The 56,690-nt window shown below is 71.9% G+C and carries 51 protein-coding genes and 1 tRNA gene (2 of these 52 only partly in view); 31 read left to right on the forward strand and 21 right to left on the reverse strand.

Going from position 1 to position 56,690, the window contains the following annotated elements; translation table 11 throughout:
* The 4 genes from ACZ56V_RS33095 to ACZ56V_RS33110 all read left to right on the forward strand — a co-directional run.
* Window positions 1–220, forward strand: the 3' portion of a protein-coding gene (locus tag ACZ56V_RS33095) for a DUF501 domain-containing protein (protein WP_468947337.1). The gene continues 323 nt to the left of window position 1, outside the view; only the last 220 of its 543 coding nucleotides appear in the window; its start codon lies off the left edge, out of view; its stop codon occupies window positions 218–220.
* Window positions 217–1,158, forward strand: coding sequence for a Ppx/GppA phosphatase family protein (locus ACZ56V_RS33100; protein ID WP_398915673.1), 942 nt, complete (start codon window positions 217–219; stop codon window positions 1,156–1,158). The genes ACZ56V_RS33095 and ACZ56V_RS33100 overlap by 4 nt, the downstream gene beginning before the upstream one ends.
* Before the next feature lie 430 nt (window positions 1,159–1,588).
* Complete coding sequence (locus ACZ56V_RS33105; RefSeq protein WP_356359153.1) at window positions 1,589–3,004, forward strand: NAD(P)/FAD-dependent oxidoreductase; 1,416 nt, start codon at window positions 1,589–1,591, stop codon at window positions 3,002–3,004.
* A gap of 238 nt (window positions 3,005–3,242) precedes the next feature.
* Window positions 3,243–4,559, forward strand: coding sequence for a class I SAM-dependent methyltransferase (locus tag ACZ56V_RS33110; RefSeq protein WP_467379769.1), 1,317 nt, complete (start codon window positions 3,243–3,245; stop codon window positions 4,557–4,559).
* A 73-nt stretch (window positions 4,560–4,632) separates the two neighbouring features.
* Here ACZ56V_RS33110 and ACZ56V_RS33115 read toward each other — a convergent pair whose 3' ends face one another.
* Window positions 4,633–7,164: an ABC transporter permease gene (locus ACZ56V_RS33115; RefSeq protein ID WP_468947339.1), complete on the reverse strand. Its 2,532-nt coding sequence runs from the start codon at window positions 7,162–7,164 to the stop codon at window positions 4,633–4,635.
* Window positions 7,165–7,232: 68 nt separating this feature from the next.
* The gene (locus ACZ56V_RS33120; protein ID WP_468947341.1) at window positions 7,233–8,003 is read right to left on the reverse strand and encodes an ABC transporter ATP-binding protein; all 771 of its coding nucleotides are present in this window, start codon (window positions 8,001–8,003) and stop codon (window positions 7,233–7,235) included.
* A gap of 474 nt (window positions 8,004–8,477) precedes the next feature.
* Here ACZ56V_RS33120 and ACZ56V_RS33125 point away from each other — a divergent pair.
* From ACZ56V_RS33125 to ACZ56V_RS33135, 3 genes are all read left to right on the forward strand, one after another.
* Window positions 8,478–8,561: transfer RNA gene (locus ACZ56V_RS33125), tRNA-Leu, on the forward strand.
* A 205-nt stretch (window positions 8,562–8,766) separates the two neighbouring features.
* A complete protein-coding gene (locus tag ACZ56V_RS33130; RefSeq protein ID WP_468947342.1) occupies window positions 8,767–9,936 on the forward strand; it encodes a 4-hydroxybenzoate 3-monooxygenase in 1,170 nt (389 codons plus the stop codon).
* Window positions 9,937–10,103: 167 nt separating this feature from the next.
* The gene (locus tag ACZ56V_RS33135; protein ID WP_076974753.1) at window positions 10,104–11,027 is read left to right on the forward strand and encodes a Bax inhibitor-1/YccA family protein; all 924 of its coding nucleotides are present in this window, start codon (window positions 10,104–10,106) and stop codon (window positions 11,025–11,027) included.
* 90 nt (window positions 11,028–11,117) lie between these two features.
* Here the strand turns inward: ACZ56V_RS33135 and ACZ56V_RS33140 are convergent, their stop codons facing one another.
* Entirely contained in the window at window positions 11,118–11,348 is a 231-nt protein-coding gene (locus ACZ56V_RS33140) for a DUF4287 domain-containing protein (RefSeq protein WP_030189937.1), read from the reverse strand.
* A gap of 103 nt (window positions 11,349–11,451) precedes the next feature.
* On the opposite strand from ACZ56V_RS33140, the gene ACZ56V_RS33145 reads away from it, so the two are divergent.
* Entirely contained in the window at window positions 11,452–11,763 is a 312-nt protein-coding gene (locus ACZ56V_RS33145) for a hypothetical protein (RefSeq protein ID WP_174256326.1), read from the forward strand.
* A gap of 23 nt (window positions 11,764–11,786) precedes the next feature.
* Here ACZ56V_RS33145 and ACZ56V_RS33150 read toward each other — a convergent pair whose 3' ends face one another.
* The 3 genes from ACZ56V_RS33150 to ACZ56V_RS33160 all read right to left on the reverse strand — a co-directional run bounded on the left by ACZ56V_RS33150 (window position 11,787) and on the right by ACZ56V_RS33160 (window position 15,508).
* Window positions 11,787–12,596, reverse strand: coding sequence for a hypothetical protein (locus ACZ56V_RS33150; protein WP_356359139.1), 810 nt, complete (start codon window positions 12,594–12,596; stop codon window positions 11,787–11,789).
* A 297-nt stretch (window positions 12,597–12,893) separates the two neighbouring features.
* A complete protein-coding gene (locus ACZ56V_RS33155) occupies window positions 12,894–14,114 on the reverse strand; it encodes an acetyl-CoA C-acetyltransferase (protein WP_398915686.1) in 1,221 nt (406 codons plus the stop codon).
* 371 nt (window positions 14,115–14,485) lie between these two features.
* Entirely contained in the window at window positions 14,486–15,508 is a 1,023-nt protein-coding gene (locus ACZ56V_RS33160) for an SGNH/GDSL hydrolase family protein (protein WP_398915688.1), read from the reverse strand.
* 167 nt (window positions 15,509–15,675) lie between these two features.
* On the opposite strand from ACZ56V_RS33160, the gene ACZ56V_RS33165 reads away from it, so the two are divergent.
* Window positions 15,676–17,061 carry a cystathionine beta-synthase gene (locus tag ACZ56V_RS33165; RefSeq protein WP_398915690.1) on the forward strand — a complete coding sequence of 462 codons (1,386 nt, stop codon included), beginning with the start codon at window positions 15,676–15,678 and terminating at the stop codon, window positions 17,059–17,061.
* Window positions 17,062–17,426: 365 nt separating this feature from the next.
* Here the strand turns inward: ACZ56V_RS33165 and ACZ56V_RS33170 are convergent, their stop codons facing one another.
* From ACZ56V_RS33170 to ACZ56V_RS33210, 9 genes are all read right to left on the reverse strand, one after another.
* Window positions 17,427–17,858 (reverse strand): hypothetical protein, encoded by a 432-nt coding sequence (locus ACZ56V_RS33170; RefSeq protein ID WP_468947346.1) that lies wholly within the window; start codon window positions 17,856–17,858, stop codon window positions 17,427–17,429.
* A 98-nt stretch (window positions 17,859–17,956) separates the two neighbouring features.
* Entirely contained in the window at window positions 17,957–18,412 is a 456-nt protein-coding gene (locus ACZ56V_RS33175; protein WP_398915691.1) for a protein-tyrosine phosphatase family protein, read from the reverse strand.
* The gene (locus ACZ56V_RS33180) at window positions 18,409–19,377 is read right to left on the reverse strand and encodes a lysylphosphatidylglycerol synthase transmembrane domain-containing protein (protein ID WP_398915693.1); all 969 of its coding nucleotides are present in this window, start codon (window positions 19,375–19,377) and stop codon (window positions 18,409–18,411) included. Before ACZ56V_RS33180 ends, ACZ56V_RS33175 begins: the two co-directional genes overlap by 4 nt.
* Window positions 19,374–21,758 carry a PEP/pyruvate-binding domain-containing protein gene (locus ACZ56V_RS33185; protein ID WP_468947348.1) on the reverse strand — a complete coding sequence of 795 codons (2,385 nt, stop codon included), beginning with the start codon at window positions 21,756–21,758 and terminating at the stop codon, window positions 19,374–19,376. Before ACZ56V_RS33185 ends, ACZ56V_RS33180 begins: the two co-directional genes overlap by 4 nt.
* A complete protein-coding gene (locus tag ACZ56V_RS33190) occupies window positions 21,751–22,827 on the reverse strand; it encodes a Rieske 2Fe-2S domain-containing protein (RefSeq protein WP_467379786.1) in 1,077 nt (358 codons plus the stop codon). Before ACZ56V_RS33190 ends, ACZ56V_RS33185 begins: the two co-directional genes overlap by 8 nt.
* 46 nt (window positions 22,828–22,873) lie before the next feature.
* Window positions 22,874–23,875: a Rieske 2Fe-2S domain-containing protein gene (locus tag ACZ56V_RS33195; RefSeq protein ID WP_468947350.1), complete on the reverse strand. Its 1,002-nt coding sequence runs from the start codon at window positions 23,873–23,875 to the stop codon at window positions 22,874–22,876.
* On the reverse strand, window positions 23,872–24,981 hold the full coding sequence (locus tag ACZ56V_RS33200; protein WP_398915701.1) for a Rieske 2Fe-2S domain-containing protein: 1,110 nt from the start codon (window positions 24,979–24,981) through the stop codon (window positions 23,872–23,874). The genes ACZ56V_RS33195 and ACZ56V_RS33200 overlap by 4 nt, the downstream gene beginning before the upstream one ends.
* Window positions 24,978–25,862 carry a polyprenyl synthetase family protein gene (locus tag ACZ56V_RS33205; RefSeq protein ID WP_467379791.1) on the reverse strand — a complete coding sequence of 295 codons (885 nt, stop codon included), beginning with the start codon at window positions 25,860–25,862 and terminating at the stop codon, window positions 24,978–24,980. The genes ACZ56V_RS33200 and ACZ56V_RS33205 overlap by 4 nt, the downstream gene beginning before the upstream one ends.
* Window positions 25,863–25,983: 121 nt before the next feature.
* Complete coding sequence (locus ACZ56V_RS33210) at window positions 25,984–26,895, reverse strand: TauD/TfdA family dioxygenase (RefSeq protein ID WP_468947352.1); 912 nt, start codon at window positions 26,893–26,895, stop codon at window positions 25,984–25,986.
* A 743-nt stretch (window positions 26,896–27,638) separates the two neighbouring features.
* Between ACZ56V_RS33210 and ACZ56V_RS33215 the strand changes: the two genes are divergently transcribed.
* From ACZ56V_RS33215 to ACZ56V_RS33270, 12 genes are all read left to right on the forward strand, one after another.
* Window positions 27,639–28,748 carry a transmembrane-type terpene cyclase gene (locus ACZ56V_RS33215; protein WP_398915707.1) on the forward strand — a complete coding sequence of 370 codons (1,110 nt, stop codon included), beginning with the start codon at window positions 27,639–27,641 and terminating at the stop codon, window positions 28,746–28,748.
* Window positions 28,749–28,761: 13 nt separating this feature from the next.
* The gene (locus ACZ56V_RS33220) at window positions 28,762–29,658 is read left to right on the forward strand and encodes a methyltransferase domain-containing protein (RefSeq protein ID WP_468947355.1); all 897 of its coding nucleotides are present in this window, start codon (window positions 28,762–28,764) and stop codon (window positions 29,656–29,658) included.
* Window positions 29,655–30,329 (forward strand): phosphatase PAP2 family protein, encoded by a 675-nt coding sequence (locus ACZ56V_RS33225; protein WP_468947356.1) that lies wholly within the window; start codon window positions 29,655–29,657, stop codon window positions 30,327–30,329. The genes ACZ56V_RS33220 and ACZ56V_RS33225 overlap by 4 nt, the downstream gene beginning before the upstream one ends.
* Complete coding sequence (locus tag ACZ56V_RS33230; protein ID WP_468947358.1) at window positions 30,326–31,255, forward strand: hypothetical protein; 930 nt, start codon at window positions 30,326–30,328, stop codon at window positions 31,253–31,255. Before ACZ56V_RS33225 ends, ACZ56V_RS33230 begins: the two co-directional genes overlap by 4 nt.
* A complete protein-coding gene (locus tag ACZ56V_RS33235; RefSeq protein WP_398915715.1) occupies window positions 31,252–32,445 on the forward strand; it encodes a cytochrome P450 in 1,194 nt (397 codons plus the stop codon). The genes ACZ56V_RS33230 and ACZ56V_RS33235 overlap by 4 nt, the downstream gene beginning before the upstream one ends.
* Before the next feature lie 165 nt (window positions 32,446–32,610).
* Window positions 32,611–33,489, forward strand: a complete 879-nt coding sequence (locus ACZ56V_RS33240; protein WP_398915717.1) for a MurR/RpiR family transcriptional regulator — start codon at window positions 32,611–32,613, stop codon at window positions 33,487–33,489.
* A 156-nt stretch (window positions 33,490–33,645) separates the two neighbouring features.
* Complete coding sequence (locus ACZ56V_RS33245) at window positions 33,646–34,233, forward strand: hypothetical protein (protein WP_468947360.1); 588 nt, start codon at window positions 33,646–33,648, stop codon at window positions 34,231–34,233.
* A gap of 596 nt (window positions 34,234–34,829) precedes the next feature.
* Window positions 34,830–36,521: a urocanate hydratase gene (gene hutU, locus ACZ56V_RS33250; RefSeq protein WP_398915720.1), complete on the forward strand. Its 1,692-nt coding sequence runs from the start codon at window positions 34,830–34,832 to the stop codon at window positions 36,519–36,521.
* Complete coding sequence (locus ACZ56V_RS33255) at window positions 36,518–37,735, forward strand: allantoate amidohydrolase (RefSeq protein WP_467379804.1); 1,218 nt, start codon at window positions 36,518–36,520, stop codon at window positions 37,733–37,735. The genes hutU and ACZ56V_RS33255 overlap by 4 nt, the downstream gene beginning before the upstream one ends.
* Window positions 37,732–39,081, forward strand: coding sequence for a formimidoylglutamate deiminase (locus ACZ56V_RS33260; RefSeq protein ID WP_398915724.1), 1,350 nt, complete (start codon window positions 37,732–37,734; stop codon window positions 39,079–39,081). Before ACZ56V_RS33255 ends, ACZ56V_RS33260 begins: the two co-directional genes overlap by 4 nt.
* A gap of 38 nt (window positions 39,082–39,119) precedes the next feature.
* Window positions 39,120–40,295 carry an imidazolonepropionase gene (gene hutI, locus ACZ56V_RS33265; protein WP_467379808.1) on the forward strand — a complete coding sequence of 392 codons (1,176 nt, stop codon included), beginning with the start codon at window positions 39,120–39,122 and terminating at the stop codon, window positions 40,293–40,295.
* Window positions 40,296–40,332: 37 nt separating this feature from the next.
* Window positions 40,333–40,665, forward strand: a complete 333-nt coding sequence (locus tag ACZ56V_RS33270; RefSeq protein WP_398915728.1) for a hypothetical protein — start codon at window positions 40,333–40,335, stop codon at window positions 40,663–40,665.
* 81 nt (window positions 40,666–40,746) lie between these two features.
* Here the strand turns inward: ACZ56V_RS33270 and ACZ56V_RS33275 are convergent, their stop codons facing one another.
* Complete coding sequence (locus ACZ56V_RS33275; protein ID WP_398915730.1) at window positions 40,747–41,673, reverse strand: RNA polymerase sigma factor SigF; 927 nt, start codon at window positions 41,671–41,673, stop codon at window positions 40,747–40,749.
* A gap of 239 nt (window positions 41,674–41,912) precedes the next feature.
* On the opposite strand from ACZ56V_RS33275, the gene ACZ56V_RS33280 reads away from it, so the two are divergent.
* Both ACZ56V_RS33280 and ACZ56V_RS33285 read left to right on the forward strand, forming a co-directional pair.
* Window positions 41,913–42,290, forward strand: a complete 378-nt coding sequence (locus ACZ56V_RS33280; protein WP_398915732.1) for an STAS domain-containing protein — start codon at window positions 41,913–41,915, stop codon at window positions 42,288–42,290.
* A gap of 195 nt (window positions 42,291–42,485) precedes the next feature.
* Window positions 42,486–43,100: an ATP-binding protein gene (locus tag ACZ56V_RS33285; protein ID WP_467379811.1), complete on the forward strand. Its 615-nt coding sequence runs from the start codon at window positions 42,486–42,488 to the stop codon at window positions 43,098–43,100.
* A 693-nt stretch (window positions 43,101–43,793) separates the two neighbouring features.
* On the opposite strand, the gene ACZ56V_RS33290 is transcribed toward ACZ56V_RS33285, so the two are convergent.
* Window positions 43,794–45,290, reverse strand: coding sequence for an MFS transporter (locus ACZ56V_RS33290; RefSeq protein WP_467379813.1), 1,497 nt, complete (start codon window positions 45,288–45,290; stop codon window positions 43,794–43,796).
* 551 nt (window positions 45,291–45,841) lie between these two features.
* Between ACZ56V_RS33290 and ACZ56V_RS33295 the strand changes: the two genes are divergently transcribed.
* Both ACZ56V_RS33295 and draK read left to right on the forward strand, forming a co-directional pair.
* Window positions 45,842–46,519 (forward strand): response regulator transcription factor, encoded by a 678-nt coding sequence (locus ACZ56V_RS33295; RefSeq protein ID WP_398915737.1) that lies wholly within the window; start codon window positions 45,842–45,844, stop codon window positions 46,517–46,519.
* Between the two features lie 34 nt (window positions 46,520–46,553).
* Entirely contained in the window at window positions 46,554–47,828 is a 1,275-nt protein-coding gene (gene draK / locus ACZ56V_RS33300; protein ID WP_398915739.1) for a two-component system sensor histidine kinase DraK, read from the forward strand.
* Window positions 47,829–47,852: 24 nt separating this feature from the next.
* On the opposite strand, the gene ACZ56V_RS33305 is transcribed toward draK, so the two are convergent.
* A complete protein-coding gene (locus ACZ56V_RS33305) occupies window positions 47,853–48,425 on the reverse strand; it encodes a GtrA family protein (protein ID WP_398915741.1) in 573 nt (190 codons plus the stop codon).
* A 165-nt stretch (window positions 48,426–48,590) separates the two neighbouring features.
* Here ACZ56V_RS33305 and ACZ56V_RS33310 point away from each other — a divergent pair, with 165 nt between their 5' ends.
* The 4 genes from ACZ56V_RS33310 (at window position 48,591) to ACZ56V_RS33325 (ending at window position 52,784) form a co-directional block, all read left to right on the forward strand.
* The gene (locus ACZ56V_RS33310; RefSeq protein WP_398915743.1) at window positions 48,591–49,730 is read left to right on the forward strand and encodes a 5-(carboxyamino)imidazole ribonucleotide synthase; all 1,140 of its coding nucleotides are present in this window, start codon (window positions 48,591–48,593) and stop codon (window positions 49,728–49,730) included.
* Window positions 49,727–50,269: a 5-(carboxyamino)imidazole ribonucleotide mutase gene (gene purE / locus ACZ56V_RS33315; protein ID WP_104632258.1), complete on the forward strand. Its 543-nt coding sequence runs from the start codon at window positions 49,727–49,729 to the stop codon at window positions 50,267–50,269. The genes ACZ56V_RS33310 and purE overlap by 4 nt, the downstream gene beginning before the upstream one ends.
* Before the next feature lie 23 nt (window positions 50,270–50,292).
* Window positions 50,293–51,492, forward strand: coding sequence for a dipeptidase (locus ACZ56V_RS33320; RefSeq protein ID WP_468947366.1), 1,200 nt, complete (start codon window positions 50,293–50,295; stop codon window positions 51,490–51,492).
* Between the two features lie 161 nt (window positions 51,493–51,653).
* Window positions 51,654–52,784, forward strand: a complete 1,131-nt coding sequence (locus tag ACZ56V_RS33325) for a dipeptidase (protein ID WP_356359077.1) — start codon at window positions 51,654–51,656, stop codon at window positions 52,782–52,784.
* Between the two features lie 12 nt (window positions 52,785–52,796).
* Here the strand turns inward: ACZ56V_RS33325 and ACZ56V_RS33330 are convergent, their stop codons facing one another.
* Both ACZ56V_RS33330 and ACZ56V_RS33335 read right to left on the reverse strand, forming a co-directional pair.
* Window positions 52,797–53,189 carry a VOC family protein gene (locus ACZ56V_RS33330; RefSeq protein WP_104632260.1) on the reverse strand — a complete coding sequence of 131 codons (393 nt, stop codon included), beginning with the start codon at window positions 53,187–53,189 and terminating at the stop codon, window positions 52,797–52,799.
* A 48-nt stretch (window positions 53,190–53,237) separates the two neighbouring features.
* A complete protein-coding gene (locus ACZ56V_RS33335) occupies window positions 53,238–53,597 on the reverse strand; it encodes a VOC family protein (RefSeq protein ID WP_356359075.1) in 360 nt (119 codons plus the stop codon).
* Window positions 53,598–53,707: 110 nt separating this feature from the next.
* Between ACZ56V_RS33335 and ACZ56V_RS33340 the strand changes: the two genes are divergently transcribed.
* Window positions 53,708–54,217, forward strand: a complete 510-nt coding sequence (locus ACZ56V_RS33340; protein WP_467379822.1) for a CGNR zinc finger domain-containing protein — start codon at window positions 53,708–53,710, stop codon at window positions 54,215–54,217.
* Between the two features lie 117 nt (window positions 54,218–54,334).
* On the opposite strand, the gene ACZ56V_RS33345 is transcribed toward ACZ56V_RS33340, so the two are convergent.
* On the reverse strand, window positions 54,335–55,678 hold the full coding sequence (locus tag ACZ56V_RS33345) for a UDP-glucose dehydrogenase family protein (protein ID WP_468947369.1): 1,344 nt from the start codon (window positions 55,676–55,678) through the stop codon (window positions 54,335–54,337).
* A 181-nt stretch (window positions 55,679–55,859) separates the two neighbouring features.
* On the opposite strand from ACZ56V_RS33345, the gene ACZ56V_RS33350 reads away from it, so the two are divergent.
* Window positions 55,860–56,690: the 5' portion of an acyl-CoA dehydrogenase gene (locus ACZ56V_RS33350; protein WP_356359069.1), read on the forward strand. Its footprint extends 327 nt past the window's final position; 831 of the gene's 1,158 nt are visible here — the first part of the coding sequence; its start codon is at window positions 55,860–55,862; its stop codon lies beyond the right edge, outside the window.

Genomic DNA, 56,690 nt, shown 5'->3' on the forward strand with positions numbered 1-56,690 from the left:
CCGGCGCCGCGACGAGATCGAGGAGCTGACCGGCTTCCCGAGCGCGGGCGGCATGCCGGACCGGGTGAAGTGCCTGCACGTGCTGGTCGCCCACTCGCTGGCCGCCGGTCCCGGCGTCAATCCGCTGGGCGACGAGGCGATCGCGATGCTGCCCGAGTGGTGGCGCAAGGGTCCCTGCGTGACGCCCACCGACGGGACCGGCCAGGAGGACACCCAGTGACCCGGGTCGCCGCCGTCGACTGCGGTACGAACTCCATCCGGCTCCTGGTGGCCGACGCGGACCCCGAGACGGGCGAGCTGACGGACCTGGACCGCCGTATGACCATCGTGCGGCTCGGCCAGGACGTCGACCGCACCGGGCGGCTGGCGCCCGAGGCCCTGGAGCGGACCTTCGCCGCCTGCCGGGAGTACGCCGAGGTCGTCAAGGCGCACAGGGCCGAGCGGCTGCGCTTCGTCGCGACCTCCGCCTCCCGTGACGCGGAGAACCGGGACGACTTCGTGCGCGGGGTGCTGGACATCCTGGGCGTGGAGCCCGAGGTGATCTCGGGCGACCAGGAGGCCGAGTTCTCCTTCACCGGGGCGACGAAAGAGCTGACCGGCCGCGCCGACCTCGACAGGCCCTACCTGGTCGTCGACATCGGCGGCGGCTCCACCGAGTTCGTCGTCGGCGACGACCACGTGCGCGCCGCCCGCTCCGTGGACGTGGGCTGCGTCCGGATGACCGAGCGGCACCTGGTGCGCGACGGCGCGGTGACCGACCCGCCGTCCGAGGATCAGATCGCGGCCATACGGGCCGACGTGGAGGCGGCCCTGGACCTCGCCGAGCGGTCCGTTCCGCTGCGCGAGGCTCGCACGCTGGTGGGTCTGGCGGGCTCCGTGACGACGGTGTCCGCGATCGCGCAGGAGCTGCCGGAGTACGACTCGGCCGCCATCCACCACTCCCGTGTCTCCCGCGACCGGGTCCGGGAGATCACCGGCTGGCTGCTGCGCTCCACCCACGCCGAGCGCGCGGCGGTCCCCTCCCTGCACCCGGGCCGGGTCGACGTGATCGCGGCCGGGGCCCTGGTGCTGCTGGCGATCATGGAGCGGACGGGTGCGGAGGAGGTCGTCGTGAGCGAGCACGACATCCTCGACGGCATCGCGTGGTCGATCGCGTAGGGCGTTCGCGCGGGTCGGCGCGGTAGCGGTCTGAGCAGCACGGACAACGATTGAGCGGGTCCCGGGGGCCTCCCGGGGCCCCTCCGTGACGTGCCGTCGGGAAAGTTCGTGAAGTTCTTCACAAGGAATTGGCCCCCGTCGGACGACGAAAGCGCGCGCGCTGACCCTTTTGGGGCGTCAACTGCCCTTTGAACGTGTTCAGGACGGTGTCGCGAAGGGGGCTCGCGGAGTCCTCACGGAAGGGTGGTCCACCGTCCCGGCGGCGCGGAGGCGCAGCTCACGCGGCATTGACAACGGGGTGCACTACACGCTGGTTCCTTCATCCGCCATGATCTCCGTCACGTGAGCGGCGGATGGTAGCACAGCCTCCACCGAACCTTGTGAAGGGGCGCACGATCCACCCCCCTCAGTCGGGTGGATACTCGATGGCATGAGCACCACGGAGCGTCCCAGGATCCTCGTAGTAGGCGGTGGGTACGTAGGCCTGTACGCAGCTCGACGCATCCAGAAGAAGATGCGTTACGGCGAGGCGACCGTCACCGTCGTCGACCCGCGGTCGTACATGACCTACCAGCCCTTCCTCCCCGAAGCCGCCGCCGGCAGCATCTCCCCGCGGCACGTCGTCGTCCCCCTGCGGCGCGTGCTTCCGAAGGCGGAGGTCCTCACCGGCCGGGTCACCACCATCGACCAGGACCGCAAGGTCGCCACGATCGCCCCCCTGGTGGGCGAGGCGTACGAGCTGCCGTTCGACTACCTGGTCATCGCCATGGGCGCGGTCTCCCGCACCTTCCCGATCCCCGGCCTCGCCGAGCAGGGCATCGGCATGAAGGGCATCGAGGAGTCCATCGGCCTGCGCAACCACGTCCTGGAGCAGCTCGACAAGGCCGACTCCACCACCGACGAGGAGATCCGCCGCAAGGCGCTCACCTTCGTCTTCGTCGGCGGCGGCTTCGCCGGCGCGGAGACCATCGGTGAGGTCGAGGACATGGCCCGCGACGCGGCCAAGTACTACAACAACGTCTCCCGCGAGGACATGCGCTTCATCCTCGTGGACGCCGCCGACAAGATCCTCCCCGAGGTCGGTCCCAAGCTCGGCCAGTACGGCAAGGAGCACCTCGAGGGCCGCGGCGTCGAGGTCTACCTGTCCACCTCCATGGACTCCTGCGTCGACGGCCACGTGGTGCTCAAGAACGGGCTGGAGGTCGACTCCAACACCATCGTGTGGACGGCCGGAGTCAAGCCCAACCCGGCGCTGGCCCGCTTCGGCCTGCCGCTCGGCCCCCGCGGCCACGTCGACACCCAGGCGACCCTCCAGGTCCAGGGCACCGACTACATCTGGGCCGCGGGCGACAACGCCCAGGTGCCGGACCTCGTCGGCCGCAAGGCGGGCAACGAGAACGCCTGGTGCCCGCCGAACGCCCAGCACGCGCTGCGCCAGGCCAAGGTCCTCGGCGACAACGTGATCTCCGGTATGCGGGGCTTCCCGCAGAAGGAGTACAGCCACGCCAACAAGGGCGCGGTGGCGGGCCTCGGCCTGCACAAGGGCGTCGCGATGATCGTCATGGGCAAGATGAAGATCAAGCTCAAGGGCCGTCTCGCCTGGTACATGCACCGCGGCTACCACGGCATGGCGATGCCGACCTTCAACCGCAAGATCCGCGTCTTCGCGGACTGGACGCTCGGCATGTTCCTCAAGCGCGAGGTCGTCTCCCTCGGCGCGATGGAGACCCCGCGCGAGGAGTTCTACGAGGCCGCCAAGCCGGCCCCGAAGCCCGTCGCGCCGAAGGCCGCCGACCAGGGCGAGAAGGCCGCGAAGCAGGAGAAGACCGAGGCCAAGGCCTCCTGACCCCCCGGTCGCTCCCAGCCGTAGCCGTCCTCAGCAGTACCCCTCGAAGGGGCCGTCCGCCATCCGTGGTGCGGGCGGCCCCTTCGTGCTGTGCGCGAACTGCGCCGACCGGGCGACGAAGCCGTTGGTGTGTACAGCTATTTTGCCGAGTCGTAACGCGCGCCGGGGACTGTACGGCGGCCTCCCAGGTGTTTACGTGGTGTTGGACATTCCGGGATCGCTCGTCACGGAGGACGCCATGGCTGACGCCGCGCTGCGGCTGCAGAACCTCTTCGAACAGTTGCTGGGAGCACCTCTTCCGGTGCGCATCCGCGCTTGGGACGGTTCGCAGGCGGGTCCGCCGGGCGCGCCGACGCTCGTCGTCCGCAATCGCAGGGCCCTGCGCCGCCTGCTGTTCAAACCCGGTGAACTGGGCCTGGCCCGCGCCTGGGTGGCCGGCGACATCGACATCGACGGTGACCTCTACACCGCCCTCGGCCTGATGTCCGGCCTCATCTGGGAGCGGGGCGACGACGCCCGCGGTCTGGTCGAGGCGCTGCGCGACCCCGAGGTCCGGGCCGCCGTACGCGGCCTGGTGAGGCTGGCCGGCCCGCCGCTGCCGCCCGCCCCGCCGCCGGAGGAGGTCCGCCGGGCCCGCGGCCACCTGCACACCAAGCGCAGCGACAAGCGGGCCATCAGCCACCACTACGACGTCGGCAACGACTTCTACGAACTCGTCCTCGGCCCCTCCATGGTGTACTCCTGCGCCTACTGGCCCGCCCCGCCCGACGAGGGCGGCACCCTGGAGGACGCCCAGCGCGACAAGCTCGAACTGGTCAGCCGCAAGCTGGACCTGAGACCCGGTCAGCGGCTCCTCGACGTCGGCTGCGGCTGGGGCTCCATGGCGATCCACGCGGCCCGCGAGCACGGTGTGAGCGTCGTCGGCGTGACCCTGTCCCAGGAGCAGGCCGCCTACGCCCGCAAGCGCGTCGCCGACGAGGGGCTCACCGACCGGGTGGAGATCCGCGTTCAGGACTACCGGGACGTCGCGGACGGGCCGTACGACGCGATCTCCTCCATCGGCATGGCCGAGCACGTCGGCGCCGAGCGCTACCTGGAGTACGCCACCGACCTGCACAAGCTCCTCAAGCCCGGCGGCCGGCTGCTGAACCACCAGATCGCCCGCCGCCCCCAGCGGGACGAGTCCGCCTACAGCGTCGACGAGTTCATCGACGCCTACGTCTTCCCCGACGGCGAACTGGCCCCCGTCGGCACCACCGTCACCCAGCTGGAGCGTGCCGGGTTCGAGGTCCGCGACGTGGAGTCGATCCGCGAGCACTACGCGCTCACGCTGCGCCGGTGGGTCGCCAACCTGGAGTCCGACTGGGCGACGGCCACCCGGCTCGTCAGTCCGGGCCGGGCCCGGGTCTGGCAGCTGTACATGGCCGCCTCCGCCCTCGCCTTCGAGCGCAACCGCATCGGCGTCAACCAGGTCCTCGCCGTGAAGACGCCCGACTCGGGCGCCTCGGGGATGCCGCTGCGGGCCCGCGTGTGGGGCGCGCCCGGCCGGGCCTGATCCGCACACGACCCGAAGGGCCGGGCCCCCCGCGCGCGGGGGGCCCGGCCCTTCGGGTCGTGTCGGGGCGGGGTCACTCGGCCTTGATCGCGTTCAGCATGTTCAGCCGGGCGGCGTTGCGGGCCGGCCACATGGCGGCCAGGACGCCCACCAGACCGGCCAGCACCACGAAGATCCCGATCCGGTCCCAGGGCAGGACCAGCGCGTACCCCGGGATCTCCTCGGCGACGGTCTCGCCGATTGCCCAGCCGAGGAACGTGCCGAGACCGATGCCGACCACCGCGCCGAACACCGAGATGACGACGGCCTCCAGCCGGACCATCCGCTTCACCCGGCGCCGGTCCAGACCGATCGCGCGCAGCATGCCGATCTCCTGCTGCCGTTCGAAGACGGACATCGCGAGAGTGTTGACGACGCCCAGAACCGCGATGATCAGGGCCATCGCCAGCAGTCCGTACATGACGTTCAGCAGGGTGTTGATGGCGCCGCCGAACTCGTCGCGGATGTCCTGCCGGTCCATCACGGTGATCGCGGGGTTGTCGCCGAGCGCGTCGACGAGGGCCTTCTCGTTCGCCGCGGACTGGCCGCCGTCGACCTTCACGAAGATCTGCCGGATGGACGGCTTCGCCTCGTGCCGCTCCATGACCTTCCGGTCGACGAGGACGGGGGAGAGGAACTCGCTGTCCTTGTAGACGGCGCCGACCGTCAGCGTGGCCTTCCGGTCGTCGTCGAAGGTGACGGGGACCGTGTCGCCCGGCTTCCAGCCCCTGTTCTCGGCCGTCTTCTCGGCGACCGCGATCCGGCCCTGGGCGAGCGAGCCCGCGTCGCCGCTGACGACGTCGACGGTCAGGACCTTCTCGATGTCGCCCGGCGTGACCGCCGAGGCGGACACGAAGTCGCCGTCGACCCGGAAGTAGGCGTCCTGCTGCGGTGACACCGCGGACACGCCGTCGGCCTTCTCCAGAGCCGTCAACGCGGACCGGTCGAGGTCGCCTCCGTTGGCCATGGAGACCATGTAGTCGGCCTTGATGTTGTCCGTGGTCATCTTGTCGATGGCGGTGCCGACCGTGACGCCGAGCACCGACAGGCCGGTCACCAGCGTCAGTCCGATCGCCAGCGCCGAGGCGGTGGCGCCGGTGCGGCGCGGGTTGCGGACCGCGTTCTGGCCGGCCAGCTTGCCCGCCACCCCGAAGGGCCCGACGAGCAGCGGACGGACGAGTGCGATCACCGGCCGGGACAGCAGCGGGATGAGGATGATCACGCCGATCAGCGCGAGGAACGCGCCCGCGCCGATGTACATCCGGCCGTTGTCGCCGCCGGTCGAGGCGCCCGCCACGATCCCCGCCGCACCGAGGGCGGTGACGGCCGCACCGATGGAGTTGCGCAGCACCAGCGACTTGGTGGTCGCCACCGCGTGGACGCTGTTCATGGCCGCCACCGGCGGGATCTTCGCGGCCCGGCGGCCGGGCAGCCAGGCGGCGAACACCGTGATCAGCACGCCCACCGCGAACGCCGCGATCACCGGCGTGGCGGACAGCACCAGCGGGCCGTCCGGCATCTTCATGTCGGCCGCGGCCATGCCGGAGCGCAGTCCGACGGCCAGACCGACGCCGAGGGCGAAGCCGACGGCCGAGGCCACCAGACCCACCAGCGCGGCCTCGGCGAGCACCGAGCGGGTGACCTGCCTGCGGGACGCGCCGACGGCGCGCATCAGGGCGATCTCCTTGGTGCGCTGGGCGACCAGCATCGTGAAGGTGTTGGAGATCAGGAAGATGCCGACGAACAGCGCGATGCCCGCGAAGCCGAGCAGGACCTGCTTGAGGTTGCCCAGGCCCTGTTCGATCTGGTCGGCCTGCTCGTCGGCGAGCGCCTGGCCGGTCTGGACCTCGGCGCTGTCCGGCAGCAGCGGCTCGACCGCCTTCAGGATCCGCGCGTCGTCGGCGCCGGGGGCGGCGGTGACGGTGGCCTGCTCGAAGTAGCCCGGCCGGAGGTACTGCTTCTGCGCGACGGCGGTGTCGAAGAGGACGAGGCTGCCGCCCGCGTTGACGGCGCCGTCCTCGGTGGTGAAGACACCGCTGAGGGTGTACTCCCGCACCGGGCCGTTGGTCGCGACGCGCACCCGGTCGCCGACCTCGTACTCGCCCTTGGCGGCGGAGTCCTTGTCCAGGGCGATCTGGTCGTCCTTCACCGGGCCGGAGCCGTCGGTGAACGTGTAGGCGGTGTCCTTGCCGTCCTTGCCGGGGGCGAAGTTGGAGCCCTTGTTGGACCAGCCGACGCCGATGAGCTTCCCGTCGGGGTCGGCGACCCCGGCGAAGCCCTCGACGCGGCCGTACACCCCGGCGACGCCGTCCACGGCGGAGATCCGGTCGAGGGTCTCGCCGGAGAGGCCGTACTCCTCCTCGGAGTTGTCCGAGTCGGCGTACGAGGTGACGGCGACGGCGACGTCCTGGTAGCTCTTCGCCGACTGGTTGCGGAAGGCGTTGGAGAGGGTGTCGGCGAAGACCAGGGTGCCCGAGACGAACGCCACGCCGAGCATCACGGCGAGCACGGTCATCAACAGCCTGGCCTTGTGCGCGAAGACATTGCGCAAGGCGGTACGGAACATGGGGGGTCTTCTCTGTCCAGACGTACGGGGTACGGGGGCGGGGGCGGACGGGGAGCCGGCGGGGCGTGTCAGCTGGTGCGGCCCTTGGCGTCGAACCGCTTCATGCGGTCCAGCACCGAGTCGGCCGTCGGCCCGTACAGCTCGTCGACGATGCGTCCGTCCGCGAGGAAGACCACCCGGTCCGCGTAGGAGGCGGCCACCGGGTCGTGGGTCACCATCACCACGGTCTGGCCCAGCTCCCGCACCGAGTTGCGCAGGAAGCCCAGCACCTCGGCGCCGGAACGGGAGTCGAGGTTGCCGGTCGGCTCGTCACCGAAGATGATCTCCGGCCGGGAGGCCAGCGCCCGCGCCACGGCGACGCGCTGCTGCTGCCCGCCGGAGAGCTGGGCCGGCCGGTGCCCGAGGCGTCCGGACAGCCCGACCATCTGGATCACGGAGTCCAGCCACTGCTTGTCCGGCTTGCGGCCCGCGATGTCCATCGGGAGGGTGATGTTCTCCAGCGCGGTGAGCGTCGGCAGCAGGTTGAACGCCTGGAAGATGAAGCCGATCTTGTCCCGGCGCAGCTTGGTCAGCTGCTTGTCCTTGAGCGAGCCCAGCTCGGTCTCGCCGATGCACACCGAGCCGGACGAGAAGGTGTCCAGGCCCGCGACGCAGTGCATCAGCGTGGACTTGCCGGAGCCGGAGGGGCCCATGATCGCGGTGAGCTCGGCCTGCCGGAAGTCGATGGAGACGCGGTCCAGGGCGACCACCTGGGTCTCGCCCTGGCCGTAGATCTTGGAAAGCTCCGTGGCGCGCGCGGCCACGAGGGTGGACCGGTCGGCGATGGGTGCGGTGGTCACGGGAAGGGCGCTCCTGTCGGTACGGCGTGTGCGAGGGACACGGTGTGTGCGGTGGGCACGGTGCGTGCTCGGGGACTTCATCCATCGTCCCGGCCGTACGGCGCCGTGTAGTCAGCCGCTGTTCCGGTTCCGGGGGGCGACTTCGGTCGGACTGGGCGGGCCGGTGTCATACCTGCGGATGACGGCCGACCCCGACGGCACACGCCGGCGCGCCGCCGTCCCGCGCGGGGAGCGGGGTGGTGCGGGGGCGGCGCGAGAACGGGGCGGGCGCCCTCGTCGTGACGGTGAAATCCCGTCATTCCGCATGCGGCGCGGAGCGTCGCACGCAAGGCTGTTGGCATGTGCTGATGGCCTGACCCGGCATCTGATGGACCCTCAGTCATCAATAAAATAAGACAACATCGGTCGTCCCGCCCAAGGTCCGGGAGGTGCGTCCCGATAGGCTCATGGCGCGCTACGCGGAGCCCATGGCCTGCCCGGATGGTGGAATGCAGACACGGCGAGCTTAAACCTCGCTGCCCCTTCGAGGGCGTGCCGGTTCAAGTCCGGCTCCGGGCACAACCACCATCGCCGCCCTGCGTGGGCCGCCGACCGTTCCGGCGTTGATCCCTCCCCTCGTGTTCCTCCCGTATCCCTCCCGCGGACCGTTGACAGCGGTGTGCGTCGGACTGGAAACTCGTCGCGTGCTGGTGAAGGAAATTTCACCATGCGAACACGGGCTTGTTCGGGCAAGGCAACGACGCCGATCGAAGGGAAACGACCGATGCGCACCACCGTCGGCATCATCGGGGCAGGCCCCGCCGGGCTGCTGCTCGCCCGGCTGCTCCACAACGCCGGGATCGACTCGGTCGTCCTGGAGAGCCGCGACCGTGCCTACGTCGAGCGCAGGCAACGCGCCGGGATCCTGGAGCAGGGCACGGTGGACGTGCTGCGCGAGGCGGGGGCGGGGGAGCGGGTGGACCGCGAGGGGCTGCGCCACGACGGCATCGAGCTGCGCTTCGCCCGGCGCCGCCACCGCGTCGACTTCCCCGCGCTCACCGGCGGCAGGTCCGTCATGGTCTACGCCCAGACCGAGGTCTGCAAGGACCTCATCGCCCTCCAGCTCGAGGAGGGCGGCCCGCTGCTGTTCGAGGCGGAGGCGCTGGCGGTGGAAGGCGCCGGGACGGACCGGCCGCGCGTCCGCTTCCGCCACCAGGGCGCCGAGGACGTCCTGGAGTGCGACTACGTCGTCGGCTGCGACGGTTCCTGGGGGGTCGCCCGGGCGGCCGTCCCGGACGGGCGGACCTTCGAGCGGACGTACCCCTTCGGCTGGCTCGGCATCCTCGCCGACGTCGCCCCCTCGCACGACGAGCTGGTCTACGCCCGCCACGAGCGGGGCTTCGCCCTGCTGTCCATGCGCTCCCCGTCCGTCTCCCGCCTCTACCTCCAGGTCCCCGCGGACACGGACGCAGACGGCTGGAGCGACGAGGAGATCTGGGACGAACTGGAGCGCCGCCTCGAGACCGACGACGACTGGAGCCTGAGTCGGGGCCCCATCACCCAGAAGTCGGTCACGCCGATGCGTTCCTACGTCCACGAGCCCATGCGGCACGGCCGCCTCTTCCTGGCCGGCGACGCCGCGCACATCGTGCCGCCCACCGGCGCCAAGGGCCTCAACCTCGCCGTCGGCGACGTGGTCACCCTCGCGCGGGCGCTGGCCCACCGCACCGCGACCGGCTCCGACGCGCTGCTCGACGCCTACTCCGCGACCTGCCTGCGCCGCGTCTGGCAGGCCGAGCGGTTCTCGTACGACATGACGACGCTGCTGCACGCCGCCCCCGGTGCCACGCCCTTCGAGGACCGGCTCCAGCTGGCCCGCCTCGACCGGATCGCCTCCTCCCGCGCCGCCGAGACCGACCTGGCCGAGGCGTACACGGGGTTCCCGATCGGGTGAGCACCGCCCGGCACCCCGCGGGGCCCAGTCGTGAGGGGAATCACTGATCGGCGTAGCGTGTTGAGTCGCAAGGCGAGGGAAAGATCCTCCCCAAGCAGTAGGGTCATTCCTTTGCCGTTCTATTACTCTTGAGCCAAGGCTGCGCCGTGTGGCCATGGAGGAGTGAAATGAGGAGCAGAAACCCGGTCTTCTCGCGACGGGGGTTCAGCCGCGACAACGGCTACGCGGGCTTCAACGCCGCGCCGCAGGCCGGGGGACCCGCCGTCGCCACGCAGGCCAACCCGTACGCGCAGGGCACCCAGGGCAACCCGTACGCCCAGCCGTCCGCCGGCAACCCGTACGCGCAGAACCCGTACGCCCAGCAGGACCTTCAGTACGGCACGCCGCCGCAGGCGCCCGCCACCACCGGCCGGATGACGATGGACGACGTCGTCATCCGTACGGCGAGCACGCTCGGCGTGCTCGTGGTGACGGCCGCGCTCGCGTGGGCGCTGCTGCCCGTGGACGACGCCAACATCAACCGCTCGTACGGCATCGGTATCGGCGCCGCGCTGATCGGCATGGTCCTGGCGCTCGTCCAGTCCTTCAAGCGCAAGCCCACCCCGGCGCTGATCCTGCTCTACGCGGCGTTCGAGGGTGTCTTCCTCGGCGTCGTCTCCAGCGTCGTCGACAACCGCATCGCGGACGGCGCGGCCATGCAGGCCGTGATCGGCACGATGGCGGTCTTCGCCGGTGTGCTGATCGCCTACAAGGCGGGCTGGATCCGGGTCAACCGGCGCTTCTACGGCTTCGTGATGGCCGCCGCGCTCGGCTTCGTCATCCTGATGATGGTGAACCTGCTGTTCGCCGTCTTCGGCGGCGGCGACGGCCTCGGCTTCCGCAGCGGTGCGCTCGGTGTCGTCTTCGGCATCGTCGGCATCATCCTCGGCGCCTGCTTCCTCGCCCTCGACTTCAAGCAGGTCGAGGACGGGCTCGCCTACGGCGCCCCGCGCGAGGAGGCCTGGTTCGCCGCGTTCGGCCTCACGCTGACGCTGGTCTGGATCTACCTGGAGTTCCTGCGCCTCATCGCGATCTTGAACAGCAACGACTAGCAGGACCGCGCGGTCCAGCAGGACCGCACAGACGAAGGGCCCCGGGCTTCGTGCCCGGGGCCCTTCGTCGTCGTGCGGGCCGGCGCCCGCTCACAGCAGCTTGCGGGCGGCCCTTCTCAGGTCGTACTCGTGGACGATCGCCTTCGCGTGGCCGTACGCGAGGTTGTGTTCGTGGCGGAGCCAGCTGACCTTCTCCTCGAAGCGGAAGAGGGCGGGGCCGTCCTCGACGGCGCGCAGCCAGTCGGAGATCTCACGGCCGGTGCACTGGGGGATACGGGCGAGCAGATTGCGGTGGGTCTCCTCGGAGAAGACTTGGGACATCGGCGCCTCCGGGCGAAAGGGGTTGTAAGCCGGTCCTTCAGGTCACCGTGCCTGAGCGTTCGCCCGTTGGCAACAGTCCCGGACGGCCGCGTACGCTCGCGCCGTGGTTGATACGACGCCTTTGACCCGTGCCGTGGACGATTTCGCCGACCGGCTGCGGGCCGCCCCGCAGAGCAGGCTGCAACGCGGCGCAGCCGCCGAGGCGCTGGAGCTGGCCAGGGAGTTGGCCCGGCGCGCCCAGCTGGTGGAGGAACCCGGGGCCGAGCCCCGCGAGATGCCGGACGCGGGCATGTTCGCCGCCGCCGACCAGATCGCCGTCGCCGCACACGACTTGGCCCTCGTACTGGAGGACGAGGGCCAGGTGGAGGAAGCGGCGGCGCTGGTGGAGGAGGCCCGCAAACGGGCCGGGGTCTGACGCGGCCGGCGCGACCGGCGTGACTACAGGGACGCGATGACGCGGTCCGCCAGGATGTAGACGTTCTCCTCGCCGCAGGCGAAGGTCAGCGTGTAGGCACCGGAGATCCCCGAGCCGCCGAGGAGGTACGGCGTCTGACCCGCGCCCAGCGCGGCGGCCAGGCGCTCCGCGGTCTCGCGGTGCCCCGGGGTCATGCACAGGGTGGTGCCGTCGGCGAAGACGTACACGTCGAGGGTGCCCAGCGGGCCCGGACGGACGTCGGCCAGCGCGACGCTCGACTCGGCCAGCTCCTCCAGGGTCGCCACGGTGCGGTCGTGGTCGTTCACGGCCGGGGACGGGTTCGGCACGAAGTCCGGGTGGGAGGGGTGCCGGCGGCGGGCGGCGGCCAGCTCGGCGGACTCCCTGGGACCGGCGTGGCCCGCGTCCTGCGAGGACGGCTCGTCGGTGTCCGCGGCCGGCTCGATCACGGGCTCCAGTCCCACCAGGTCCGCCTGGCGGGGCAGGAACAGCTCACTGTCGGACAGACCGAGCAGCAGGGGCGCGTCGGAGGCGTCCCGGGTCTCCTGGGCGGCCCAGAAGGCCCGCGCCTCGGCGAGTTCCCGCTCGCGCTCCTCGGCGAGCGCCTCGGCGACGGCGGCGCGTATCTCCTCGGCGTCGGCGGTGGTGCGGGCGGCGGGCACCCGGCCCCGCGCGGCGGTGGCCCGGCTCTCGGCCAGCTCGGCACGCAGGGCGGTCACCTGGCGGCGCAGCACCAGGATGCTGCGCAGGACGGCGACGCCCACGGCGCCGGTGGCGGCCGTGGTGAGCAGCAGGGCGATCGGCATGGCGCTCACTGACGTACTCCCGGTTCAAAGTCGACCCCCGACTTCCTACATCAGCTTGAAGGGAGGACTAACCGTCTGTCAGTGCGTAACGTCACGAAACGGACAGGACTTTGGGCCCGGAAGGGAGGGGTGGGGCGGGTCTGACCAGCGTAAATCCAGGGGGCGGGAGAGGTAGGTCACATCCTGGGGGAGTTTGGGTCACAAAACGGCCCAGAACCATGGGATGAGCAGGGTCCTGGACCGCTTCGTCACCCTGGGTCCGCCAGGTGCTACTGACGGTCCCTCAGTGGCCTCCTCGGCAGCGGGTCAGCTCAGGCGCTCGATGACCATGGCCATGCCCTGGCCGCCGCCGACGCACATGGTCTCCAGGCCGAACTGCTTGTCGTGCGTCTGGAGGGAGTTGATCAGCGTGCCGGTGATGCGGGCGCCGGTCATGCCGAAGGGGTGGCCGACGGCGATGGCGCCGCCGTTGACGTTCAGCTTCTCCAGCGGGATGCCGAGGTCGCGGTAGGAGGGGATGACCTGCGCGGCGAACGCCTCGTTGATCTCGACCAGGTCGATGTCGCCGACGGTCAGCCCGGCGCGCGACAGCGCCTGCCTGCTGGCCTCGACCGGGCCCAGGCCCATGATCTCCGGGGACAGGCCGGAGACGCCGGTGGAGACGATGCGCGCCAGCGGGGTCAGGCCCAGCTCGCGGGCCTTGGTGTCGCTCATGATCACCAGGGCGGCGGCGCCGTCGTTGAGCGGGCAGCAGTTGCCGGCGGTGACCAGGCCGTCGGGGCGGAAGACGGGCTTGAGGCCCTGGACGCCCTCCAGGGTGACGCCGGCGCGGGGGCCGTCGTCCTTGGCGACGACGGTGCCGTCGGGGAGGGTCACCGGGGTGATCTCGCGCTCCCAGAAGCCGTTCTTGATGGCTTCCTCGGCGAGGTTCTGGGACCGGACGCCGAACTCGTCCATGTCCTGCCGGGTGATGCCCTTGGCGCGGGCGAGGTTCTCCGCGGTCTGGCCCATCGCGATGTACGGGTCGGGGACCAGGCCGTCCTCGCGCGGGTCGTGCCAGGTGGTGCCCTCCTGCTGGGCGACCTCGGCGGTGCGCGCCTCGGCCTCGGCGAAGAGCGGGTTGTGGGTGTCCGGCAGGCTGTCGGAGTTGCCCTTGGCGAACCGGGAGACCATCTCGACACCGGCCGAGATGAAGACGTCGCCCTCACCGGCCTTGATGGCGTGCAGGGCCATGCGTGAGGTCTGCAGGGACGAGGAGCAGTACCGGGTGACGGTGCAGCCGGGCAGGTGGTCCATGCCCATCTCGACGGCGACGATCCGGCCGAGGTTGTTGCCCTGCTCGCCGCCGGGCAGGCCGCAGCCGAGCATCAGGTCGTCGATGTCCCTCGGGTCCAGCTCGGGGACCTTCGCGAGGGCCGCCTGGATGATCGTGGCGGCCAGGTCGTCGGGGCGCAGGTCCTTCAGGGAGCCCTTGAAGGCCCGGCCGATGGGGGAACGGGCGGCAGAGACGATCACGGCTTCGGGCATCACGGCTCCAGTGATGAGGGGTTGGCGGCTGCTGGGGAAGTTACCCGGCCGTATGGCCCGGGTCACGGGTGCGGCGGTGTGACATGGGCCGCAACTGTCTAAGCGCTTGCTTTTGCCTCCGGCGGTGGGGCGGTGCCTTTTCCGCCGGGGTGCCGTGGCGGGCGTACCTGGGGGCTGTGCCCCCAGACCCCCTTTCGGCCTGGACGGCCTCGTCCTCAAGCGCCGGACGGGCTGGTGGGTGGGGCGGCGGTTTCTCTGCCGGGTGTGGTGGTGGGCGTACCCAGGGGCTGCGCCCCCAGACCCCCTTTCGGCTGGTGGGGTCCGTCTGCGTCGGTCGAGGCCGCGCCCGGCGGTGGGGCGCGGGCTCGGTTTCAGGCGTTGGACGGGCTGGTCGGTTCTGCCTCCGTCACCCGGCGCCGCCTGCGGCGCTTCAGCAGCGCCCAGGGTCCCCGCGGTCCCGAGGGCATCGCGGCGGCGACCTCCGTGCCGGCCTCGGACGCCGCCTCCGCGGCCGCCCTGGCCACCGGCAGGAAGCCCTCGCGGCGCAGCGCGTCCGGGTGCTCCTCCTCGGCCGGCCACAGGCCGAGCGCGGCGCACACCGACGGCAGTACGGCCATCGCGGCGGTGGCGTACCCCTCGGCGGAGGGGTGGTAGTTGTCCGGTCCGAACAGCTCACGCGGGTTCTGCGCGAACTCCGGGCCCAGCAGATCGCCGAGCGACACCGTGCGCCCGCCCTGCTCGACGACGCCGATGGTCTGCGCCGCCGCGAGCTGCCGCGAGGCCCGCCGGGCCAGCCAGCGCAGCGGCTGCCGCACCCGCTCGATCGTGCCCAGGTCCGGACAGGTGCCGACCACCACCTCCGCGCCGGCCGTGCGCAGCCGCCGTACCGCCCCGGACAGGTGCCGCACCGAGCGGGTCGGCGGCATCCGATGGGTGACGTCATTGGCGCCGACCATGATCACGCAGATGTCCGGCACCTGGTCGGGATCCGCTAGCACCAGCGCCACCTGCCGGTCCAGGTCGTCCGAGCACGCCCCCGGCTGCGCGACCGACCCCAGCCGCACCGGCCGCTCCGCCACCGCCGCGAGCCCCGACGCCAGCAGCGCGCCCGGCGTCTGCCCGGCCCGGTGGACGCCCTGCCCGGCGGCCGTGGAGTCGCCCAGCATCATCAGCCGCAGCGGGGGATCACCGGCCGTGGGCAGGGTGCCGCCGTACAGGCCCTGCGCGTTCGGCACCCGGGTCGGTGGGCCCACGCCCACCCGGCGCCTGGCCAACTGCACCTCCGCCACCACCAGACCGACCGCCGCCGCCCCCGCCAGCCCGATACCGCCGCCGCCGTACGCCGCGCCGGCCGCGATCCGCCGGGCCACCCGCGCTCTCGACATGCTCGTCATGCGTCGCCGCCACCTCCTCCAACCCGTACACCCACTCCTTGCCCCGTACGGACGGTCGCCCAATCTCAACGCAGGGTGAACGACCGTCACGGGGCATCCGCGGGCGCGCAGGCCATAGGCTGGCCGTACCGATATCGACCCTTCATTTGCGGCATCCGGAGACCACGGTGCAATTCCACGACTCGATGATCAGCCTCGTCGGCAACACCCCGCTGGTGCGGCTCAACAGCGTGACCAAGGGGATCAGGGCCACCGTCCTGGCCAAGGTGGAGTACTTCAACCCGGGCGGTTCGGTGAAGGACCGCATCGCCCTGCGCATGATCGAGGCCGCGGAGAAGAGCGGAGAGCTGCGGCCGGGCGGCACGATCGTCGAGCCGACCAGCGGCAACACCGGCGTGGGGCTCGCCATCGTGGCCCAGCAGAAGGGCTACAAGTGCATCTTCGTCTGCCCCGACAAGGTGTCCACCGACAAGATCAACGTACTGCGCGCGTACGGCGCCGAGGTCGTCGTCTGCCCGACCGCGGTCGACCCCGAGCACCCCGACTCGTACTACAACGTCTCCGACCGGCTGGTCCGCGAGACGCCGGGTGCCTGGAAGCCGGACCAGTACTCCAACCCGAACAACCCGCTCTCGCACTACCACTCCACGGGCCCCGAGCTGTGGGAGCAGACCGAGGGGAAGATCACCCACTTCGTGACCGGCGTCGGTACCGGCGGCACCATCTCCGGCACCGGCCGGTACCTGAAGGACGTCAGTGACGGCGCGGTGAAGGTGATCGGCGCCGACCCCGAGGGCTCCGTCTACTCCGGCGGCTCCGGGCGCCCGTACCTGGTCGAGGGCGTAGGCGAGGACTTCTGGCCGACGGCGTACGACCGCGAGGTCGCGGACGAGATCGTCGCCGTCTCCGACAAGGACTCCTTCCAGATGACCCGCCGCCTCGCCAAGGAGGAGGGCCTGCTGGTGGGCGGCTCCTGCGGCATGGCGGTCGTCGCGGCCCTGGAGGTGGCGGCGCGGCTCGGTGAGGACGACGTGGTGGTCGTGCTGCTGCCGGACAGCGGGCGCGGCTACCTCAGCAAGATCTTCAACGACGAGTGGATGGCCGACTACGGCTTCCTGGAGGACGCCGGCCCCAGCGCCCGCGTCGCCGAGGTGCTGAACCACAAGGAGGGCGGCCACATCCCCTCCCTCGTCCACATGCACCCGGACGAGACCGTCGGCGAGGCCATCGAGGTGCTGCGCGAGTACGGCGTCTCGCAGATGCCGATCGTCAAGCCCGGCGCCGGCCACCCGGACGTGATGGCCGCCGAGGTCGTCGGTTCGGTCGTGGAACGCGAGCTGCTGGACGCGCTGTTCGCCAAGCGCGCCTCGCTGGAGGACCCGCTGGAGAAGCACATGTCCGCCCCGCTGCCCCAGGTCGGCTCCGGCGAGCCCGTCGCGGACCTGATGTCGGTGCTCGGCGGTGCCGACGCGGCGATCGTCCTCGTCGAGGGCAAGCCGACCGGTGTGGTGAGCCGGCAGGACCTGCTGTCCTTCCTCGCCAAGGGCAAGTAGGGCGGGCGGGTCCGCGACCCGGTCCGTGATCTTCGTGGACTTCGCGGAAGTGGTACGCGCGCGTCATGTGCGCGCAGCAGTCACTTAACACGGGACCGGCAGAGTATGGGGGGTCGGCAGGGAAGGTGGGGGTACCACCCAGGCGTTCAGCACGGGGGAGGCTCCCCTGACCCGCCGACGCCGAACGGCGTCACGGACCTTCCGGAGCGGCTCCCGGACCTCCGAGGACGCCACGGACGCGCCGCCCCGGCCGTGAGGCCCGGCACCGCGCGCGTCCCCCGCGGGGACCGCCGTCGTCCCGCCCCCCAGCGATGGGGGTGCGGCGGTCCCCGCGCAGTCTTCCCCCTCCGACCCTGCCGCGGCCCTCAGCCCTCCCAGGCGTCGTCCCTGTCCCTGCGGCGGCGTCCGAACAGGTCCGGATTGGTGCGGGCGACCTGAACGACGTTGACCCCCACGATGCCGGCCCAGGCGACCAGTATTCCCGGCAGGTGCGCGACGCCGCCGCCGATCGCGGACAGCGGGATCGCGAGCACCAGCGAGACGATGCCGAAGCCGAAGCGCTCGCCGAAGGAGTCCGTGGGCCCGGGCGACCGGCTGTCCCGGGCGGCCGTCATCTGCTGCACGGCGAGCTGCCGGCGCACCCGGCGCTCCACCGCTCCGTCGATGCGCTGGTCGACCTTCTCCAGGAACGAGTCGACCAGCGCGGACTCGTACTCCTCGCCCAGCTCCCTGCGGGTCTGCAGGGTGGCGTCGAGTTCCTTCTTGAGGTCGGCGTCCCGCGCGTCCATTCCCGTCATGCCACTCAAGGTAGGCGGCCGGGGAGGCGGCGGCACTGGGGACAGCCCCCGTATCCGGCGGGGGTCCTCCCGTAGGGGTCCGGGAGGGCGGGGCGAGGTCACGCCCGCCCGGTTCCGGTGCTCGCGGCGTGGACCTGGCGGACGAAGCGCCGCTGCCAGGGCACCTCGACGGCACGGGGGTGGTAGTTGCGCCGCACCCACTTGACCGCCTCCTTGGGGTCCATGCCCTCGAAGACGCAGATCGCCGACAGCGCGGTACCGGTCCGGCCGATGCCGCCCCCGCAGCAGACCTCCACGCGCTCGCCCGGCGCGCGCTCGTAGGCGTCGCGGAGCTTGCGCATCGCGTCCATCGGGTCGGCGGGGAGCCAGAAGTCCCGCCAGGGCACCCAGACCGACTCCCACGGCGGGCTGGGCGGCTCGTGATCCGTCAGGTGCACGGTGAACGTCGGCGTCTGTCCCTCCGGCAGGTCGTAACGGAGACCGCGTCCCCTGAGCCTGCGGCCCGAGGGCAGCTCAACCAGCTTGGGGGTGTCAGCGTTCCATAACTCGGTCATCCTGAATTCCGTTCCGATCGATCGCGTAGCAATGAATTGCCGGTCATTGCCATCATCCCCAGAGGAATCTGGGGAAGCACTTGTTGGGCATGGAAGACCAGTGCGAAGGCCAACCCTTCCGCCTGACCGAGGACGCCCGCCGTCGCGCCCAGGACGGCCGCCTCGAAGGTGCCCAGCTGCCCCGGCAGCGTCGGCAGGATGTTGGACACCTCGATCGACAGCAGGACGAGCACCAGCACGGCCGCCGACAGCCCCAGGCCCAGGGCTTTCGCGACGGCCGTCGCCGCCACGAGGTCGAGCCCCCGGGTGGCGACCCCGGCCGCGCCCACCTCGGAGAAGACGCGCGGGCGGCGCACCGGCCCGAGCGAGGTGCGGGCGTCGAAGACGATCCGCCTCAGCCGGCCCTCCCGTGCCGGGCCGGACGGCGTGCGCGCGACCCGCACGATCAGCACGGACTCCACCGTCAGCACCGCCAGGTACGCCCAGGCGACGGCCACGGCCCAGCCGGGCACTCCACTGCCCGGCCACCAGAGGACCACCAGGAACGGCACCAGGCCGAGGCTGGAGAAGTACTTGCGGACCAGCATGAGCGTGACGGTCACCGTCCGCGTCACCCCCTCGCGCAGGAGGTAACCGACCCGGACGAATTCACCGACCCCCTCCGGGCTGACGGCCGCCGCCGCCTGGACGGCGAACTCGATCCGCACCAGCAGGGGGAACCGGATCCGGGACTCGGTGAACATCGCGTTCCAGCCGAGCGCCCGGGTCACCTGGGAGGCCACGTTGGCCAGTACGGCCACGGCCAGCCAGCGAGGGTCGGCCGCGGCCAGCGCCGTCCACAGGTGGTCGGGATCCATGCCCCGCAAGGTGAAGACCAGACTCACGGCCACCGCGGCGAACAGCAGGCCCCGGACCACCCGGTCGCGCGTGCCGCGGTTCTTGGGTGCGGGTACGGCCGAGGTCACGCTTCCCCCAGCAGCCGGACGGTGCCGGAGTCGCCGTCGACGGTCACGACGTTCCCCGTGACGATCCGCGACGTCGCGGTCCTGACGCCCATCACCGCCGGGATGCCGTACTCGCGTGCCACCACCGAGCCGTGCGACAGTGCGCCCCCGACGTCGGCCACCACCGCCCCGACACGGGCCAGGAGCGGTGCCCAGGCCGGTGTCACCTGACGGACGACGAGGATCTCTCCCCGCTCCAGCGCGTCCGCCTCCGCGATCTCGTGGACGACCCGGGCCCGGCCGGTGTAGCTGCCCGGGCTCACCGCGGATCCGCTCAGGCCGTCCTCCCGCTCTTCCTGGCGCTCCACACCGAAGAGCGCCAGGGAGGTGATGTCCGTCCCGAAGAGCATGATCCGGGCGTCGGCGGGGACCACGTCGGGCGGGTTGAGCCGCCGCTGCCACTGGCGCCGCAGCCGGCGCTCGCTCACCAGGTCGCGCCAGTGGGCGTCACCGGCGCCCGTACTCACCCAGCCGCTCAGTTCCTCTCCGGTCAGGTAGAAGACGTCGTCGTCGGCGTCGAGCAGACCGGCGCGCACCAGCCGGCCGCCGAGTTCGAGATATCCCGCCCGCATGAACGGCCAGCCCAGCGTGAAGTGGTGCAGTGCCTCGTCCCGTACGCCGCTCCAGTGGTGCGCCCAGCGGTAGATCCGCAGCCGTGTCCGGCCCAGTGGCCCGCGTCCGAGCCGGCGGACCGGATCGCCCTCGCCACCGGACCCGGGCAACGGCGCCCGGGTGCCCGGCTCCCCGCCGTCGCGGCGGCCGGCGACGACCGAGCGGAGCATCGAAGGGTCGTCGATCGCGGTGGCCTCGGCCGGGTCGAGGCTGTACACCAGGTGGCCGAACCGCTCCAGGTACTCGCGGAGCAGCTCCTCCTCCGCCGCCGGATCGGCCGCCGCGATCCGCTCCAGGGCGCGATCGGCCTGGTGGGCGAGTCGTTCCCCGCCCACGAGCAGGGAGCCCGCCGTCAGTCCCGCGGTGCGGCGGCCGCCGCGTGCCAGGACCGCGTCCAGCAGCCACTCGGAGGTGTTCCAGTGCCAGGCGAGGCCACCGATCACCGCCCAGTAGCGGGCGCTCAGCTCCTCCACGGTCCGGATCCGCCGCAGCACCTCGGCCGGCGCAAGGTCGGCGAGCGGCGTGTCCCGCGCCCGCTCCAGGCCGTCCCGGAGCGCGGGCAGCACTTCGCCGCGCCAGCGTCGCTCGACGCGCGAGAGGTGGAAGCCCAGCCACCGGGCGGTGAGCCGCAGGGTGCGCAGCGGATGCCGGGACAGGGGGAAGTCGAACCGCAGGTAGGCGAAGCCGTTGACGGTTCCGTGCATCGGCTCCGGGATCAGCGGGCTTCGCCTGCGCAGCGCGGTGGGACCACCCCAGTTGGTCGCCCACCGGTCGATCAGCGTCGGGAAGAGGGTGCTCGCGAAGAGCGGGGAGAGCGGATCGGACAACCACGAGTCGCAGATGCTCATCCGGGCCCACCGTGCCCCGGGGACCTCGCTCACCCAGTCGCCGAAGCGCGTCGGATGCGGGACGGCGGCGGTGATCGGACGGGCCTGCAGCAGGTGCAGTCCGTCGTCGGCCAGGGCCCATTCGATGTCCTGCGGCCCGCCCAGTGCCTCCTCCACCGCCAGCGCGGTCCGCACCAGTGCGCGGAGGGGACCCGAACGCCCCGCCGACTCGCCCATCCGTTCCCCGAACGAGTTGCTGAACACGGGCGCGTGCGGCTCGCGACGGGAGAACGCCGCCCGGTTCGGCTCCACGAGCCCGTCGACGAGCCGGGTGCCGAGTCCCTCGACCGCCTCCACGAGAACCAGGTGATCGGCCCGTGCCACCGGTCCCTCGGCCGTGAACACCACTCCGGCCCAGGTCGGCGCCACCATCGCCTGCACCACGACGGCCATCGCCGGGGCCTCGTCGTCCAGGCCGATCCGGCCGCGGTAGGCCTCGGCGCCGGCGGAGTGCCGGGAGCGCCGGCAGCGGCCGACGGCGGCCAGCAGTTCCTCGAAGGTGCGGACCCCGAGCACGCTCTCGTACTGGCCGGCGGCGCTGCTCGTAGCGCCGTCCTCGCTGGTGGCCGACGACCGCACGGCGACGCCGTGCGGGGCGTTCAGGGTCTCCCAGCGGGCTCGCGCCCGGGCGACCGCGTCGGGCAGCAGCCCCGACCCCCCGGCGCCCTCCTCCTCTCCTTCCGCCCCGTCCGCGGAGGCGGCGAACGCATCCACCGGGAGGCAGAAACCGGGGGGCACCGGGAATCCCGCCGCCACCAGCCGGCCCAGTCCCCTGGCCTTGCCCCCGACCCGCTCCAGGGGCAGCTCGGCGGCCTCGATCAGATCCACGACGTCCTCAGCCACGCTGCGCCAACTCCACCCACTGTTGGTAGAACCGCCTGAACCGCCGTACCGCCTCGTCCCCGGGCACGTAGATGCCGTGCCGGTCCCCCGGCAGCAGGGTGTCGAAGACCGGGAGGTCCTGGCGTGCGGCCACCTGCACCTCGGCGCGGTGGACCAGTGAGCGCAGCCACCCGACGATCCCCGCACCGTCGGCGTCCACGGCGGCGTTGATGTGCTGGACGCTGTGGTGCTCCCCGATCGGGGTGACGGCGAGGACCATCCGGTACAGGCGCCGGCCGTCGGCGAAGTACTCGATCTCCTGGCAGCTCGCCCAGCCGCGCAGCCGCAGGGTGAACTCGTCGGCGTTGAGCCCGAACGCGTTGGACACCGTGCCCAGCGGTCCCCGGTACGAGGGCCAGGTCAGGGTCGCGTCGCAGCGGTCCTCCGGGCCGCCGCCGGCCGCCGTCGCGCCGCCGCCGCCCGGCACGGCGCCGCTCAGCGCCTTCCCGCCCGCGGCGGGGAAGGTGATCCTGGCCTCCCCGGCCACCGTCAGCCCGTGCAGGGCCACCAGGTGGTCGGGATCGTAGGTGTTCTCCAGTATCCGCCGGGTGGTGGCCCTGGTCGGGTCGGCCAGGCGGAAGCGGCGGATGCCCGGGAACCGGCGGGCCTCGAGTCCCGGCAGGTCCGGCGGTTCGTAGCGGGGCGGCCCGGCTCCGTACCACACCCACACGTAGCCGGAGCACTCGCGCGTGGGCAGTGCGGTGACGGCGGCCCGGGCCGGCGGGCGCCTCCCCGGCACCGAGACGCACGCCCCGGACCCGTCGAACCGCCATCGGTGGAAGGGGCATTCCAGGGTGCCGTCGACCACCCGGCCGCCGAACAGGGCGGCGCCCGCGTGCGGGCAGACCGCACCCTGCACATGAGCCTGCCCGTCCTCGCCGCGCCAGGCGACGTAGGCGGTGCCGAACAGGGTGGCCCGGCGAGGCCCGTTCCTCAGCTCGGCCGAGGGGAGCGCGACGTACCAGCCCGAGGCGAGGTTGGTGACCGGCCGGGCCGACGCGGCCAGGCGTTCCGACGTCTTCCGCCTCATCCGCTCTTCCCCTCGTCGATCCGCCGCCGTTCCCGCGTCGTGTCCCTCATCGCGGCCCCCGCCCCGTCCAGTGGCGATGGAACTGGCGGAACCGCAGCACGCCCTCGTCGTCCGGGGTGTTGATCGAGCCGTCGGTCTCCTCGGCGTCCCGGTAGATCCGCAGGTCCGCCCGGGTTCCCCACCAGTGCTGGAGCCGGTAGGCCCAGAAGACCGGGGCGGAGCCCAGCAGGCCGCCGGCCCGTGGCACGACGGTCCAGCCGTGCATCGTGGTCCTGTCCCGCGCCACCGGCGTCACGGCCAGCAACTCGTGTGCGACCGGCCGGTCGTCGAGCTCGAAGGTCAGCACCTGGTACGAGGGCGTCGAGCGCAGGTGCAGGCAGAGCCGTCCCAGACCTCCGGGGCGCCTGTCCAGGGGGGCGGGCAGGGCGATCGAGTCCGTGGTGATGCGCGCCCCCATCGTGTGTTTGTTCTCCTCGGCGTCCCAGGTGAGCCGCAGGTCTCCCGCGATGCCGTGGACCACCGGGAAGTGGGGCAGGTCGAAGCCGTTCTCCAGGACCCGGCGGGCCGTGGCGTTGGTGTCGAAGGCGAAGCGGTAGCGCCGGTGGGCCGGCGCCGCCGGGCCGAGGTGCGGGAAGTCCGGCGGCGGGTACTCGGGTTCCGCCGAGCCCCTCCAGGTCCAGACGTAGCCGAGCCCCTCCCAGGAGGGGTGGACCCGGGCCGTGGTGCCGCGCGGCACGCGCCGGGTGGACGGGGCGGCCACGCAGGTCCCCTCCCCGTCGAACCGCCAGTGGTGGAACGCGCACCGCAGATCCCCGTCCACCACCCGGCCCAGCTCCAGTGCGGCCCCCTGGTGGGGGCAGAAACGGTCCATGACCACGGCAGCGCCGTCGCCCGTGCGCCACACCACCACTTCCGTGCCGGCCACGACCGCCGGCCGGGGCCGCCGTCCCACCCGGGTGGAGCGCTCGGCCACGTACCATCCCCGCGCCAGGTCGCGGGGGGCTTCGAGATCGCGGGGCGGCCGGCCCCGCACCGGCGCGGGACTCATGTGCCGGCCTTTCCGTCGGCCGCCGCGCGGTCGACCCATGACTGGTAGTAGCGACGGAACCGGAGGAGCCCGTTGTCGTAGCGCACGTAGACCGTGGGCTGAGCGTTGCGGGTCGAGTCGTAGACGGGCACGTCCTGGAAGGTCCCCGCCCGGTTCTGGACCCAGAACAGGACGTAGTGGAAGAGGGTGCGGTGCCAGCGTCCCGTGCGGCGCACGCCGGCCCATCCGACCTGCCGAGTGGCCCGGTCCCCCTCGGGGACGATCCCCATGATCACTTTGTAGATCTCGGTGCCGTCCACGTACGCCGTGAAGCGCTGCCCACCGGGCCAGCCGTCGACCAGCAACTGCATGCGGCGGCCCATCGCGAACGTGGAGACGACGGCGGTCAGCCAGGCGAACGGGGCGCGGCGCAGCGGCGGCCGCCACGGCCGTCCGGAGAACCGGACGCCGAACCAGGCGTCGTCCCGCGACAGCGGCGGGCCGTTGTCCGCCGCCTCGGACTGGGCGGTCAGGACGCGGAAATCCACCTCCTCCAGGTCGAGTCCGTGCAGGGCGCTGAAGTGCTGGTGGTCGACCGCGTTCTCCAGCAGCTGCCGGACCGTCCCGGTGGTCGCGTCGTCGTAGTGGAAGCCGAGGTAGCGGCGGGGCCTGTCGGAAAGGGCGGGAAACTCCGGCAGTTCGAAGAGGGGCTCGGCGGATCCGTACCAGACCCAGACGAATCCGTGCGCCTCGCGGGTCGGGTAGGACCGCGTCCGGGCGGTCGTGGGGATGCGCGAGACGCCCGGGATGGCGGAGCAGGCGCCGTTCCCGTCGAACCGCCAGTGGTGGAAGGGGCAGCGCAGTTGCCCGTCGACGACGTCGCCCAGACCCAGGTTGGCGCCCTGGTGGGGGCAGTGCGCCGTGACGCACCGTGCCGTTCCCCGTCCGTCACGCCACAGCACCACCTCGCGTCCGAACAGCCGCATCCGGTGCGGTCCCTTGCCCAGCCGCGAACCTCTGATCGCCGCGTACCAGGAAGCGGCGATGTTCGCCCCCGCGGGGTTCGGCGGGAGGGCCGAGACGGGAGTGGTCTCCAGCTCCTCCCCGGAGCCGTCGGCGCCGATCATGCGGCGGCCCGGTCGTGGACGACCTGAGCGGCCCACCGGAGCATGGACGCGCGCTCGCCGAAGGCGTCGAGTTCCGACACGGCGTGCGCGATCAGTTCGCGTACCCGCTGCCGCGCCTTCTCCACGCCCATCAGCCGGGGGTACGTCCATTTCCCCGCGGCCCGGTCCTGGCCGACCTCCTTGCCGAACTCGTCGAAGGTCGACGTCTCGTCGAGTATGTCGTCCACGATCTGATAGGCGAGCCCGAGGTCTCTGGCATACGTCGTCAGACGCGCTATGTCCTCCTGTGACGCGCCTCCGAGTATCGCCCCGGTGACCACCGAGGCCTCGATGAGCGCCCCGGTCTTCTTGATGTGCATCTCCTCCACGGTCCACGGGTCGACCTGGTCGAGTCCCTGGCAATGGAGGTCGAGCGCCTGGCCGCCGGAAAGCCCGGACGGGCCGACCACCTCGATCAGTTTGGCCATGACGCCCAGAAGTTTCTCCGGACGCAGGGTTTCGGCGTTGTGGAGAATGAACTCCAGCGCGTACGCGAGAAGCGCGTCTCCTGCCAGCAGTGCCATTCCCTCACCGAAAACCCGGTGATTGGAGGGGCTGCCGCGGCGGAAGTCGTCATCGTCCATGGACGGCAGGTCGTCGTGGATGAGCGACGCCGTGTGCAGCATTTCCAGGGCACAGGCCGTGGGCAGTGCAGTGGCCACATCGGTGTCGAACATCTCGAAGGCCAACAGGCACAGGGTGGGCCGGATACGCTTTCCGTCGGCCAATAAGGAATAGGCCATCGCCTCACGCAGCCTGGGCGGCCCCACCGAGTCCACCGAGGAACGCAGCCGTTCGTTCACCTGGCGGCGGAAATTCTCCATCGGGACGGGATAGTCCACGTCCTCCTGGGTGTTGCCTACGGGCAATGACATGAGCGTTCACTTCCCCCGTGTATTCGCTGAACGAGTCATCGACTGACTGGGTACGGACGTGGTGCGGCCGGTCGCCAGGACCTCTTGCTCAGAGAAATGACGGCCGGCCAGGTGCGCTGCGGGACAGCGACCGATGGTCGGCCGGGCCGGTCACCGTGCTGTCGCCGGCCACGCTCAGCCGCTTCAGCCAGCGGTCCGTGCCGTCGTATCGCGGCTGGAAGGCACGACGGCCGTGCACGGCGCGGTAGTTGTCCACGATGAGCACGTCTCCCTCGCCGACCACCAGGTTCCGTTGGGCGCGGCTCAGCTCGTCGACGATCGCGGCCAGGGCTTCGGCGGCCTCGTCGTCGCCGGGCAACGCGGTGGTGTAGGGCGCGTCGATCCGCAGGCACGGGGAGCCGGGAGTGCCGAAGAGGAGGGCGACCGGCTCCGGGTCCTCGTTCATCGCGTGGGCGCGCCGCAGGATCTCGCTGCCGGGAGCGTAGTCGGCCAGCTGGCGCAGATGCTCCAGGTCCGGGCGGATCAGGAAGCGCTTCTCGCGCAGCACGGACCGGTGGCGTTCGCTCAGCCGCACGGCGTGGACGCTGCCGATCGTGGTGGGCACGCCGTCGGGATTCCGGATGCCGAGCAGTGCCAGGTAGCGGCACCGGTCCTGGTGGAAGCCGTCCTCCGTGTGCCACTCCAGGGCGACCGAGCCGTGACCGCTCTGCTCCTGGCGGTCGCTCTCGACGGGGACCAGGTTCTGCACCATCCGTCCGCGCTGGATGGTGGGCCACGCGAAGATCGCGCCCAAGCAGGAGGCCGCCAGGGCCAGTTGCGCCTCCTCCGGATCCTGGCGGGTGTCGTCCAGGCCTTCCTGCCAGGTGAGCGGGGTGGGCCCGCACCGGTCCGGGTCCACCCGAACGCCCGAGATGCGCAGCGCGCACAGCGTGGGGGATTCCCGGATTTCCTGCAGAACGGCACGCAGCGACGCCGGTATTCGACGGGCGTACTCTTCCACTCCCTTGTAGAAGGAGGGAATCGAAGGCGATCCTTGGGCGGTCAGCGCGGCACGGGCTGTCGCGTGTAATTCATCTGCTTCTGCGGCGGACAGCGAATGCTCTAAAACGGCGTCCAATGCATACCCCCGTGGTCTGGACGACAACCATTTGCGGCAGGTCTTGCAGCTGAGCCTGAGCTGTAGAAGTCGATATGGTACACCATATTGACCACCCGTTCGGACGGCCGCAACCCGGAATTTCCCCTTCCGCCACGGTGGTTGTGCGCCCGCAGGCCATATGGATCATGCGGTTTCGGCTCTAGGAGGCTGGATTGAGCAGCATCAGAACCCTGAGGTTGTCGGCTTCTGGGCGGGTCAAACGCCTGTTGACCTCGGCCGTCGCCCAAGTCGCCCCGCCGTTGCGCCGCGGTACCGAAACGGCCGTCGGTGAAGGCATCCACCGCCCTGTCCTCGGGTCCTCCCTGAAATGGCAACTTCAGGCCACGCCCGCGCGCTTGACAGTGCGCTACCTGGCATCCGCGATGAAACGCGGACGTCTCGCGTCCCTTGCTCCGGAGCCTGTGGGAGGGCGGATTTTCGGCCAACTTTCAGGGCTTAGGGACGCCTGTATCGAAAGAGTTCTCGCACGTCTCTGCGCCCGTATTCCCGAGGGCGCGCAGCTGCATCAGGACATCGCGGAACTGGCCGAAACCGAATTCGCGGTCCGCCGGGGGGTCGCGGAACCGAGGCAGCTGCGGCGCCTCATGGAACTGGCCCCCAGCGAACTGCGCCTCGTCCGCGACCTCGGCCGGTCGTGGGACCGCCCCGGTGCCGAGGCGCTCCGCGAGGCGCTCCGGCCCGCCGAGACCCTGGCCTATGTCGCGTGGGACGTGACGCGGTACGCGACCGGCCCCGAGGCGATCAAGCGCACCAACATCTACGCGGCCTTCATCGACACCCACGGTGCCGCGGCCGCGGACCGGCTGCGCGATGAAGTGGCCGACTTAAGGGCCCAGTTGGAGAAACGGCTGCAGTCCGTCGGCGCCGCGGACCGGGAACGGCTCCAGCGGGCGGTGGCACTCCACTGCGCCCCCGCCTGGGGCGACTATCCGGAACCGGCGTCCGAACGGCACGAGGAGGAGGCCGCGGCCGACGGAGTGTCGAGCGCCGTCGTCCTGTTCGGCATGCTGTGCGTGGTCGGTTGGCTGGTCGCCTACGTGGCGATCATCTACCGGGGCTTCGCCGACCAGACCTACGGCGTGCCGCTCGCCGCTCTCTTCGCCAACCTGACCTGGGAGTTCGCCTACGGCTTCCTCCTCGACCCGCTGGGTGACTACTTCCACACCGCGAGCATCTTCGGGTTCCTGGTCGACGCCGTGATCGCCTGGCAGGTGTGGAAGTACGGCGCGGCGCAGTTCCCGGACAGCGCGCTCGGGCGCTACTTCCGCCCGCTGTTCGGCCTGTTCGTGGCCGTCGCCCTGTCGGTCAACTACCACGCCTTCATCGACCTGGCCGATCCCGACGGGGAGTACACCGGGTTCGGGATCAACCTGATGATGTCGATCCTGTACATCAAGATGCTGGAGGACCGCGGGTCGCCCGCCGGCCAGTCGATGTACATCGCCCTCGGCAAGTGGCTGGGCACGCTGTGCGCCTGGATCGCCACGGCACTCACCGTCACCACCTCGCCGCAGCGGACCTGGCCGACGAGTTGGTCCGACTTCGGGCGCAAGGCGCTGGGCAACCGCTCGTACCCGCTGACCCCGCTGATCAACGTGATGTACGGGTGGACGTTCCTCCTCGACGCCGCCTACTGCGTCCTCCTCCACCGCCGTCTCCGAGCCGCCGGCATGTCGCCCTGGCGCCGGTTCTAGGAAGGGAATGCCCGTGAACGCGAGCCGCCAACAGGTCGTCGACTACTTCGAGGGAACACGCTGGGACTACCGCCACCTGTGGCGCAGCGAGAAGGCCGGGGCCCTGCACTTCGGCTTCTACGACCAGGGGATCCGGAACCACGTCACCGCACTGCGGCGTATGACCGGCTACCTGGCGTCCGTCGTCGGGATCACCCCCGAGGACCGCATCATGGACGCCGGCTGCGGGATCGGCGGGTGCGTGATCCGCATCGCCGAACGGTTCGGCTGCCGGGCGACCGGCGTGAACATCACCCCCTTCCAGGTCACGGCCGCCCGGGAGGCTGCCCGTCGGGCGGGCGTCGAGGACAACGTGGAGTTCGTGGAGGCCGACTTCACCGACACCGGGCTCCCCGCGGGCTCGCACACCGTCGTATGGGCGCTGGAGAGCGTCGTTCACGTCGACGACAAGGAGGCCTTCGTCCGCGAGGCCCACCGGGTGCTGGCTCCCGGCGGCCGGCTGATGATCGCCGAGTACCTGGTCCGCGAGGACCCCGCGCTCACCCCGGCCGAGGAGGACGAGCTGCGGACCTGGTGCCAGGGGTGGGCGATGCCCGGTCTGCTCTCGGAGGCCGAGTACGAGCGGCTGTTGCGCAAGCAGGGCTTCGAAGAGATACGAATCCTCGACATCTCCCACCATGTCGCCCCCTCGCTGCGGCGGCTGGGATGGCTGGTGCGGCTGCTCGGCCCCACCGCCCCGGCCTTCCGGCGGATCGGAGTGCTGGCTCCGGTACCGGCCGACAACCTGATCGCGTCCGCGGCGCAGATCCGGATGTTCGACGCCGGCGCCTGGCGCTACAAGGTCGTCACGGCCAGGAAGCCCGGCGACGCCGACTCGGCCGCGGGCACCCCCGCCGAGCCCGCCCCGTGACCGGGGCCGAGGCCCCGGCCCGGGCGGTGGCCGCCTCCCGGCTCCTCGTCGCATCGGCGGTCTCGGCGGTGGCGCTCCTGGTGCTGACCGTGCAGGTGACGGCCCGGAGCGATGCCCTCAGGACGTTCGACGCCGACGCCCGCGCTTGGGCCGAGCGTTCGCTCGGGGCGCCGGACGGGCCTTGGGCGGGCGCCGGCGGGTGGGCGGACCTGGCGGGCTCGGCCCTGCTCGCCGCGGGTGTGCTCGGGGTCCTCGGCCTGCTGCTGTGGCGTCGGCGCCTCGGCGCCGCCCTCTGGGTGCTGGCCGCACTGAGCGTGCAGTTCGCCGCCGAGATGCTGCTCGAACCCCTGGTGGGGCGGCCCGCCCCGGTCCCGGCCGACGGCGGGCCCCAGGACGCCGGGTTCAGCTTCCCGTCCGGCCACATGGCCTCCGCGACCCTCGTCCTGGTGGTGGTGCTGGTGATGGTGCGCGGGGGCACGTGGCGGTGGTGGCTGTCCCTGGGCGCGGGCGCGCTCCTCGTGTCGGCCGTCGGCGTCTCCCGCGTCCTGGCCGAAGCCCACCACGCCGCCGACGTCGCGGGGGGCTGCCTGCTGGGACTGACGGTCGGCTGTGCGGTCGCCTGGGGCCTCGACGCCCGAGATCCGAACTCCTGCGGAAGGGAAGCCAGATGAACACTCCGGCCGGCCTGGCGGCGACTCCCCTGGGGAAGGCCGCGGGCATCGTGCGGGACTACGTCCTGGGGATGTACTACGTAGTGGACGAGGTGCCGCGCCGACAGCGCCTGCGGCTGACGCCCGTGCTGCTCGGCGTCGAGTACCTGGTCTATCGCGTCGACTCGCTGGCCGAACGGAACGCGGCGGTGGACCTCGACGCCGTGCGGGGCAGCGACTACGAGGCGTTCCACACCTACAAGAGGGCCTTCGAGAAGGCGCTGCGGCTCCTGAGGGCGTGGAACGACGATGTGGCCTTCCTCGTCGACGAGGCGGAGCGGTTCATCCGGCTGGAGAACGGCACCACGTCGCGCGGCACCGCCACCCGGGAGGACGTCCTCGCCATGGTCGAGCTGCGGCCCACCGACGTGCGCCTGCTGCGCGCCATGACCTTCGCCCTGCGCGGGCGTCCGATGGATCCGGCGACCCGGGACCTGCTCTGGCCGGTGGAGGTGCTCGCCGACATCGCCAACGACCTGCGGCACTACGAGCAGGACGTCGCCGCGGGCACCCTGAACGTCTACGCCGCCTTCGTGGAACTCTTCGGGGACGCGGCCGCCACGGAGCTTCGACGCGAGGTCGACCGCTACGAGGCGATGTTCCTGGAGCGCCTGTCGGCGCTGCCGCCCGAGCGGCGGGCACGGATCGCCGACGTCTGCCGGCGCCGCTACGCGGAAGCCGTGGGGCCGTACCCCCGGACCGCCGGCCACCGCCCTGCCCCCGCGCCTGCTTCCCCCTTCGGCACGGGCCTGCGCAAGGGCGTCGCCGTGGGCGGTGCGCTGACCGTGGGCGCGCTCGCCGCGGCGGCGTACCGGCGCGGCAGGACGCCGGCCTCGCCCACGCCCGTCCCCTTACCGCCCCACATCGAGAGAGGACACACCTCATGAGCGGCGCGACGCGTCGGACACCGGTCATGTTCAATCCGCTCTCCGACGGATTCATGGAGGACCCGCACCCCCACTACGCCGAGATACGCCGGCACGCACCGGTGCATGCGCACCCGGGGGGATTCTGGGTGGTTTCCCGGTACAAGGACGTGGAGGTCTTGCTGCGCGCGGACCACTCCGTCGACAAACGCAACGCGCGGGGCGCCGACGACGCCCGCCGGTCGCCGCGCCTCAAGGGGCTCGCGCTGATCGACCAGGACCCCCCGCACCACACCAGGCTGCGCAGGCTCGTCTCCCAGGCGTTCACCCCCCGCGCGATGAGCGGCATCGAGCCGGTGGTGCGCGACCTGGTCGACACGGCGCTGGACGGCCTGGACTCGGCCGGGGGAGGGGATCTCGTGGAAACCCTCGCCTTCCCCCTCCCGTTCGCCGTGATCACCCGGATCCTCGGCATGCCCCCGGTCGACACCGTGCGCCTGCGCGAGCTGACCAGCCTGCTGATCCGACTGGGAGAGCCCGGGGCCGGCGCCGAGGCCGATGTCGAGGCAGCCGACGCCGAGATGGTGGACCTGGTCTCCGACGCGATCTCCCGCAAGCGGCGGGACCGCGCCGACGACCTGCTCACCGCCCTCATCGACGCGGAGGACGACGGCGACCGGCTCAGCCACGACGAACTGGTCGCCCAGGTCGCGATGATCTACGTCGCCGGCTACGAGACGACCGTCAACCTGATCTCGGGCGGGATCCTCGCGCTGCTGCGCCATCCCGACCAGCTCGGCCTCCTCCGCGCCACACCCGGCCTCGATCGCAACGCCGTCGAGGAACTGCTCCGCTACGAGCCGCCCGTCCACCTCGCCCGGCGCGTCACGCTCCACGCCCAACTACTGGGCGACCACGAGATCCCGGCCGGTTCGGTGGTCCTCGCGAGCCTGGCGGGGGCCAACCGCGACGAGGAGTTCTGGGGCCCGGACGCCGACCGCCTGCGGCTGGACCGCGAGAACGCCCGTCGTCACGTCTCGTTCGGCGGAGGCGCCCACTACTGCATCGGCGGCGCGCTGGCCCGGATCCAGGCCCGGATCGCCATCGGCGAGCTGGTCCGCCGCTTCCCCGGCCTGGAACAGGCCGAGGAGGTCCGCTGGAACGGACTGCTGAGCCTCCGGGGGCCCGCACGTCTCGCGGTCCGTTTCTGACCTGGCGGTACCGCCTGAGGCGAGGAGGCGAGGGCCCGGGGAACGGCCCCGGCGGCACTGGAGCGGACGCTCTCGGCCGTCCCTCGGCATCGTGCCCTCCGGCGCCTCGCTGTATAACGGTATGCAGTGACCGGGTGACGTGAATAGACCTAGGGGGAGCAGGCCATGAGCGGGACCAGCGGGGCCGGTGCGCGAGGTGGGACGGACGGGACCGACAGCCCGGCCGCACGGCTCCAGGCGCTCTTCGAGGGGCACCGGCTGACGCCGACCCAGCGGCGCATCGCGCACAGTATGGTGCGCCGCGCGTCCGAGGTGCCCTTCCTGTCGAGCGTCGAGCTGGCCGAGGTGGCCGGGGTCAGCCAGCCGTCGGTGACCCGCTTCGCCGTCGCCCTCGGCTTCGACGGCTACCCGGCGCTCCGTCGCCATCTGCGCGAGGTCGCCCCCGCGGAACCGGTCGCGGACACCGGCGCCGTCAACGAGTACCAGCAGGCCGTGGCCGCCGAGATCGAGAACCTGCGGCACCTCGCGGAGGTACTGGCCGACCCGGCGCCGGTGCGGGAGGCGGGCCGGCTGCTCGCCGGGAGCCGGCCGCTGCCGGTGCTCGGCCTGCGGGCCGCCGCCGCCCAGGCGCACGGCTTCGCCTACTTCGCGGCCAAGGTCCACCCGGACGTCCGGCTCCTCGGCGAGGGCGGCACCATGCTCCACGACCGCGTCGACGCCGCCGTCCGGGCCGGGGCGCGCACGCTGCTCTGCTTCGCCCTGCCCCGGCACCCGCGCGAGGTCGTCGAGGCGCTCGCCCACGCCAAGGAGGCCGGGCTCACGGTGGTGACCGTCGCCGACTCCGCCTTCGCGCCGGTCGCCAAGGTGTCCGACCTGCTGCTGCCCGCCGCCGTCGGAACCGGCCTCGCCTTCGACACCGCCTGCGCGCCGATGCTGCTCGGCCGGGTGCTGCTGGAGGCGATGTGCGACGACCTGCCGGACGCGCAGGCCCGGTTGGAGGAGTTCGACGCCAAGGCCGCGGCGCGGGGGCTCTTCGTGGACTGACCCGGGAGTTCCCCGGGAGTTCCCCGGGAGTGCCCCGGAGGTGACCCGGACGGCGGACGGGTTCTCAGGTTCGTCTCAGCTTGCCCCGTTACAGTGCGGCGCCTGACACACCCTTCAGACGCATCGCACAGGCAGGAACGAGACAGGAGGCAGGACGTGGCGCGCGGAGGACAGGTGGGGCTGGCTCGGGTCGCCGTCGTCGTACGGGCGGGCGCCGCACCACTGTGGTGGCTGGGCGTTTTCGCGGCGGGCATCGGCGTGCTGGTGCCGGGGCTCACCGGACGTCGGATCGGGGTGCTGGCGGGCGCCGCGCTCTTCATCGTCGCCGCGGCCGTCGTGGCGTGGGTGCGGCGGCGGCGCTACACCGCCCTGGCCGGCTCGGCCGCCCGCGCGGGCAAGCACGACGTGCTTCAGGACCGCCGGGTCACCGTGCGCAACTGGCGCCGGGGCCACCGCTGGTGGCTGCTCCTCGCCTTCCTCGCCGCCCTCGGCGGCGCCTTCGCCGTGCCCGCGGCCGGCGGGCTGCTGCTGGCCGGCTGCGGCGCCGGGCTGTGGCTCAAGTCCGCCTGGATCGGCCGCCGCGAACAGGCCGAGGACGCCCTGCTGTGGGTCCGGGTGGACTGGCTCGCCGACAACGCCGGCCGCCCCGCGGGCAAGACGGTCAAGGCCTACCGCAGCACGGGCATCGCGGCGGGCGACGCGGCACCGGGTGGAGCGAGGCGCAAGACGGTGGTCTCCGTCTGACGGCGGTGCGGGTCTGAGGGCGGTGCCCGTCTGACACGGGTGCCGGTCTTGACGCATGCGCGGGCGCGGTACGCGGCGCCCGCCTGGTAGCGGCGGGCCGGGGCGTCGAGGCGCTCCGGCCCCTGGGGTTGCCCGCGCCGACGCCGGAACCAGCGAAGCCGCCCGCGCCGCGGAGCCGCTCGCCCCGCGAAGGCGGGCAGCATGGGCCCGCATGCGCGGGCGCGGTGCGCGGCGCCCGCCCGGTAGTGGCGGGCCGGGATGTCGAGGCGCTTCGGCCCCTGGGGTTGCCCGCGCCGACGCCGGAACCAGCGAAGCCGCCCGCGCCGCGGAGCCGCTCGCCCCGCCAAGGCGGGCAGCATGGGCGTCCCCCGCGCCGTCACCGGGGATCGAGGCCCCCGAGCAGCCCCTGCCCGACGGCCGCCGCGCCGTCACTCACGTGCGTCTCCACGACGCTGCAGCCTGCCCTGACGCCCTCTTCCCGCACTCGCACCCGCACCGCGCGGGGCACGGCCCTGTTGACTAGCTCTATTCAGGAGGCGAGGATATGAATATCCGTAGCAACAATCCGCCGGGAGCAAGCCACCAGGAGGCAGACCATGTCCGGACCTCGTCCTGTCCGAGCGCCACGCGGTACCGAGCCGAGCGCGCTGGGCTGGCAGCAGGAGGCCGCCCTGCGGATGCTGCAGAACAACCTCGATCCGGAGGTCGCCGAGCACCCCGACAAGCTCGTCGTCTACGGCGGCACGGGGAAGGCGGCCCGCGACTGGCGCTCCTTCGACGCGATGGTGCGGACGCTGCGCACCCTCAAGCAGGACGAGACGATGCTCGTCCAGTCCGGCCGCCCGGTCGGCGTCATGCAGACCCATGAGTGGGCCCCGCGGGTCCTCATCGCCAACTCCAACCTGGTCGGCGACTGGGCCAACTGGGAGGAGTTCCGCCGCCTGGAGGCCCTCGGCCTGACCATGTACGGGCAGATGACGGCCGGCTCCTGGATCTACATCGGCACCCAGGGCATCCTCCAGGGCACCTACGAGACCTTCGCCGCCGTCGCCGCCAAGAAGTTCGGCGGCACCCTCGCCGGGACCATCACCCTCACCGCCGGCCTCGGCGGCATGGGCGGCGCCCAGCCGCTGGCCGTCACCATGAACGACGGCGTCGTGATCTGCGTCGACTGCGACCCGCGCGCCATCGACCGCCGCATCGAGCACCGCTACCTCGACGTCAGGGCCGACTCCCTCGACCACGCCCTCCAGCTGGCCACCGAGGCCCGGGACCGGCGCAAGCCGCTGTCCATCGGGGTCCTCGGCAACGCCGCCGAGCTGGTCCCGCAGCTCCTCGCCATGGGCGCCCCGATCGACATCGTCACCGACCAGACCTCGGCCCACGACCCGCTGGCCTACCTGCCCACCGGCATCGCCTTCGAGGACATGGCCGACGCCGCCGAAAAGGACCCGGCCGGCTTCACCACCCGGGCCCGCGAGTCCATGGCCCGGCACGTCGAGGCCATGGTCGGCTTCCAGGACGCCGGTGCCGAGGTCTTCGACTACGGCAACTCCATCCGCGGCGAGGCCCAGCTCGCCGGGTACGACCGGGCCTTCGCCTTCCCCGGCTTCGTACCGGCCTACATCCGCCCCCTGTTCTGCGAGGGCAAGGGCCCCTTCCGGTGGGCCGCCCTGTCCGGCGACCCCGCCGACATCGCCAAGACCGACAAGGCGATCCTCGACCTCTTCCCGGAGAACGAGTCCCTGGCCCGCTGGATCAAGATGGCGGGGGAGCGGGTCCACTTCCAGGGCCTGCCCGCCCGCATCTGCTGGCTCGGCTACGGCGAGCGCGACAAGGCCGGTGAGCGGTTCAACGACATGGTCGCGAGCGGCGAGCTGGCCGCCCCGATCGTCATCGGCCGCGACCACCTCGACTGCGGCTCCGTCGCCTCCCCGTACCGCGAGACCGAGGCCATGCTCGACGGCTCCGACGCCATCGCGGACTGGCCGCTGCTCAACGCCATGGTCAACGTGGCCTCCGGCGCCTCCTGGGTCTCCCTCCACCACGGCGGCGGCGTCGGCATGGGCCGCTCCATCCACGCCGGGCAGGTCACCGTCGCCGACGGCACCCCGCTCGCCGGGGAGAAGATCCGCCGGGTCCTCACCAACGACCCCGGCATGGGCGTCATCCGGCACGTCGACGCCGGGTACGACATCGCCGAGTCGGTCGCCGGGGAGCGGGGCGTGCGGGTGCCGATGCGCGAGGGCCGCGAGGGCAGCGACGCGCGCGAAGGTGACGGCGCGTGAGCTTCCACAGCATGTGGGCGGAGCTGCTGCCGGTCGGCCGCAGCTCCGCCTCCGGCGGTTATCGCCGCTACGCCTGGACCGGCGCCGACGCCGACTGCCGGACCTGGTTCCAGGAGCAGGCCGAGGCACGCGGGCTCACCTACGAGACCGACCGCAACGGCAACCAGTGGGCCTGGCTCGGCGACCCGGCCGCCGGGAACGCCGTCGTCACCGGGTCCCACCTGGACTCCGTGCCCGACGGCGGCGCCTTCGACGGCCCCCTCGGCGTCGTCTCCGCCTTCGCCGCCCTGGACGAACTGCGCGGGCGGGGAGCGCGGTTCACCAGGCCGCTGGGCATCGTCAACTTCGGCGACGAGGAGGGCGCCCGCTTCGGCCTCGCCTGCGTCGGCTCCCGGCTCACCTCCGGCGCGCTCACCGTCGAGCAGGCCCACCGCCTCACCGACGGCGACGGCATCACCCTCCCGCGGGCCATGGAGTCCGCCGGGTACGACCCGGACACCCTCGGCCCCGATCCCGAACGGCTCGCCCGCATCGGCGCCTTCGTCGAACTCCACGTCGAACAGGGCCGCGCCCTCGACCTGTCCGGCGACCGGATCGGCATCGCCTCCGCCATCTGGCCGCACGGACGCTGGCGGTTCGACTTCCGCGGCGAGGCCAACCACGCCGGCACCACCCGCATCGCCGACCGGCACGACCCGATGCTGCCGTACGCCGAAACCGTCCTCGCCGCCCGCCGCGAGGCCGAACTCGCCGGTGCCGTCGCCACCTTCGGCAAGGTCGGCGTCGAACCCAACGGCGTCAACGCCATCCCCTCCCTGGTGCGCGGCTGGCTCGACTCCCGCGCCGCCGACCAGGCGAGCCTGGACACCGTGGTCACCGGCATCGAGAAGGCCGCCCGCGAGTACGCCGCCGCCCACGGCGTGGACCTCGACGTCGTCCGCGAGTCCTTCACGCCCGTCGTCGACTTCGACCACGCCCTGCGCGACGAACTCGCCCGCATCCTGGGCACGGAGACGGAACTGAAGGTCCCCGTCCTCGGCACCGGCGCCGGACACGACGCCGGAATCCTCTCCGACCGCATCCCGACCGCCATGCTGTTCGTACGCAATCCCACCGGCGTCTCGCACTCCCCGGCCGAGTACGCCGCCGAGGACGACTGCGTGGCCGGGGTGAACGCACTCGCCGACGTACTGGAAGGGCTGGCCTGCACGTGACCACCTCCGAGCGGACCCGCACGTACTGGCTGGAGCACGCCTGGCTCGGCACCCATGTCGAGCCGGACGTCGCCGTGCAGGTGGCGGACGGCCGCATCACCGCCGTCCACCAGGGCGTCGCCACCCCGCCGCCCGGCGCCGAGATCCTGCGCGGACTGACCCTGCCGGGACTGGCCAACGCCCACTCGCACGCCTTCCACCGGGCCCTGCGCGGCACCGTGCAGGTCGGCTCCGGCACCTTCTGGACCTGGCGCGAGGTGATGTACTCCGTCGCCGACCGGCTGACCCCGGACACCTACCGCGCCCTCGCCCGCGCCGTGTACGCCGAGATGGCACTGGCCGGCATCACCACCGTCGGCGAGTTCCACTACGTCCACCACGCGCCCGGAGGCACCCCCTACGCCGACCCCAACGCGATGGGCGAGGCCCTGATCGAGGCCGCCGCCGAAGCCGGTGTCCGCATCACCCTCCTCGACACCTGCTACCTGTCCTCCGGCTTCGGCGAGCCCCCCAACACCCACCAGCTCCGCTTCTCCGACGGCACGGCTCAGGCCTGGGCCGAACGCTGTTCAGTTCTCAAGGAACGGGATCACGCACGGATCGGGGCCGCGATCCACTCCGTACGGGCCGTGCCCGCGGAGCAGTTGGAGACCGTGGCGCAGTGGGCGGAGGCGCGGCGGGCCCCGCTGCATGTGCACCTGTCCGAGCAGACCGCAGAGAACGACGCCTGCCGGCAGGCCCACGGCTGCACGCCCACCCGGCTCCTCGCCGACCACGGTGTGCTGGGCGCCCGCACCACCGGCGTCCACAACACCCACCTCACCGACGAGGACATCGCCCTGCTCGGCGGCAGCCGCACCGGCACCTGCATGTGCCCCACCACGGAACGGGACCTCGCCGACGGCATCGGACCCGCCCCCGCCCTCCAGCGGGCGGGCTCCCCGCTCTCCCTCGGCTCCGACAGCCACGCCGTCGTCGATCTGCTGGAGGAAGCGCGCGCCATGGAGCTGAACGAGCGCCTGCGCACCCGCGCCCGCGGCCACTGGACCGCCGCCGCACTGCTGCGTGCCGCCACCGCCGACGGCCACGCCGCCCTCGGCTGGGACGACACCGGCCGCATCGAGGCCGGAGCCCGCGCCGACCTCACGACGATCGCGCTGGACTCGGTCAGGACCGCGGGGCCGCTGCCCAGGCTCGGCGCCGAGACGGCCGTATTCGCCGCGACGGCAGCGGACGTACGGCACACGGTCGTGGGCGGGCGGCACGTCGTACGCGACGGGGCGCACGCCCTCGTACCGGATGTGCCGCAGGCCCTGGCGCGGGCCGTCGAAGCCCTGCGCGCCTGACCACCCGACCCCGCCCCCACGAGGACGTCACGGACACCATGAGCAGCAGCACCGTCATCACCAACATCGCCGCACTCGTCACCAACGACCCCTCCCTCGGCGACCACTCCCCGCTCGGTCTGGTCCGGGACGCGGCCCTCGTCATCGAGGGCGACCGCGTCGTGTGGACCGGTGAATCAAGCAAAGCACCCGCCACTGACAATCGGGTCGACGCCGGTGGCCGGGCGGTCCTGCCCGGCTTCGTGGACTCCCACTCCCACCTCCTCTTCGCGGGCGACCGCACCGAGGAGTTCAACGCCCGCATGTCCGGCCGTCCCTACAGCGCGGGCGGCATCCGCACCACCGTCGCCGCCACCCGCGCCGCGAGCGACGCGGAACTGGAGGCCGGGCTCACCCGCTACCTCGCGGAGGCGCTGCGCCAGGGCACCACCACCTTCGAGACCAAGTCCGGCTACGGCCTGACCACCGCCGACGAGTCCCGCGCCCTGCGCGTCGCCGCCCGCCACACCGACGAGGTCACCTTCCTCGGCGCCCACGTCGTCGCCCCCGAACTCGCCGACGACCCCGCCGCCTACGTCGACCTGGTCACCGGCGAGATGCTCGACGCCTGCGCCCCGCACGCCCGCTGGATCGACGTGTTCTGCGAGAAGGGCGCCTTCGACGGCGACCAGGCCCGCGCGATCCTCACCGCGGGCAGGGCGAAGGGACTGCACCCCCGCATCCACGCCAACCAGCTCTCCTACGGCCCCGGCGTCCGGCTCGCCGTCGAGCTCGACGCCGCCAGCGCCGACCACTGCACCCACCTCACCGACGCCGACGTGGACGCCCTCGCGGGCAGCCGTACGGTCGCGACCCTGCTGCCCGGCGCCGAGTTCTCCACCCGCGCCCAGTGGCCCGACGCCCGGCGCCTCATCGACGCCGGTGCCACGGTCGCGCTCTCCACCGACTGCAACCCCGGCTCGTCCTTCACGTCCTCCGTGCCCTTCTGCATCGCGCTCGCCGTACGGGACATGGGGATGACGCCGGACGAGGCGGTCTGGTCGGCCACCGCCGGCGGTGCCGCGGCCCTGCGCCGCGACGACGTCGGCCGCCTCACCCCGGGCGCGTACGCCGACCTGACGCTGCTGGAAGCCCCGAGCCACGTGCACCTGGCCTACCGGCCGGGGGTGCCGCTGGTCGCGGGAGTGTGGCGGCGGGGCGTACGTAAGGTGTGAGCACATCGAGCGTCGACGGGACCGGGGGACGGGGCGGATGGCGAGGCACTGGCGGGCGTGGGGGGCGCCGTTCCTGGTGAACCTGCTGCTCGGCGTTCCGGCCGTGGTGCCGATCTGGCTCGTCTGGTACCTGCTGGCGAACGGGCCGCTGGCCGAGTTCGGCGGGCCCATGCGCAACCCGACGGAGAACGACGGCCTGCTGCCCATGCTGGTGGTCATCGTCCCGGTGGTCGCGCTGTTCGGGATCATCTGGTGGCTGGCCAACCAGCCCCTGCGGCGCAGGACCGCCCTCGCCCCGCGCTCGTTCTGGCTGCTGTGCGTCCTGGTGCCGTTCCTGCCGACGGCCGCCCTGATCGCCCACTCGGTGTGAAGGGGCCACGGCAGCCCGAAGGGGGCGGCCCTGCCTCGGACCGCCCCCTGGAGGGCAAGCGTCACACGGTGGTGCCGGGGACTACTCCTCGACCGTGAGCCCCTTGCGCAGCCGTACGAGGGTCCGCGACAGCAGCCGCGAGACGTGCATCTGGGAGATGCCCAGCTCCTCGCCGATCTCCGACTGGGTCATGCCGGCGACGAAACGGAGCGAGAGGATCTTCCGGTCCCGCGAGGGAAGTTCGGCGATCAGCGGCTTCAGCGACTCGACGTACTCGATGCCCTCGAGCCCGTGGTCCTCGTAGCCGATGCGGTCGGCGAGCGCGCCCTCCGCGTCGTCCTCCTCGGGCTGGGCGTCCAGCGAGGAGGCGGTGTAGGCGTTGGACGCCGCCATGCCCTCGACGACCTCGTCCTTGGACAGGCCGAGGTGCTCGGCCAGCTCGGTCACCGTGGGGGCGCGGTCAAGGCGCTGGGCCAGCTCGTCGCCGGCCTTCGCCAGGTCGAGCCGCAGCTCCTGGAGGCGTCGCGGGACGCGCACGGACCACGAGGTGTCGCGGAAGAAGCGCTTGATCTCGCCGATGATGGTCGGCATCGCGAACGTGGGGAACTCCACACCGCGCGACAGCTCGAAGCGGTCGATCGCCTTGATCAGGCCGATGGTGCCGACCTGGATGATGTCCTCCATCGGCTCGCTGCGCGAGCGGAAGCGGGAGGCGGCGAACTTGACCAGCGCGAGGTTCAGCTCGACGAGCGTGTTGCGTACGTACGCGTGCTCGTGGGTGCCTTCCTCCAGCGACTCCAGCCGCTCGAAAAGGGTCTTGGACAGGGCCCTGGCGTCCGCCGGAGCGACCTCGTCGTACGCGGGGATGTCCGGAAGCCCGGCGAGTACGCCGTCGTGGTCGACGGCGGCGTCGTGGTGCTCGATGGGATCCAGATGTTCCGGAGGGAGTGTCGACGTCGCTTGGTGGGTACGCGATCCGTCGAGCCGGGGTGACATGATGTCCTCCATCGTTCTCGGCATGCGGCTGCCGAAGCCAAATACGTGCACTGCGGTGTGCGGCGCCTCCAAAGCCGGCCGTGTCGGTTTACGTGTCCTACTAGCCCTACCGGGTTTACCGAGCCGACCGCAAGTGTGTTATGTGCAGGTATGTCCGTTTGTGTGCGGTTGTTCGGGTGTCGGAGTGCGGTGGGTTGGCGTAGTGTTCGAGGGCGTCAGCAGCAGTCACGACCTCGGGAGAGAGAAACGGCATGGACCGCGGGACGGTCGGCAGTGCCCAGTCGGGCCGGCTTCTGGTCGAGGTACGGGAAGAGGGCCCCAGTGCCGTCGTGACACCGGCGGGTGAGCTGGATCACCACACCGCCGATCTGTTGCGCGAGCCGCTGGAGGAGTGTCTCGCCAAGGGATTCAACCGGCTCGTCGTGGACTGCTCACGGCTGGAGTTCTGCGATTCCACGGGGCTCAACGTCCTGCTCGGTGCCCGGCTGAAGACGGAGGCCGCGGGAGGCGGAGTGCATCTGGTGGCCATGCAGCCGGTGGTGGCCCGCGTGTTCGAGATCACGGGGGCCGAAGCGGTCTTCACCCTTCACGACACGCTTGAGGCCGCTCTGGCCGACGCGTCCGACTGAGCCGTCCTTGTCCGGCCGACGGAGGGGCGCGTGCGCATCCCGGGGCGGGTGTTTTCGAGCGCACCGGGTTTCGTGCGCAATACAGGGGTGTTCGTACGGCCCCGTCGGGCAGGAGAGACCCTGAACCGGCTGTGTACGACTTTGCTGTCTACGACTTTGAAACATGAACTGGTGAATCGGTGAGGTGAAGCGCTGATGAGCACCACCCGGCCCTACTCGCCGGGCGACCGCGGTCCGGAGCCCAGCGGCGCTTCCGGGGCGTCCGAGGGGGGCGCGACCGGGGGGTCCGACGGGGGAGTGCCCGCCGGGCAGGCTGCGATGCTGGGGGCCTCCGCTCCCGCGCCCGCGGCTGCCTCGGGAGCGGCGTCCGCGTCCCCGCCCGCGTCCGGGGAGGGCGGCGGACGGCAGGCCCGCAGACTGACCTTCGAGGACGCGACCGGGGTCGTCCCGCTGGCCCGTGATTTCACCCGCGAGGCGCTGTACGCCTGGGGCTGGCTGCCCTCCGCCACCGCGGACCAGCGGGCCGCCGCCGAGGACGTACTGCTCGTGGTGTCCGAGCTGGTCACCAACGCCTGCCTGCACGCCGAGGGGCCGGACGAACTGCGGATCACCTGCGAGAAGAAGGTGATCCGGCTGGAGGTCTCCGACCGGGGTACGGGGCAGCCGTCGCCGCGGACTCCGCACCGTGCCGGGCGCCCGGGCGGCCACGGGATGTTCATCGTGCAGCGGCTGTGCCTGGACTGGGGCGTCGTGCGGACGCCGGGGGTCGCGGGCAAGCGGGTGTGGGCGGAGCTGGGCGCCCCGGCGTAGGCGCGAGCCTGCCGCGCTCGCGCCGGTTCGCCCACCCGCCGACCCTTCTCGGCAGGCCAAGCAGCCGGCCTCCTGGGGCTCCGCCCCAGACCCCGGCGGGGACTTTGTCCCTGCACCCCTTGGTCGACCGTCTCGGTAGGCCGAGCAGTCGGCCTCCTGGGGCTCCGCCCCAGACCCCGGCGGGGACTTCGTCCCTGCACCCCTACGCCGACCGTCTCGGCAGGCCGAGCAGCCAGCCCTCTGGGGACCTCGTCCCGGCCCCCGGCCGGGGCTTCGCCCTGGGCCCCAGTGGGGAGCGTGTCCCGACGTCCCTGGGGCCCGCCCCAGATCCCGTGGGGACCGTGTCCCCCTGCACCCTCGCCGGGCTGTGCCCGGCCCTCGTTGGGCTCCGCCCTGACCCTTGGACTGCCTGCTGCCTGCCCTGGGATCCCTGGTGGGGACCGTGTTCCCCGGCCCCCTCGCCCGGGGCTGCCCCGGCCTTCTCCTCGGGCTTCGCCTGGCCCTCCCCGGCCGCCCGCTGCCCGCCCGGGCTTCGTCCTGGCGCCTGCGGCCTCCGAGGGGCCGTCCCTGCGTTGCTCGTTCGTGCCCCCATGGCCCGGTCTCGTGGGGTGCCGTGACCCGCTGAAAAGCCGGGAGGGGCACCTCATCCACCGGATGAGGTGCCCCTCCGCGAAAGGCGGCCGCCCGCAGGGCTCAGCGCACGTCGCCCATGAGTTCCTTGACGCGCTTGCGGTACATCCAGATCGCGATGCCCGCGACCACCGCGAGGGTCGCCTCGGCGGCGACGATGCCCGTCTTGTTGAGGTCGACGCCGGCGATGGAGAGCAGACCGGTCGTGGCGTCACCGGCGGTGACGGCCAGGAACCAGACGCCCATCATCTGCGAGGCGTACTTCACCGGCGCCATCTTCGTCGTCACCGACAGGCCGACCGGGGAGAGCATCAGCTCACCGCAGGTCTGGACGAAGTAGATCGCCACCAGCCACATCGCCGCCGCCTTGTGGCCGCCCTCCGCGATGCCCAGCGGGGCCAGGAAAAGGAAGAAGGACGCGCCGACCAGGACCAGGCCGCCGCAGAACTTGACGACGGTGCTCGGCTCCTTGCCGCGGCGGGCGAGCGCCAGCCACAGCGTGGCGAAGACCGGGGCCAGGGCCATGATGATGACCGGGTTGACCGACTGGTACCAGGAGACCGGGAAGTCCCAGCCGAAGACGCTGTTGTCGGCCGAGGAGTCGGCGAACAGCGACAGGGTCGAGCCGCCCTGGTCGTAGATCATCCAGAACACGGCGGCGGCGACGAAGAACCAGATGTACGCCGACATCTTGGACTGCTCGGCGCGGTCCAGGGACTTGTCGCGCTTGATGTTGGTCAGCACCAGCACCGGGATGATCACGCCGAGCAGGGTCAGCGGGACCAGGATCCAGTTCAGGGTGTAGTGGCCGGAGAAGCCGACGATCGCGTAGAAGACGACGGCCAGCGCGGCCCAGAAGGCGGCCTTGCGCAGCGTCGAGGTCTTCTCCTCCACGGACAGCGGCTTCGGGACCACGCTGGAGTGCGGGGCCAGGTGGCGGCTGCCGATCAGGAACTGGAGCACGCCCAGGCCCATGCCGACCGCGGCGAGCGCGAAGCCCAGGTGCCAGTTGACGTTCTCGCCGATGGTGCCGATGGTCAGCGGTGCCGCGAAGGCACCGAGGTTGATGCCCATGTAGAAGACGGTGAACCCACCGTCGCGGCGCGGGTCGTCGGGGCCGTCGTAGAGCTGGCCGACCATCGTGGAGATGTTGGCCTTCAGCAGACCCGAGCCGATGGCGACCAGACCCAGGCCCGCGTAGAACGTGCCGGAGGACGGCAGCGCCAGCGTGAGGTGGCCGAGCATGATCACACCGCCGGCGATGGCGACGGTCTTGCGGGGGCCCCAGACCCGGTCGCCGAACCAGCCGCCCGGCATCGTGAGCAGGTACACCAGCGAGAGGTACACCGAGTAGATCGCGGTCGCGGTGCCGGCGCCGAGGCCGAGGCCACCCGGGGCGACGAGGTACAGCGGGAGCAGAGCCCTCATGCCGTAGTAGGAGAACCTCTCCCACATCTCGGTCATGAAGAGTGTGGCCAGTCCGCGGGGGTGGCCGAAGAAGGTCTTCTCGGAGCCGGGGGTGCCCGGGGTGACCGAGTCCTTCGTCAGGCTGGACGCCATGGTCGATCCTTGCTGGTCGGGACGCGCTCATGAGGCGATGCGCGCCCGGTGGGGGGCGGCCGGCACCGGCGGCCTTCCCCGCCCTTCCCACGCCTGGGGGATTCCGCTCCGGATTGCGAAGCGGTGGGCGGCGGCCACCGGGATCCACGCCTCGGCGCGCGTCACTGCACGCGGTGAGGCCCGGCCACAGGTCATTCCTTTCAAGGCCGGCCGTGGGGGCCGGCCCGCACACAAAAGTGACCTTCAGCGTCGAACTGTCGCCAAAGGTCCGCGGGGTGCTACAGGCGCTGATTCACCATACGGCAGGACACCGCCCGGTATGGAAGGACTTGAGACACGGATCACAGGTAATAGTGGAACCGCGAACGATCTTTCGAAGGTCCATCACAGGATGGCACCCCACAGCCCCAGGTCCGGACCCGGGGTCGACGGGGCGGGTCGTGCGGCGTCCGTCCGGGGGGTGTCCGGCGGGTGTCCGGCTTGTCCCTTGTACGCCGGCCGTGGCAGCGATCTTGCCCCGGGCGTTGCTCCGAGCGGTCTACCATCAGGCCATGACCCGTGTACTGCTCGCCGAGGACGACGCGTCCATCTCGGAGCCGCTGGCCCGCGCACTGCGCAGGGAAGGGTACGAGGTCGAGGTGCGTGAGGACGGACCCACCGCACTCGACGCCGGGCTGCAGGGCGGCATCGACCTGGTCGTGCTGGACCTGGGCCTGCCGGGCATGGACGGTCTGGAGGTCGCCCGCCGGCTGCGGTCCGAGGGCCATGCCGTGCCGATCCTGATCCTGACCGCGCGTGCCGACGAGGTGGACACCGTCGTCGGCCTGGACGCGGGCGCCGACGACTACGTCACCAAGCCCTTCCGCCTGGCCGAGCTGCTCGCCCGGGTCCGGGCCCTGCTGCGGCGCGGCGCCGTGGAGGCCCCGCAGCCGCCCGCCACCCACGGCGTGCGCATCGACGTCGAGTCGCACCGTGCCTGGATGGGCGAGGAGGAGCTCCAGCTCACCGCGAAGGAGTTCGACCTGCTGCGGGTCCTGGTGCGCGACGCCGGCCGGGTCGTCACCCGCGACCAGCTGATGCGCGAGGTCTGGGACACCACCTGGTGGTCGTCGACCAAGACCCTCGACATGCACATCTCCTGGCTGCGCAAGAAGCTGGGGGACGACGCGGCCAACCCCCGCTACATCGCCACCGTGCGCGGCGTGGGCTTCCGTTTCGAGAAGAACTGAGCGAGCCCCGCGGGGGCCTTCCGGGTAAGAGGACATGCGCCGTCGACTGATCCAGTCCACGCTCGCCGTGGTACTCGTCGTGATCGCCGTCTTCGGCGTCTCCCTCGTCATCGTCGAGACCCGGACCATCAGCAGCACCGCCCAGGAACGGGTCGACCTGGAGGCGGTGCGGCTGGCCAGCATCGTCGACAGCCGGCTCATCGGCACCGGATCCGTCGACGAGGACTTCCTGCGCGAGCAGATCCGCGACGCCCGGTACGCCGTGATCCGCATCCCCGGCGAGCCGGTCATCGAGGTCGGCGACAAGCCGTCCGGAGACGTCCTCCGGGGCAGGGCCACCGGTGAGGAGGGCGAGACGGTCCTCGTCGAGGAGCCCAGCTCCTCGGTCACCCGGGAGGTCGGGCGCACCCTGCTGATCATCGGCCTGGTGGCGCTGCTCGCGGTGATCGCCGCCGTACTGCTGGCGATCCGGCAGGCCAACCGCCTCGCCTCCCCGCTCACCGACCTCGCCGAGACCGCCGAACGCCTCGGCTCCGGCGATCCGCGCCCGCGGCACAAGCGGTACGGCGTCCCCGAGCTGGACCGGGTCGCGGACGTGCTGGACTCCTCCGCGGAGCGCATCGCCCGGATGCTCACCGCCGAGCGCCGGCTGGCCGCCGACGCCTCCCACCAGCTGCGTACGCCGCTGACCGCGCTGTCGATGCGGCTGGAGGAGATCACCCTCACCGACGAGCCGGAGACGGTGAAGGAGGAGGCGACGATCGCGCTGTCGCAGGTGGAGCGGCTGACCGACGTCGTGGACCGGCTGCTCACCAACTCCCGCGACCCGCGCAGCGGCTCCGCCGTCACCTTCGAGCTGGACGACGTCATCCAGCAGCAGATCGCCGAGTGGCGACCGGCCTACCGCGGCGAGGGCCGGGCCATCGTCAGCTCCGGCAAGCGCCATCTGACGGCCGTGGGCACCCCGGGCGCCGTGGCGCAGGTGCTGGCCGCGCTGATCGAGAACTCCCTGATGCACGGCGGCGGCACGGTGGCCCTGCGGACCCGGGTGACCGGCAACCAGGCCGTGGTCGAGGTCACCGACGAGGGCCCCGGCGTCCCGGGCGACCTGGGGGCGCGGATCTTCGAGCGCGCGATCAGCGGGCGCAACTCCACCGGAATCGGCCTCGCCGTCGCCCGCGACCTGGCCGAGGCGGACGGCGGCCGCCTGGAGCTGCTCCAGGGGCGCCCACCGGTCTTCGGGCTGTTCCTGTCCCGTACGCCGCCCTCGAAGAAGTCCTCGGCGGACGGCGGGGAGACGGTGCGCTGAGGCCCCCGGACAGAGGCGGGCGGGTCAGCGGTGGCCGGCGGGGGCGCCGTCCGCGCGGGGGACCGCGGTGGGGTGCTCGTGCTCCAGGAAGGTCTCCGCCCGCGTCACCGGCTCACGGGCGGGCAGCGCGCGGAAGACCCAGCTGCGGTACGACCAGAAGCGGAACAGCGTGCCGATGCCGATGCCGAGGAACTTGAAGATGTTGCTCTGCAGCGGGCTGTCCCAGCCGAACCCGTACGTCGCGGTGTAGAGCACGCCGTTCTCGATGACCAGCCCGACCGCGCTGAACAGCAGGAACAGCGACATCTCGCGGGTCTGGCCGCTCTTGTCGCGGTCGCGGTAGGTGAAGTAGCGGAAGCCCACGTAGTTGAAGACGATCGCGGCGATCGTGGCGATGATGCTGGCCCGCACCACCTGGAGGTCGGTGACCTGCCGCACGAAGTTGAAGACCAGGAGGTTGACCAGCACCCCCGCGCCGCCCACGGCGCCGAACTTCACGACCTCACGCACGAACCGGTCGACCCGCTCCCGCATCCCGGCGCGCTGCGCCGCGGGCGCGGAGGGAGCCGTGTGAGCACCCGAGGAACCATGTCCCATGGCCGTGCAGGCCCCCGTCCATCGGTTGGCGTCAATCCGTTCATGCTAACCACCCGGACGCGCGATCTTCCTGCGGACTGTCCCACGGGAGCCGGAACGGGCGTCTGGACCGGCTGGAAACGGCCGGTAAACAGGTGGGCTCCACGCGGCCGATACGCTAGGGGTGTGACGTTCCCTGTAGTCGGCATGGTCGGCGGTGGCCAGCTCGCTCGTATGACACACGAGGCGGGCATCCCGTTGGGCATCAGGTTCAAGCTTCTCAGTGACACTCCTCAGGACTCTGCGGCGCAGGTCGTGAACGAAGTCGTCGTCGGCGACTATCGCGATCTGGACACGTTGCGCGAGTTCGCGCGCGGCTGTGACGTGATCACCTTCGATCACGAACACGTGCCGACCGAGCACCTCAAGGCCCTGGAGGCGGACGGCATCCCCGTCCGTCCCGGTCCCGAGGCGCTCGTGCACGCCCAGGACAAGGGCGTGATGCGCGCGAAGCTCGTCGCGATCGGTGTGCCCTGCCCGCGGCACCGGATCGTGCGCGATCCGGCCGACGTGGCCGCCTTCGCGGACGAGGGCGACGGTTTCCCCGTCGTCCTGAAGACGGTGCGCGGCGGGTACGACGGCAAGGGCGTGTGGGTCGTGGACTCCGTCGAGGAGGCGGCCGAGCCCTTCCGCGCGGGGGTGCCCGTGCTGGCGGAGGAGAAGGTCGACTTCGTCCGCGAGCTGGCCGCCAACGTGGTCCGCTCCCCGCACGGCCAGGCGGTGGCCTATCCCGTCGTCGAGTCCCAGCAGGTCAACGGCGTCTGCGACACGGTGATCGCCCCGGCGCCCGACCTCGACGAGGCGCTGGCCCTGCGCGCCGAGGAGATGGCGCTCGGCATCGCCAAGGAGCTGGGCGTCGTCGGCCACCTCGCCGTCGAGCTGTTCCAGACCCGCGACGGCCGCGTCCTCGTCAACGAACTGGCGATGCGCCCGCACAACTCCGGCCACTGGACGATGGACGGCGCGATCACCTCGCAGTTCGCCAACCACGTCCGCGCGGTCCTCGACCTCCCCCTCGGCGACCCGCGCCCGCGCGCGAAGTGGACCGTGATGGTCAACGTCCTGGGCGGCGACTACCCGGACATGTACTCCGCGTACCTGCACTGCATGGCCCGCGACCCGCAGCTCAAGATCCACATGTACGGCAAGGACGTGAAGCCCGGCCGCAAGGTCGGCCACGTCAACACCTACGGCGACGACCTGGACGACGTGCTGGAGCGCGCCCGTCACGCTGCCGGCTACCTGAGAGGGACGATCACCGAATGAGCCAGGCCAGCCCGGTGAGCCCGGTCGTAGGCATCGTCATGGGGTCGGACTCCGACTGGCCCGTCATGGAGGCCGCCGCCAAGGCCCTCGACGAGTTCGAGATCCCTCACGAGGTCGACGTCGTCTCCGCGCACCGCATGCCGCACGAGATGATCGCGTACGGCGAGCAGGCCGCCGGACGCGGGCTGAAGGCGATCATCGCCGGGGCCGGGGGCGCCGCCCACCTGCCCGGCATGCTCGCCTCCGTCACCCCGCTGCCGGTCATCGGCGTGCCGGTGCCGCTGAAGTACCTGGACGGCATGGACAGCCTGCTGTCCATCGTGCAGATGCCGGCCGGTGTCCCCGTCGCCACCGTCTCCGTGGGCGGTGCCCGCAACGCCGGTCTGCTGGCCGCCCGCATCCTCGCCGCCCACGACGAGGAGCTGCTCGGCCGGATGCGCGAGTTCCAGCAGGAGCTCAACGACCAGGCCACCGAGAAGGGCAAGCGGCTGCGCAACAAGGTCGGGGGCTCCGCGGCCGGCTTCGGATTCGGCAAGTGACGGAAGGGACGGAAGGGACGCACATGACGACCTCCACGACCTCCACGGCCTCCCTCGACCGGGCCCGCGAGCTGCTGCGCGAGTTCCCGGTCGTCGACGGGCACAACGACCTGCCCTGGGCGCTGCGCGAACAGGTCCGCTACGACCTCGACGCCCGCGACATCGCCGCCGACCAGTCCGCCCACCTGCACACCGACCTGGCCCGGCTGCGGTCCGGCGGCGTCGGCGCGCAGTACTGGTCGGTGTACGTCCGCTCCGACCTGCCGGGCGCGGTGACGGCGACGCTGGAGCAGATCGACTGCGTACGGCGGCTGATCGACCGCCACCCCGGGGAGCTGCGGGCCGCGCTGACCGCCGCCGACATGGAGGCCGCGCGGGCCGAGGGCCGGATCGCGTCCCTGATGGGCGCCGAGGGCGGCCACTCCATCGACAACTCGCTGGCCACGCTGCGCGCCCTGTACGCGCTCGGCGTGCGCTACATGACGCTCACCCACAACGACAACGTGGCGTGGGCGGACTCGGCGACCGACGAGCCCGGCGTCGGCGGTCTGTCCGCCTTCGGCCGCGAGGTCGTGCGGGAGATGAACCGCGAGGGCATGCTGGTCGACCTCTCGCACGTCGCCGCGACGACGATGCGGGACGCGCTGGACACCTCCACCGCGCCGGTGATCTTCTCGCACTCCTCCTCCCGCGCCGTCTGCGACCACCCGCGCAACATCCCCGACGACGTCCTGGAGCGGCTGCCCGCCAACGGCGGCATGGCGATGGTGACGTTCGTGCCGAAGTTCGTGCTCCAGGCGGCCGTGGACTGGACCGCCGAGGCCGACGAGAACATGCGCGCGCACGGCTTCCACCACCTCGACTCGAGCCCCGAGGCGATGAAGGTGCACACCGCCTTCGAGGAGCGCGTCCCGCGTCCCGTCGCCACCGTGTCCACCGTCGCCGACCACCTCGACCACATGCGCGAGGTCGCGGGCGTCGACCACCTCGGCATCGGCGGCGACTACGACGGGACGCCCTTCACCCCGGACGGCCTCGGTGACGTCTCCGGCTACCCGAACCTGATCGCCGAGCTGCTCGACCGCGGCTGGTCCCAGGCCGACCTGGCCAAGCTGACCTGGAAGAACGCGGTCCGCGTCCTTGACGCCGCCGAAGAGGTGGCCCGGGGACTTCAGGCCGCGCGGGAGCCGTCCAACGCGTCGCTGGAGGAGCTCGACGGCTGAGCCGTCACCTCTGGCAGGGCGGGGCGGCCGGTGTGTCCGGCGCCCCGCCCAGGTACGTCCGGGGGCTGAGCCGCGTACCCCCGAACGCTCCATCCACCAGGAAGCCCTTTCCGCTCCGTGCGACGGTGGCCGTACCTCACGACGACCGTTCGGAGCCCGTCATGGCAGACCTCCAGGACGACCTGCACACCGGTACCGAGGCCGGTGGGCTCGACGACCTGCCCTTGCCGCTCGCCGCGGAGGCCTTTCCGCCGGAGCCCTACGCGCCCGTGTCCGACCCCGACGACGAGCCGCTGACCCGGGCGCTGGCCGTGCTGACCGCCCACCCCGTGGCCGACGGCTGCAACGGCCTGCCCTGGGCGCTCAGGCACCTGCCCTGGTACGACCTGGAGCTGGGCGAGAGCGCCGTCGACACCGACGTGCCGCGGCTGCGCGCGGGCCGCGTGGGCGCGCTGCTGTGGTCGCTGCACCTGCCCGAGTCCCTCGACGGTGACCGCGCGGTCGGCGCCACGCTGGAGCAGCTCGACCTGGTCAAGACGGTCGTGCGGGCCCACCCGGAAGGACTGCGCCTGGCCTACGACGCGGGGCAGGCCATCGACGCCCGCAACTGCGGCCGGGTCGCCGTGCTGCCCGGTCCCGCGGGCGCCGCCGCCCTCGGCGACTGCCTCGGCATCCTGCGCTCACTGCACGCCCTCGGCCTGCGCGCCCTGACGCTGTCCGGGGTGAGCTGGGCGAGCGAGGCGGGGCTGACCCGGTTCGGCGAGGAGGTCGTCCGGGAGATGAACCGCCTCGGTGTCGTCGCCGACCTCTCCGGCGCCTCCGCGGAGACCGTCCGCCGTACCTTCGCCGTGTCCAAGGCGCCCGCGCTGTGCACCCGCTCCGCCGCCCGTGCCCTGCGTCCGCACCCCGCCAACCTCCCCGACGACCTGCTGGTGGAGCTGGGCGCGGCCGGCGGCCTGTGCATGGTGCCGCTGACCGCCGAGCAGACCGGCCCGACCGTCCGGGACGTCGCCGACCACCTCGACCACGTGCGGACGGTGGCCGGGCCGCAGAGCGTCGGCCTGTCCGGCACCTTCGACACCGGCACCGCCCACCCCCTGGAGCTGGGCGACGCCTCCTGCTATCCCCGGCTCATCGCCGAACTGCTCAGGCGCGGCTGGGACGAGGCGGACGTGGCCCTGCTGACCTGGGGCAACGTCCAGCGCGTCCTGCGCGCCGCGGCCTTCACCGCGAAGGCGGCCCAACTGCGCCGCGAGCCGTCCACGGCGACCATCGCCGACCTGGACGGATAGACCGCGCGGGCGTCACGTGTGCTCGATCCGGCACAGGCAGAACGGGTGCCCCGCCGGATCGGCGTACACCATGAAGTCCTTCTTCTCCCGGTCCTCCAGGTCCAGCGGCCGGGCGCCCAGCGCGAGCACCCGCTCGTGCGCGGCGTCCATCTCCGCCCAGGTCGCCCCGCCCTCGAAGTCGAGATGGAACTGCTGGGCGTTGCGGTCCGAGCGCGGCCACTCGGGCGGGGTGAGGCCCGGAGCCCGCTGGAAGGCTAGACGAGGTCCGCCCGGCACCTGGAGGACCACCCAGTCCGGGTCCTCCTCGTCGGGCGTGCCGCCCCCGACCGCCGCGTAGAAGCGGGCCAGCTCACGGGGCTCGGGACAGTCGACGACGACGGAACGGAAACGTGCCGCGGGTGCCATGCGGGTACCTCCCGGGACCGGTGGATCGGCGAATCGGCGGATCGGCGCTCAGCAGGCGCAGAGGCAGAACGGGTGCCCGGCCGGGTCGGCGTAAACCCGGAAGGTACGGGTGCGGTCCTCCGCGTCCAGCGGCCTCGCCCCCAGCTCCAGCACCGCCTTCTCGGCCGCGTCCAGGTCCGGGACGGTCAGGTCGAGATGGAACTGCTGCGAGTCGTCGGGCGCGGGCCACTTCGGCGGCACGAACCCGGGGGCGGCCTGGAACGCCAGCGCCTGTCCGCCCGGCAGCTTCAGGTCGACCCAGTCGCCCTCGCCCTCGACGGTGCCGCCGAGCACGTCGGCGTAGAAGCGGGCCAGTGCACGGGGCTCGGGACAGTCCAGGACGACGACACCCAGTTCGGCGACAGCCATGACTTCCTCCTTGAAGCACGCGGTCTTCGGCTCACCGGTGGTTACCAGTACTGTCCGGGTAACCGGTAACGGTTACTGCATGCTGCCCTATTGGGGGTAACGTCGCAAGCATGAGTGAGCGATCGCCCGCACCGGGCGGCCTGGAACTGGTCGAGGCCCTGGTGAACACGCTGCTGGACATCAAGACGGGCGCCGACTCGCTGGACACCCCGGAGAACCGGGCGCGTTTCGGACTGACGGAGGACGACCTGCCCGCGGCCCGTGAGCTGCGCGAGTCGCTGCGCGCCACCCTGCTCGCCCACGCCGGCCATCCGCCGCACCGCCCGGTGACCCCGCTGGGCGAGCTGCTGGCCGCCGCTCCGCTGGTCGTCGCCGTCGACCCGGCCGACGGCTCCGCCGCCCTCGTCCCCGCCCGTGACGGCTCCCTCACCGCGCGCGTCGCCGCCGCCGTCGCCCAGGCGCTGGTAGCGGGCACCTGGAGTCGCTTCAAGGCGTGCGAGGCCGCCGACTGCCACTGGGCGTACTACGACCGCAGCCCGGGCGGACGAGGCCGCTGGTGCTCGATGCAGGTGTGCGGGGCGCGCGCCAAGATGCGCCGGTACCGGGCCAAGGAGGCGTAAACCACAAGGGGTTCACCGGTCGCCGCGCCGCTTCGTGGGGCAGAATGCGGACGACGCCGGTTCGGCCGACTGAGCCTCGGCCGAACCGGCGTCGCCTTCACGGGCCTCCGGCAGCCGTCAGGCCGTCGGGCGGCCCATCGCCCGGTACGTCCAGCCGGCCTTCCGCCAGAGCGTCGGGTCCAGGGCATTGCGCCCGTCCAGGATCACCCGGGCCGCCGCGGCCTCGCCGAGCGCCTCCGGGTCCAGCTCACGGAACTCCCGCCACTCGGTGAGGTGCAGGACCACGTCCGCGCCCCGCACCGCCTCCAGCGCCGAGTCGGCGTAGCCGAGGGTCGGGAAGAGCCGCCGGGCGTTCTCCATGCCCTTGGGGTCGTACACCGTCACCTGGGCGCCCTGGAGGTGGACCTGCCCGGCGACGTTCAGCGCGGGGGAGTCGCGGACGTCGTCCGAGTCGGGCTTGAAGGTGGCGCCGAGCACCGCGATCCGCTTGCCGAGGAAGGGGCCGCCGCCCAGCGCCTGCCGGGTCAGCTCCACCATCTGGCCGCGCTGGCGCATGTTGATGGAGTCGATCTCGCGCAGGAAGGTCAGCGCCTGGTCGGCGCCCAGCTCACCGGCGCGGGCCATGAAGGCGCGGATGTCCTTGGGCAGACAGCCGCCGCCGAAGCCGATCCCGGCCCGCAGGAACTTCTTGCCGATCCGGTCGTCGTACCCGATCGCCTCCGCCAGCTTGGCGACGTCGCCACCGGCCGCCTCGCATACCTCCGCCATCGCGTTGATGAAGGAGATCTTGGTGGCGAGGAAGGAGTTCGCGGCGGTCTTCACCAGCTCGGCCGTCGGGAAGTCCGTGACGACGAACGGCGAGCCCTCCGCGATCGGCGTCGCGTACACCTCGCGCAGCAGCTTCTCGGCCCGCTCGCTGCGCACGCCGACCACCAGCCGGTCGGGGTGCAGGGTGTCCTGGACGGCGAAGCCCTCGCGCAGGAACTCCGGGTTCCAGGCCAGCTCGGCCTCGTGGCCCGCCGGCGCGTGCTCGGCCAGGTAGGCGGCCAGCCGGTCGGCGGAGCCCACCGGCACGGTCGACTTGCCGACGACCAGCGCCGGGCCGGTCAGGTGCGGCGCCAGCGAGGCCAGCGCGGCGTCGACGTACGACATGTCGCAGGCGTACTCGCCGTGCTTCTGCGGGGTGTTCACGCACAGGAAGTGCACGTCGCCGAAGGCCGCGACATCGGCGAAGTCGGTGGTGAAGCGCAGCCGCCCGCTGGAGCCCTCGATGCCGGCGACGTGCTTGCGCAACAGCTCCTGAAGACCCGGCTCGTACATCGGGACCTCGCCCCGCTGGAGCGTCTCGATCTTCTCGGGCACCACGTCGAGACCCAGCACCTCGAAACCGAGTTCGGCCATGGCCGCCGCGTGGGTGGCGCCGAGATAGCCGGTACCGATCACGGTGATCTTCAGGGCCATGGGTGCTCCAGAGGTGTACGGCACGGTTGCGCGCCCGAGCATATCCGGGACGCGGCACGGGCCCTTCGGTCGGCTGTCGTCAAGCTCACCTATCCACCGGCACGGCCGGGGCTCTAAAATTTGGGTTACTTAACGGTAGTTAGCGTGCCCAGCAGCACAGCGTTTTGGAGCGTGAGACACCTTGGCCGGATCGGCTGACTTCGACCTGTACCGCCCGTCCGAGGAGCACGACATGCTCCGGGACGCCGTCCGCTCGCTGGCCGAGGCGAAGATCGCGCCGTACGCCGCCGCGGTGGACGAGGAGGCCCGCTTCCCGCAGGAGGCCCTGGACGCCCTGACCGCGAACGACCTGCACGCGGTCCACGTCCCCGAGGAGTACGGCGGCGCGGGCGCCGACGCGCTCGCCACGGTCGTCGTGATCGAGGAGGTGGCCCGCGTCTGCGCCTCCTCCTCCCTCATCCCGGCCGTGAACAAGCTCGGCTCGCTCCCGGTGATCCTCTCCGGCTCCGAGGAGCTGAAGAAGAAGTACATGACCCCGCTCGCCAAGGGCGACGGCATGTTCTCCTACTGCCTCTCCGAGCCCGACGCGGGCTCCGACGCGGCCGGCATGAAGACCAAGGCCGTCCGCGACGGCGACTTCTGGGTGCTCAACGGCGTCAAGCGCTGGATCACCAACGCCGGCGTCAGCGAGTACTACACGGTGATGGCCGTCACCGACCCGAGCAAGCGCTCCAAGGGCATCTCCGCCTTCGTCGTGGAGAAGTCCGACGAGGGCGTGTCCTTCGGCGCTCCGGAGAAGAAGCTCGGCATCAAGGGCTCGCCGACCCGCGAGGTCTACCTCGACAACGTCCGCATCCCCGCCGACCGCATGATCGGCGCGGAGGGCACCGGCTTCGCCACCGCGATGAAGACGCTGGACCACACCCGCATCACCATCGCCGCCCAGGCCCTCGGCATCGCCCAGGGCGCCCTCGACTACGCCAAGGGCTATGTCAAGGAGCGCAAGCAGTTC

This window comes from Streptomyces sp. NPDC034099 (assembly GCF_055575415.1).

Bases quoted from the DNA above. Each gene is read 5' to 3' on its own strand.
- ACZ56V_RS33105 (WP_356359153.1), top strand. From the start codon at position 1,589: ATGAGCACCACGGAGCGTCCCAGGATCCTCGTAGTAGGCGGTGGGTAC.
- ACZ56V_RS33110 (WP_467379769.1), top strand. From the start codon at position 3,243: ATGGCTGACGCCGCGCTGCGGCTGCAGAACCTCTTCGAACAGTTGCTG.
- ACZ56V_RS33115 (WP_468947339.1), bottom strand. From the start codon at position 7,164: ATGTTCCGTACCGCCTTGCGCAATGTCTTCGCGCACAAGGCCAGGCTG.
- ACZ56V_RS33130 (WP_468947342.1), top strand. From the start codon at position 8,767: ATGCGCACCACCGTCGGCATCATCGGGGCAGGCCCCGCCGGGCTGCTG.
- ACZ56V_RS33135 (WP_076974753.1), top strand. From the start codon at position 10,104: ATGAGGAGCAGAAACCCGGTCTTCTCGCGACGGGGGTTCAGCCGCGAC.
- ACZ56V_RS33140 (WP_030189937.1), bottom strand. From the start codon at position 11,348: ATGTCCCAAGTCTTCTCCGAGGAGACCCACCGCAATCTGCTCGCCCGT.
- ACZ56V_RS33155 (WP_398915686.1), bottom strand. From the start codon at position 14,114: ATGCCCGAAGCCGTGATCGTCTCTGCCGCCCGTTCCCCCATCGGCCGG.
- ACZ56V_RS33160 (WP_398915688.1), bottom strand. From the start codon at position 15,508: ATGACGAGCATGTCGAGAGCGCGGGTGGCCCGGCGGATCGCGGCCGGC.
- ACZ56V_RS33170 (WP_468947346.1), bottom strand. From the start codon at position 17,858: ATGACGGGAATGGACGCGCGGGACGCCGACCTCAAGAAGGAACTCGAC.
- ACZ56V_RS33175 (WP_398915691.1), bottom strand. From the start codon at position 18,412: ATGACCGAGTTATGGAACGCTGACACCCCCAAGCTGGTTGAGCTGCCC.
- ACZ56V_RS33190 (WP_467379786.1), bottom strand. From the start codon at position 22,827: ATGAGGCGGAAGACGTCGGAACGCCTGGCCGCGTCGGCCCGGCCGGTC.
- ACZ56V_RS33195 (WP_468947350.1), bottom strand. From the start codon at position 23,875: ATGAGTCCCGCGCCGGTGCGGGGCCGGCCGCCCCGCGATCTCGAAGCC.
- ACZ56V_RS33200 (WP_398915701.1), bottom strand. From the start codon at position 24,981: ATGATCGGCGCCGACGGCTCCGGGGAGGAGCTGGAGACCACTCCCGTC.
- ACZ56V_RS33215 (WP_398915707.1), top strand. From the start codon at position 27,639: ATGGAACTGGCCCCCAGCGAACTGCGCCTCGTCCGCGACCTCGGCCGG.
- ACZ56V_RS33230 (WP_468947358.1), top strand. From the start codon at position 30,326: ATGAACACTCCGGCCGGCCTGGCGGCGACTCCCCTGGGGAAGGCCGCG.
- ACZ56V_RS33235 (WP_398915715.1), top strand. From the start codon at position 31,252: ATGAGCGGCGCGACGCGTCGGACACCGGTCATGTTCAATCCGCTCTCC.
- ACZ56V_RS33240 (WP_398915717.1), top strand. From the start codon at position 32,611: ATGAGCGGGACCAGCGGGGCCGGTGCGCGAGGTGGGACGGACGGGACC.
- hutU (WP_398915720.1), top strand. From the start codon at position 34,830: ATGTCCGGACCTCGTCCTGTCCGAGCGCCACGCGGTACCGAGCCGAGC.
- hutI (WP_467379808.1), top strand. From the start codon at position 39,120: ATGAGCAGCAGCACCGTCATCACCAACATCGCCGCACTCGTCACCAAC.
- ACZ56V_RS33270 (WP_398915728.1), top strand. From the start codon at position 40,333: ATGGCGAGGCACTGGCGGGCGTGGGGGGCGCCGTTCCTGGTGAACCTG.
- ACZ56V_RS33275 (WP_398915730.1), bottom strand. From the start codon at position 41,673: ATGGAGGACATCATGTCACCCCGGCTCGACGGATCGCGTACCCACCAA.
- ACZ56V_RS33280 (WP_398915732.1), top strand. From the start codon at position 41,913: ATGGACCGCGGGACGGTCGGCAGTGCCCAGTCGGGCCGGCTTCTGGTC.
- ACZ56V_RS33285 (WP_467379811.1), top strand. From the start codon at position 42,486: ATGAGCACCACCCGGCCCTACTCGCCGGGCGACCGCGGTCCGGAGCCC.
- ACZ56V_RS33290 (WP_467379813.1), bottom strand. From the start codon at position 45,290: ATGGCGTCCAGCCTGACGAAGGACTCGGTCACCCCGGGCACCCCCGGC.
- ACZ56V_RS33295 (WP_398915737.1), top strand. From the start codon at position 45,842: ATGACCCGTGTACTGCTCGCCGAGGACGACGCGTCCATCTCGGAGCCG.
- draK (WP_398915739.1), top strand. From the start codon at position 46,554: ATGCGCCGTCGACTGATCCAGTCCACGCTCGCCGTGGTACTCGTCGTG.
- ACZ56V_RS33305 (WP_398915741.1), bottom strand. From the start codon at position 48,425: ATGGGACATGGTTCCTCGGGTGCTCACACGGCTCCCTCCGCGCCCGCG.
- purE (WP_104632258.1), top strand. From the start codon at position 49,727: ATGAGCCAGGCCAGCCCGGTGAGCCCGGTCGTAGGCATCGTCATGGGG.
- ACZ56V_RS33320 (WP_468947366.1), top strand. From the start codon at position 50,293: ATGACGACCTCCACGACCTCCACGGCCTCCCTCGACCGGGCCCGCGAG.
- ACZ56V_RS33325 (WP_356359077.1), top strand. From the start codon at position 51,654: ATGGCAGACCTCCAGGACGACCTGCACACCGGTACCGAGGCCGGTGGG.
- ACZ56V_RS33330 (WP_104632260.1), bottom strand. From the start codon at position 53,189: ATGGCACCCGCGGCACGTTTCCGTTCCGTCGTCGTCGACTGTCCCGAG.
- ACZ56V_RS33335 (WP_356359075.1), bottom strand. From the start codon at position 53,597: ATGGCTGTCGCCGAACTGGGTGTCGTCGTCCTGGACTGTCCCGAGCCC.
- ACZ56V_RS33340 (WP_467379822.1), top strand. From the start codon at position 53,708: ATGAGTGAGCGATCGCCCGCACCGGGCGGCCTGGAACTGGTCGAGGCC.
- ACZ56V_RS33345 (WP_468947369.1), bottom strand. From the start codon at position 55,678: ATGGCCCTGAAGATCACCGTGATCGGTACCGGCTATCTCGGCGCCACC.